Annotated in this window: 56 protein-coding genes and 1 pseudogene (1 of these 57 running past the window's edge); 39 read left to right on the top strand and 18 right to left on the bottom strand. The window is 39.6% G+C overall.

Annotated elements, in window-relative coordinates:
* Nucleotides 1-1,980: the 5' portion of a MucBP domain-containing protein gene (locus IGI49_RS22355; RefSeq protein ID WP_429965404.1), read on the bottom strand. The gene continues 42 nt to the left of window position 1, outside the view; only the first 1,980 of its 2,022 coding nucleotides appear in the window; the start codon lies at nt 1,978-1,980; its stop codon lies beyond the left edge, outside the window.
* Nucleotides 1,981-2,716: 736 nt separating this feature from the next.
* Here IGI49_RS22355 and IGI49_RS22360 point away from each other — a divergent pair.
* Both IGI49_RS22360 and IGI49_RS22365 read left to right on the top strand, forming a co-directional pair.
* On the top strand, nt 2,717-2,926 hold the full coding sequence (locus IGI49_RS22360) for a hypothetical protein (RefSeq protein ID WP_429965403.1): 210 nt from the start codon (nt 2,717-2,719) through the stop codon (nt 2,924-2,926).
* A gap of 152 nt (nt 2,927-3,078) precedes the next feature.
* Nucleotides 3,079-3,270 (top strand): annotated as a pseudogene (locus IGI49_RS22365) (AAA family ATPase); the annotation flags it as partial.
* A gap of 248 nt (nt 3,271-3,518) precedes the next feature.
* Here the strand turns inward: IGI49_RS22365 and IGI49_RS22370 are convergent.
* From IGI49_RS22370 to deoC, 3 genes are all read right to left on the bottom strand, one after another.
* Nucleotides 3,519-4,544 carry a threonine aldolase family protein gene (locus IGI49_RS22370; RefSeq protein WP_429965402.1) on the bottom strand — a complete coding sequence of 342 codons (1,026 nt, stop codon included), beginning with the start codon at nt 4,542-4,544 and terminating at the stop codon, nt 3,519-3,521.
* A complete protein-coding gene (locus tag IGI49_RS22375) occupies nt 4,544-4,987 on the bottom strand; it encodes a MarR family winged helix-turn-helix transcriptional regulator (RefSeq protein ID WP_429965401.1) in 444 nt (147 codons plus the stop codon). The genes IGI49_RS22370 and IGI49_RS22375 overlap by 1 nt, the downstream gene beginning before the upstream one ends.
* Before the next feature lie 298 nt (nt 4,988-5,285).
* Entirely contained in the window at nt 5,286-5,987 is a 702-nt protein-coding gene (gene deoC, locus IGI49_RS22380; protein ID WP_429965400.1) for a deoxyribose-phosphate aldolase, read from the bottom strand.
* Nucleotides 5,988-6,151: 164 nt separating this feature from the next.
* Here deoC and IGI49_RS22385 point away from each other — a divergent pair, with 164 nt between their 5' ends.
* The 6 genes from IGI49_RS22385 (at nt 6,152) to IGI49_RS22410 (ending at nt 10,538) form a co-directional block, all read left to right on the top strand.
* Nucleotides 6,152-6,562 (top strand): PTS sugar transporter subunit IIA, encoded by a 411-nt coding sequence (locus IGI49_RS22385; RefSeq protein WP_429965399.1) that lies wholly within the window; start codon nt 6,152-6,154, stop codon nt 6,560-6,562.
* Between the two features lie 93 nt (nt 6,563-6,655).
* Nucleotides 6,656-7,153, top strand: a complete 498-nt coding sequence (locus IGI49_RS22390; RefSeq protein WP_429965398.1) for a PTS system mannose/fructose/N-acetylgalactosamine-transporter subunit IIB — start codon at nt 6,656-6,658, stop codon at nt 7,151-7,153.
* 24 nt (nt 7,154-7,177) lie between these two features.
* On the top strand, nt 7,178-8,026 hold the full coding sequence (locus IGI49_RS22395; RefSeq protein WP_429965397.1) for a PTS mannose/fructose/sorbose/N-acetylgalactosamine transporter subunit IIC: 849 nt from the start codon (nt 7,178-7,180) through the stop codon (nt 8,024-8,026).
* 12 nt (nt 8,027-8,038) lie between these two features.
* Nucleotides 8,039-8,857 (top strand): PTS system mannose/fructose/sorbose family transporter subunit IID, encoded by an 819-nt coding sequence (locus tag IGI49_RS22400; protein WP_207704710.1) that lies wholly within the window; start codon nt 8,039-8,041, stop codon nt 8,855-8,857.
* A 9-nt stretch (nt 8,858-8,866) separates the two neighbouring features.
* Nucleotides 8,867-9,772: a class I mannose-6-phosphate isomerase gene (locus IGI49_RS22405; protein ID WP_429965396.1), complete on the top strand. Its 906-nt coding sequence runs from the start codon at nt 8,867-8,869 to the stop codon at nt 9,770-9,772.
* A 55-nt stretch (nt 9,773-9,827) separates the two neighbouring features.
* Nucleotides 9,828-10,538, top strand: coding sequence for a GntR family transcriptional regulator (locus IGI49_RS22410; protein ID WP_429965395.1), 711 nt, complete (start codon nt 9,828-9,830; stop codon nt 10,536-10,538).
* Nucleotides 10,539-10,631: 93 nt separating this feature from the next.
* Here IGI49_RS22410 and IGI49_RS22415 read toward each other — a convergent pair whose 3' ends face one another.
* Nucleotides 10,632-11,267, bottom strand: coding sequence for a GntR family transcriptional regulator (locus tag IGI49_RS22415; RefSeq protein WP_429965394.1), 636 nt, complete (start codon nt 11,265-11,267; stop codon nt 10,632-10,634).
* Nucleotides 11,268-11,383: 116 nt separating this feature from the next.
* On the opposite strand from IGI49_RS22415, the gene IGI49_RS22420 reads away from it, so the two are divergent.
* The 6 genes from IGI49_RS22420 to IGI49_RS22445 all read left to right on the top strand — a co-directional run bounded on the left by IGI49_RS22420 (nt 11,384) and on the right by IGI49_RS22445 (nt 17,603).
* A complete protein-coding gene (locus IGI49_RS22420) occupies nt 11,384-12,151 on the top strand; it encodes a dimethylarginine dimethylaminohydrolase family protein (protein WP_429965393.1) in 768 nt (255 codons plus the stop codon).
* A 97-nt stretch (nt 12,152-12,248) separates the two neighbouring features.
* Entirely contained in the window at nt 12,249-13,664 is a 1,416-nt protein-coding gene (locus tag IGI49_RS22425) for a basic amino acid/polyamine antiporter (protein WP_429965392.1), read from the top strand.
* A 27-nt stretch (nt 13,665-13,691) separates the two neighbouring features.
* A complete protein-coding gene (gene argF, locus IGI49_RS22430; RefSeq protein WP_429965391.1) occupies nt 13,692-14,684 on the top strand; it encodes an ornithine carbamoyltransferase in 993 nt (330 codons plus the stop codon).
* 14 nt (nt 14,685-14,698) lie between these two features.
* Entirely contained in the window at nt 14,699-15,616 is a 918-nt protein-coding gene (arcC, locus tag IGI49_RS22435) for a carbamate kinase (RefSeq protein WP_429965390.1), read from the top strand.
* 191 nt (nt 15,617-15,807) lie between these two features.
* Nucleotides 15,808-16,647, top strand: a complete 840-nt coding sequence (locus IGI49_RS22440; RefSeq protein ID WP_429965389.1) for a Cof-type HAD-IIB family hydrolase — start codon at nt 15,808-15,810, stop codon at nt 16,645-16,647.
* Nucleotides 16,648-16,934: 287 nt separating this feature from the next.
* Nucleotides 16,935-17,603, top strand: a complete 669-nt coding sequence (locus IGI49_RS22445; RefSeq protein ID WP_429965388.1) for a hypothetical protein — start codon at nt 16,935-16,937, stop codon at nt 17,601-17,603.
* 331 nt (nt 17,604-17,934) lie between these two features.
* On the opposite strand, the gene IGI49_RS22450 is transcribed toward IGI49_RS22445, so the two are convergent.
* Nucleotides 17,935-18,828 (bottom strand): helix-turn-helix domain-containing protein, encoded by an 894-nt coding sequence (locus tag IGI49_RS22450; protein WP_429965387.1) that lies wholly within the window; start codon nt 18,826-18,828, stop codon nt 17,935-17,937.
* 87 nt (nt 18,829-18,915) lie between these two features.
* Between IGI49_RS22450 and IGI49_RS22455 the strand changes: the two genes are divergently transcribed.
* Nucleotides 18,916-20,091 carry a M28 family metallopeptidase gene (locus IGI49_RS22455; protein ID WP_429965386.1) on the top strand — a complete coding sequence of 392 codons (1,176 nt, stop codon included), beginning with the start codon at nt 18,916-18,918 and terminating at the stop codon, nt 20,089-20,091.
* A gap of 39 nt (nt 20,092-20,130) precedes the next feature.
* Here IGI49_RS22455 and IGI49_RS22460 read toward each other — a convergent pair whose 3' ends face one another.
* The 4 genes from IGI49_RS22460 to IGI49_RS22475 form a co-directional block, all read right to left on the bottom strand.
* Nucleotides 20,131-20,781 (bottom strand): DUF3885 domain-containing protein, encoded by a 651-nt coding sequence (locus tag IGI49_RS22460; protein ID WP_429965385.1) that lies wholly within the window; start codon nt 20,779-20,781, stop codon nt 20,131-20,133.
* Nucleotides 20,782-20,853: 72 nt separating this feature from the next.
* Complete coding sequence (locus IGI49_RS22465; protein WP_429965384.1) at nt 20,854-21,066, bottom strand: hypothetical protein; 213 nt, start codon at nt 21,064-21,066, stop codon at nt 20,854-20,856.
* 39 nt (nt 21,067-21,105) lie between these two features.
* The gene (locus IGI49_RS22470; RefSeq protein WP_429965383.1) at nt 21,106-21,888 is read right to left on the bottom strand and encodes a carbohydrate kinase family protein; all 783 of its coding nucleotides are present in this window, start codon (nt 21,886-21,888) and stop codon (nt 21,106-21,108) included.
* A gap of 234 nt (nt 21,889-22,122) precedes the next feature.
* The gene (locus IGI49_RS22475; protein WP_429965382.1) at nt 22,123-23,109 is read right to left on the bottom strand and encodes a helix-turn-helix transcriptional regulator; all 987 of its coding nucleotides are present in this window, start codon (nt 23,107-23,109) and stop codon (nt 22,123-22,125) included.
* A gap of 374 nt (nt 23,110-23,483) precedes the next feature.
* Between IGI49_RS22475 and IGI49_RS22480 the strand changes: the two genes are divergently transcribed.
* The 5 genes from IGI49_RS22480 to IGI49_RS22500 all read left to right on the top strand — a co-directional run bounded on the left by IGI49_RS22480 (nt 23,484) and on the right by IGI49_RS22500 (nt 28,641).
* On the top strand, nt 23,484-24,320 hold the full coding sequence (locus IGI49_RS22480; RefSeq protein WP_429965381.1) for a PRD domain-containing protein: 837 nt from the start codon (nt 23,484-23,486) through the stop codon (nt 24,318-24,320).
* A gap of 1 nt (nt 24,321) precedes the next feature.
* Nucleotides 24,322-25,752, top strand: coding sequence for a PTS transporter subunit EIIC (locus tag IGI49_RS22485; protein WP_429965380.1), 1,431 nt, complete (start codon nt 24,322-24,324; stop codon nt 25,750-25,752).
* Nucleotides 25,721-26,506 carry a ChbG/HpnK family deacetylase gene (locus IGI49_RS22490; protein WP_429965379.1) on the top strand — a complete coding sequence of 262 codons (786 nt, stop codon included), beginning with the start codon at nt 25,721-25,723 and terminating at the stop codon, nt 26,504-26,506. Before IGI49_RS22485 ends, IGI49_RS22490 begins: the two co-directional genes overlap by 32 nt.
* Nucleotides 26,507-26,626: 120 nt before the next feature.
* A complete protein-coding gene (locus IGI49_RS22495) occupies nt 26,627-27,094 on the top strand; it encodes a MarR family transcriptional regulator (protein ID WP_429965378.1) in 468 nt (155 codons plus the stop codon).
* A 140-nt stretch (nt 27,095-27,234) separates the two neighbouring features.
* A complete protein-coding gene (locus IGI49_RS22500; RefSeq protein WP_429965377.1) occupies nt 27,235-28,641 on the top strand; it encodes an MDR family MFS transporter in 1,407 nt (468 codons plus the stop codon).
* Nucleotides 28,642-28,864: 223 nt separating this feature from the next.
* Here the strand turns inward: IGI49_RS22500 and IGI49_RS22505 are convergent, their stop codons facing one another.
* On the bottom strand, nt 28,865-29,131 hold the full coding sequence (locus tag IGI49_RS22505; protein ID WP_429965376.1) for a hypothetical protein: 267 nt from the start codon (nt 29,129-29,131) through the stop codon (nt 28,865-28,867).
* Nucleotides 29,132-29,519: 388 nt separating this feature from the next.
* Between IGI49_RS22505 and IGI49_RS22510 the strand changes: the two genes are divergently transcribed.
* A complete protein-coding gene (locus IGI49_RS22510; RefSeq protein WP_207703874.1) occupies nt 29,520-31,028 on the top strand; it encodes an IMP dehydrogenase in 1,509 nt (502 codons plus the stop codon).
* A gap of 85 nt (nt 31,029-31,113) precedes the next feature.
* Here IGI49_RS22510 and IGI49_RS22515 read toward each other — a convergent pair whose 3' ends face one another.
* From IGI49_RS22515 to IGI49_RS22525, 3 genes are read right to left on the bottom strand one after another with little or no spacing between them, the layout of a single operon-like run.
* The gene (locus tag IGI49_RS22515) at nt 31,114-33,243 is read right to left on the bottom strand and encodes a DUF4129 domain-containing transglutaminase family protein (protein WP_429965375.1); all 2,130 of its coding nucleotides are present in this window, start codon (nt 33,241-33,243) and stop codon (nt 31,114-31,116) included.
* A gap of 5 nt (nt 33,244-33,248) precedes the next feature.
* Nucleotides 33,249-34,250 (bottom strand): DUF58 domain-containing protein, encoded by a 1,002-nt coding sequence (locus tag IGI49_RS22520; protein ID WP_429965374.1) that lies wholly within the window; start codon nt 34,248-34,250, stop codon nt 33,249-33,251.
* Between the two features lie 2 nt (nt 34,251-34,252).
* Nucleotides 34,253-35,179 carry an AAA family ATPase gene (locus tag IGI49_RS22525; RefSeq protein ID WP_207703871.1) on the bottom strand — a complete coding sequence of 309 codons (927 nt, stop codon included), beginning with the start codon at nt 35,177-35,179 and terminating at the stop codon, nt 34,253-34,255.
* Nucleotides 35,180-35,766: 587 nt separating this feature from the next.
* On the opposite strand from IGI49_RS22525, the gene IGI49_RS22530 reads away from it, so the two are divergent.
* From IGI49_RS22530 to IGI49_RS22550, 5 genes are all read left to right on the top strand, one after another.
* Entirely contained in the window at nt 35,767-36,660 is an 894-nt protein-coding gene (locus IGI49_RS22530; RefSeq protein ID WP_429965373.1) for a helix-turn-helix transcriptional regulator, read from the top strand.
* Between the two features lie 62 nt (nt 36,661-36,722).
* Nucleotides 36,723-37,346 (top strand): GyrI-like domain-containing protein, encoded by a 624-nt coding sequence (locus IGI49_RS22535; RefSeq protein ID WP_429965372.1) that lies wholly within the window; start codon nt 36,723-36,725, stop codon nt 37,344-37,346.
* Between the two features lie 184 nt (nt 37,347-37,530).
* The gene (locus IGI49_RS22540; RefSeq protein WP_429965371.1) at nt 37,531-39,231 is read left to right on the top strand and encodes a metallophosphoesterase family protein; all 1,701 of its coding nucleotides are present in this window, start codon (nt 37,531-37,533) and stop codon (nt 39,229-39,231) included.
* 169 nt (nt 39,232-39,400) lie between these two features.
* A complete protein-coding gene (locus tag IGI49_RS22545; RefSeq protein WP_429965370.1) occupies nt 39,401-40,399 on the top strand; it encodes a LacI family DNA-binding transcriptional regulator in 999 nt (332 codons plus the stop codon).
* A gap of 80 nt (nt 40,400-40,479) precedes the next feature.
* The gene (locus tag IGI49_RS22550; protein ID WP_429965369.1) at nt 40,480-41,115 is read left to right on the top strand and encodes a Vat family streptogramin A O-acetyltransferase; all 636 of its coding nucleotides are present in this window, start codon (nt 40,480-40,482) and stop codon (nt 41,113-41,115) included.
* 28 nt (nt 41,116-41,143) lie between these two features.
* On the opposite strand, the gene IGI49_RS22555 is transcribed toward IGI49_RS22550, so the two are convergent.
* Both IGI49_RS22555 and IGI49_RS22560 read right to left on the bottom strand, forming a co-directional pair.
* On the bottom strand, nt 41,144-41,350 hold the full coding sequence (locus IGI49_RS22555; protein WP_010758095.1) for a helix-turn-helix domain-containing protein: 207 nt from the start codon (nt 41,348-41,350) through the stop codon (nt 41,144-41,146).
* Nucleotides 41,351-41,362: 12 nt separating this feature from the next.
* Nucleotides 41,363-41,890 carry a hypothetical protein gene (locus IGI49_RS22560; protein ID WP_429965368.1) on the bottom strand — a complete coding sequence of 176 codons (528 nt, stop codon included), beginning with the start codon at nt 41,888-41,890 and terminating at the stop codon, nt 41,363-41,365.
* A 387-nt stretch (nt 41,891-42,277) separates the two neighbouring features.
* Between IGI49_RS22560 and IGI49_RS22565 the strand changes: the two genes are divergently transcribed.
* From IGI49_RS22565 to celB, 6 genes are all read left to right on the top strand, one after another.
* Complete coding sequence (locus IGI49_RS22565) at nt 42,278-43,708, top strand: 6-phospho-beta-glucosidase (RefSeq protein ID WP_429965367.1); 1,431 nt, start codon at nt 42,278-42,280, stop codon at nt 43,706-43,708.
* 62 nt (nt 43,709-43,770) lie between these two features.
* A complete protein-coding gene (locus IGI49_RS22570; protein WP_207703863.1) occupies nt 43,771-44,085 on the top strand; it encodes a PTS cellobiose transporter subunit IIB in 315 nt (104 codons plus the stop codon).
* A 16-nt stretch (nt 44,086-44,101) separates the two neighbouring features.
* Entirely contained in the window at nt 44,102-46,111 is a 2,010-nt protein-coding gene (locus tag IGI49_RS22575; protein WP_429965366.1) for a BglG family transcription antiterminator, read from the top strand.
* Nucleotides 46,112-46,146: 35 nt separating this feature from the next.
* On the top strand, nt 46,147-46,470 hold the full coding sequence (locus tag IGI49_RS22580) for a PTS cellobiose transporter subunit IIA (protein WP_429966073.1): 324 nt from the start codon (nt 46,147-46,149) through the stop codon (nt 46,468-46,470).
* Between the two features lie 17 nt (nt 46,471-46,487).
* Nucleotides 46,488-46,991, top strand: a complete 504-nt coding sequence (locus IGI49_RS22585; protein ID WP_429965365.1) for a hypothetical protein — start codon at nt 46,488-46,490, stop codon at nt 46,989-46,991.
* 20 nt (nt 46,992-47,011) lie between these two features.
* The gene (gene celB / locus IGI49_RS22590) at nt 47,012-48,376 is read left to right on the top strand and encodes a PTS cellobiose transporter subunit IIC (protein WP_429965364.1); all 1,365 of its coding nucleotides are present in this window, start codon (nt 47,012-47,014) and stop codon (nt 48,374-48,376) included.
* Between the two features lie 92 nt (nt 48,377-48,468).
* On the opposite strand, the gene IGI49_RS22595 is transcribed toward celB, so the two are convergent.
* On the bottom strand, nt 48,469-49,884 hold the full coding sequence (locus IGI49_RS22595) for a SulP family inorganic anion transporter (RefSeq protein ID WP_429965363.1): 1,416 nt from the start codon (nt 49,882-49,884) through the stop codon (nt 48,469-48,471).
* Between the two features lie 182 nt (nt 49,885-50,066).
* Here IGI49_RS22595 and IGI49_RS22600 point away from each other — a divergent pair, with 182 nt between their 5' ends.
* From IGI49_RS22600 to IGI49_RS22610, 3 genes are all read left to right on the top strand, one after another.
* On the top strand, nt 50,067-51,053 hold the full coding sequence (locus IGI49_RS22600; RefSeq protein ID WP_429965362.1) for a LacI family DNA-binding transcriptional regulator: 987 nt from the start codon (nt 50,067-50,069) through the stop codon (nt 51,051-51,053).
* A 107-nt stretch (nt 51,054-51,160) separates the two neighbouring features.
* Nucleotides 51,161-52,618: a PTS transporter subunit EIIC gene (locus tag IGI49_RS22605; protein WP_429965361.1), complete on the top strand. Its 1,458-nt coding sequence runs from the start codon at nt 51,161-51,163 to the stop codon at nt 52,616-52,618.
* Nucleotides 52,619-54,043, top strand: coding sequence for a glycoside hydrolase family 32 protein (locus tag IGI49_RS22610; protein ID WP_429965360.1), 1,425 nt, complete (start codon nt 52,619-52,621; stop codon nt 54,041-54,043).
* Nucleotides 54,044-54,115: 72 nt separating this feature from the next.
* Here the strand turns inward: IGI49_RS22610 and IGI49_RS22615 are convergent, their stop codons facing one another.
* Nucleotides 54,116-54,547, bottom strand: a complete 432-nt coding sequence (locus tag IGI49_RS22615) for a hypothetical protein (protein ID WP_429965359.1) — start codon at nt 54,545-54,547, stop codon at nt 54,116-54,118.
* Nucleotides 54,548-54,905: 358 nt separating this feature from the next.
* Here IGI49_RS22615 and IGI49_RS22620 point away from each other — a divergent pair, with 358 nt between their 5' ends.
* The 4 genes from IGI49_RS22620 to IGI49_RS22635 all read left to right on the top strand — a co-directional run bounded on the left by IGI49_RS22620 (nt 54,906) and on the right by IGI49_RS22635 (nt 57,648).
* Nucleotides 54,906-56,201 (top strand): Y-family DNA polymerase, encoded by a 1,296-nt coding sequence (locus tag IGI49_RS22620; RefSeq protein WP_429965358.1) that lies wholly within the window; start codon nt 54,906-54,908, stop codon nt 56,199-56,201.
* Nucleotides 56,202-56,364: 163 nt separating this feature from the next.
* Nucleotides 56,365-56,784, top strand: a complete 420-nt coding sequence (locus IGI49_RS22625) for a hypothetical protein (protein WP_429965357.1) — start codon at nt 56,365-56,367, stop codon at nt 56,782-56,784.
* Nucleotides 56,777-57,043 (top strand): DUF5960 family protein, encoded by a 267-nt coding sequence (locus tag IGI49_RS22630; RefSeq protein ID WP_429965356.1) that lies wholly within the window; start codon nt 56,777-56,779, stop codon nt 57,041-57,043. Before IGI49_RS22625 ends, IGI49_RS22630 begins: the two co-directional genes overlap by 8 nt.
* Nucleotides 57,044-57,057: 14 nt before the next feature.
* Entirely contained in the window at nt 57,058-57,648 is a 591-nt protein-coding gene (locus IGI49_RS22635; protein WP_429965355.1) for a DJ-1/PfpI family protein, read from the top strand.
* Nucleotides 57,649-57,671 lie beyond the last annotated feature (23 nt).

Consider the following 57,671-nt stretch of genomic DNA (forward strand, 5'->3'; position numbering starts at 1 on the left):
AAATAGAAAAGTGACAACAATACATAAAATACCCAAAACGCTCCAATATGTTTGATTCATTTCTCCTGTATTGGGATATTTTTTATTGGCACTAGTATCTGTAGTAAATTTACCTAAACTATTCGTTTTTGGTAGCTCTTTGTTGTTTTGCATTATAGTAGCTTTCTCACTAAGTTCAGCAAATCTATCAAAGCTATAAATATAAGTGACTATCTGTTCCTGATCAGTAAAGACACCAGTGGGGTTTCCCTTGACTTCTTTAAAGGAGTATCCATCAATATCTAACTTTTTAGTCGTATAACTCTCGCCAATGTTACCGGAAAACACTTCATTTTCATGAATGGATTTTCCATCGGTATCTTGATATTTAGCGGTGACCTCTTTACCTAAGATAGAAGGAATATCAGAATTTTTGTTATAGATATAAGTGACTATCTGTTCTTGATCAGTAAAGACACCAGTGGGGTTTCCGTTGATTTCTTTAAAGGAATATCCATCAATATCTAACTTTTTAGTCGTATAGCTCTCGCCAATGTTACCGGAAAACACTTCATTTTTATGAATGGTTTTTCCATTGGTATCTTGATATCTAGCGGTGACCTCTTTACCCAAGACAGAAGGAATATCAGAATTTTTGTTATAGATATAAGTGACTATCTGTTCTTGATCAGTAAAGACACCAGCGGGGTTTCCATTGATTTCTTTAAAGGAATATCCATCAATATCTAACTTTTTAGTCGTATAACTCTCGCCAATGTTACCGGAAAACACTTCATTTTCATGAATGGATTTTCCATCGGTATCTTGATATTTAGCGGTGACCTCTTTACCTAAGATAGAAGGGATATCAGGATTTTTGTTATAAATATAGGTGACTTCTATGGGTTCGTTATTTTCAATAGATCCAACTGCATTTTCAGGTAGTTCAGTATCTTCTAGAGTATAACCAGGAATATTAAGTTTGTACTCTGGTGTTGTTACATCATACTCTTCACTAACATTTCTGTCAGTATTTTCTACTGGTTCATGGATTTTATTTCCGTCAGTATCTTGGTAATTTACTATGATTTTGGCAGGAACAGGTTCCCATACATGTGTATCTGCCCATTCTTCTCCTACGGTGTTATTATTAACTTTTGAACTCATAAACTCAGTAGCTGTCCATCGTTTACCTGTAGGACGATGTTCTGTCCCATCCCCGACAGCTCGCCAAAAACCGGTATAAGCAGGATTGTCTTGTGGCGGATCAGTCAATAATTGCGCTGTGCTTGTTTTATAATTAGGACCTAAAACCAATTTTTTTAAGCTCCAACAAGCACCAAAGAACCCCGATTGATCTGAGTCATAATTAGTTAAATCCCATGTAGACAAATTTAATTCTTGCAGATTGAAATCACCAGAAAAAACACTATCCAATCGTCCGTAACTAGTAGAGTTATTTGAAATGTCAACATTCTCAATATTTTCTATGTGTTGCACATTGGTCCAAAACGCGAATAAATAGCTCGCAATTCCCTGAATAGTTAAAGGGCCTTCTATTATAATCTTCGTAACTTTTTCAGGGTCAAGACCTCTTTCATATAAATGGTTCACTAAACTTTGAGGTTTAACAATCGTACCTCCAGGAACGTAAAGTGTTGTTCCATCACCTGATAGCTTCAAAATTAACTCCGAATCTACAAGACCGCCCTGTTCGTCATCATAGTATTGCCATGGGAATGATTGGTCTTCATTTTCTCCAGTTGTCGTATTTATTTTTGCATTTTTGTCAATGTCTTCTTGCTGCTCGGAATTATTGACCGGTTCTGTGTAGTTAATTTCTGGTATGCTGGATATTTGCTCCGTAGAGAGTAAATATCCAGCATACACTTTTTCTGAATTATTCTCTTTCTCATTCGCCAGAACTACCCAAACATTTTGAGTCATCATGCTAAAAATACCGCATATACCTAAAAATAAAAATAATATCTTTCTTTTCACTTTATCAATAGCACCCCTTTTATCATCAATGGAAATATTTATATAAAATTATATAGGCGCCACATAGGAACGAAAATAAATGGACTTTGTAAATTAATGCAATATATCTGGCACCTAAATAACATATGGTATTCATTCTCTTTATTCTAATTCCAGCACGACACTAGGTACTTGATTGCCATAGTCCTTATCGCGGGTTAGACAGTCTAACACAATCTTCAGCGAATCCTCTTGACTGCCTCCACTTGTAAAATAATCTGGTACGGCCGCCAGTATTCATTCTCTAAGACAATTTTTATTCTTCCTCGTAGCGAGATGACCAGTGGGACTTCCATCCTTATATAAAACACATCATCTTTTGAGAGCAGACAGATCAATCTGAGTTTGCTTTGCGGTACTTGTTAGACCAATTTTGTGGTTCAATCTCAAACAATTCTCTGGACTGAGTTTCACTCTTCTCCCGTGAAAAAGTCCCTTATCTAGGATTTAATTATTTCCTTATCATAGATAGGGGAGTATATCACAATCAAAGAATCTTTTTTTATTTTTTATTAATTGATAGTAAGGATACTAAATAACTAGGGCTTTTATCACTATATGAGTATACATTAATGTTTGTTTTGTATCAATAAGTTTATTTATTTCGGATAAAAAAACAGAAACGTTAATTTCGGATAAATTTATATCTTTATTTCCATCCCTCAAAAATGAACCGTTAAATTAGGAGGAATTATCCATGTCAAAAAAGATGGGAATAGTTATAGAAGAAAAAAATGAGCATTGGAAGGAAGATATAAAAAAATGGAAATCAGCTGGGGAAATTCAGTATGGCTATGTTTGTGTCCACAGTTATGCGGAAATAAAACAACAATTGCATAGAAAGAAAGTCCATTATGGATCACTCATTGCTGAGAGTGCATCACTAATAAGAAGTTTTGCTTGTTAGGTCTGGAAAAAGATAGTTGGTTCTCAAACAGTCTACTTAAGCAACTTATCTTTATAAATCTCAATGAGTATATTTTTAGGATTGGTTTAGCTTGGATAATTTATTAAATTGAACATGAGGGAATAGAAGACGAAGGATTGGCGAGTGATGAATATGAGGGAATTGCTTTAATTATTGTAGATGAAATTGATCGGTTAAACCTTCAACACTTCAAACAGTTATGGAATATCTACGATTAAAATGATAGTACTGTGATCTTAAACAGTACACCCAGTATAGAAAAACGATTAAGCAGACTTCTTCAACTCTATTCGAGAATCCATTTTGCACACGAATTTGATAGTTATGGATGGTTTGAACCTCTTCTGTCTTATCTGTTTATTTAGTTAGTTGAAAAATGGGTTAGCATCATCGAATTTTTCGTAGAGAATTTTAAGTTAAAAATTTGTATAGCAAAAAACTGTCACATTATTCTGTTAAGAAAATTGTGACAGCTTTTGTTCGAAAATCTGTTGCAATTAGTTTTGGTAAAGGGTTCTACGATTCTCCCCGAAATAAATTCTTTATTAATTTCCAGAGGTTTCTTTATGGGTTAAATCAGTGCTAGCAGCTGCTCGACAGATTCTTTTGTGGTCGCCCACGAGGTAGCAAAACGCACGACCGTATGAGTATCATCATACTTTTCCCAAAAAGAAAAGCGAACTTGTTGCTGTAAAGCCTTCAACTTTTCGTTTTCTAGAATAATAAACTGCTGATTCGTTGGCGAATCAATTAAGGTTTGGTAACCTTTTTGCGTAAAGCCTTCCTTCAATAATTGCGCCATTTCAATCGCATGTCGACTAATATCAAAATACAAATTATCACTGAACAAGGCTAAAAATTGAATTCCCAATAAACGGCCTTTGGCTAAAAGCGCCCCGTGCTGCTTAATAATAGAAACAAAATGCTTCGGCAAATTATTCTTGGTGAAAACCAATGCTTCGCCACATAAAGCACCGACCTTAGTTCCGCCAATATAGAAGACATCACATAGACGCGCAATATCAGCCATCGTTACATCTGTTTCCTCACTCATCAATCCATAACCCAAACGAGCCCCATCCAAATAAAGTGGAATCTCAAACTCTCGACAAGCTGCTGAAAGTGATGCAAGTTCTTCCATCGAATAGAGGGTGCCATACTCAGTTGGATGAGAAATGTAAACCATTCCGGGTGCCACCATGTGTTCGTGGTTGCCATCGGCGTAAAAAGTTTCCACGTAGTCTCTGACCTGATCGGCATTAATCTTTCCTAAGTTATGGGGCAGCGTTAATACTTTATGGCCGCAAAATTCAATTGCTCCAGCTTCATGAGTGCTGATGTGTCCGGTATCGGCTGCCAAAACACCTTCATAATTTTTCAAAAGTGCAGTAATCACAATCTGATTGGTTTGCGTTCCACCGACTAAGAACTTGATCTCTGCTTCTGGACAATCTAATTGTTCTTTGATTTTCTCTTTCGCAAGTTGAGTAAAGGTATCAGTTCCGTAACCAGATTCCTGCTGCATATTGGTTTCTAGTAATAGCTTCAGCACCATTTCGTGAGCACCTTCAGAATAATCGTTTTCAAATGATAGCATTACATTTCCTCCATTTCGTTGGGAACTACTTGATTCAAAATTGTTTCAATCGTGCCCATAGCTGTTTTCAGCTGAGTAATTTCCTCGGCATCCAAGGAGTGAAGCAGCTCTAAGATCTGCTTATCCGACTGCTCTTCAATGAAACTGTTCAGAGTTTCTCCTTTATCAGTAAGAAACAGCCGAAAAATTCGTTTGTCCGCCGGATCGTTTTGTCGCGTAATATAGCCGACTTTTTCCAACTTATTGACTATGCGGCTTAAATAGCTGCGGTCCATTCGCATGAATTTTGCTAAATGATTGGCGGTAGTACCTTTGTTACGGGCAATCTCACCAAGAATCCGCATTTCAATCATGGAATAGTCCAGATTAAAGACTTTCTTGTCAAATACGCCTAGAATCCGAGTATAGTAGCGATTGAACTGCCGGATATTTTCAATAGTCACGGTTATCGCTCCTTTTGTGTTAGATCAAGCATAGAATTTTTAGTGGACTTTGTCAACTATTGTTTTTTGTTCGATCTAGAATGGATAGGTGTACAAGAAAAATAAGATCAAGTATCGCGGGAGGAAGAAGCTAGTAGGTTGCCGATTTATGGATATTAATTGTCATTTGATAGTGCAAGCGGTCACCTAATCGCTGTGATTGAAATAAAATTTAGCATTGGCGAGTCGAATAATCATTTAGACAACATACAACAAAACCCGACTGACAGAACAATAGCTTCCGTCAATCGGGTTTCTTCTATATAGTAATTTCGCCATTCACGGCTTCTTCCTTAAAGGTATCAATGATCGTAAGTCCCGAACTGGTTCCAATCCGTTCTGCACCGCAGGCCAGCATTTTTTTGAAGGTTTCGGCATCACGAATCCCACCTGCTGCTTTTACCTTCACCTTGGGACCAACCTGTTCCTTCATCAGCTTAACATCTTCAAAGGTTGCACCGCTTGGAGCAAAACCAGTCGACGTTTTAATAAAATCAGGTTCGACTTCTTTCGCAATTTTGCATAGCGCGATTTTTTCTTCATCTGACAAGTAGGCATTTTCAAAGATCACCTTTGAAACAACTTGATTTTCTCGGCAAACTGCCACGATTTGTGCCATCTCATCCTTCAAATAATCCCAATTTTTTGTCTTCACTTCTGTTAGGTTAATGACATAATCGATCTCAGTTGCCCCGAGTTCAATCGCATTTTTTGTTTCGAAAACCTTCGCAGTAATAGAAGTTTGTCCAAGTGGAAAGCTGATGGCTGCACCAATTTCAATATCACTGCCAGCTAAATAGTCACGACAAAGTGCGGATTGTACCTGATTAATTGCTACCATTTTAAAGTGGTAAGCTTTTGCTTCTTGGCAAAGGGTCTTCATATCCTCCCGGGATGCGTAAGGTTTTAAGTTGGTGTGATCAATCATTTGTGCTAATTGGTCAATTGAATAAGTTGTCATGCTTTTTCCTCCTTTATGTTATTACATAAATGATCATAAAGTAGAATTTGACAGTTGTCAAGACAAAAAATAATTACATTTAGATGTTGACATCGCTTTCTTATCAAGGTATTATTTGGATATGCTTTAAAATGTTATTACATAAAAGGAGATGAATCAGCAGAATGCACATTATGTTAGTTACACATGGTATGTTTTGTCAAGGTATATTGAACAGCTATCAAATGATAGCCGGAATCAATGAAAAGATCCAGGCTATCAGCCTAACAGATGAGGGAATAGGAACGTTTACTCAAATTTTTCAACAGAAAATGGATGAACTGTCAGAAAAAGAAGTGTTAGTTATTACTGACATAAAGGGAGGAACACCTTATAACGAAGCTCTGAATTACTATCTTAATCATCCTGAAAGAGTCCGGGTGGTGGCAGGATTAAATCTACCGATGCTGATTGAAGCTGGATTAGCGTTGGAAACCAGCACGCTAGATGTGCTGTACGAATTAGCTTTATCAACTGGAAAAGCTGGTGTTGCGGGTATTGATGCAGATGACTCAGAAGACGACATCGAGTTTTAGCTGGGGTGAACAACTTTTTCGTTATAAGTGATAGTTAAGAGGTAATAAATAAGTGAGTAAGAGAGAAAAATAAAAATTTGGAGGTAATATATCATGACAATTACATTAGCAAGAATTGATGATCGAGTAATTCACGGTCAAACGACTACTCGTTGGACCAAAGCACGTTCGGTGCAAGGTATTTTGGTAGTTGGCGATGACATTGCACAGGATGACTTGCGTAAGCGGGTATTAAAAGCAGCAGCAGGCAATTTAAAATTAGGTGTTTACACGACAGAGCAAGCAGTTGAAAGTATTCCTAAAGGTAAAAATTCAACGAAAGATTTCTTTCTCATCAGCAACTCTCCGCAAACCTTTGCCAAATTAGTTGAGATGGGCGTAGATTTTGGCAAGAAGCTGAATGTCGGACCTATGAACACTCGTGAAGGAGCGAAGGTATTGGGACGGACGGTAGCGATTGATCAAAAGGACTATGATGCCTTTGAATACATGGATCAGCAGGGAATTGAGATTGGCTTCCAGCTGCTGCCGGATGATGAAACGAAACCTTGGAGGGTTATGAAGGAAAAATACAATTCGTTAAAGGATTAACTACAGGAATGAGGAGGAAAGAAGATGGAAGGAAGTTTGTTTTTACCAGCACTGTTAACGGGAATTTTTTGTTACTTAGGAGCGATTGAAAGTCCTTGGTTATTCGGTATGAGCGGCGGGTTTTACGTGGTTGGTCGTCCGTTAGTTGCAGGCTTGTTGACGGGAATTGCCTTTGGTGATGTGCAAGCAGGTGTCTTGTGCGGTTTAGCAGTTCAGGCAGTATTCATAGCAAACCTGTCAACTGGTGGAGCTACTAATAGTGAGATCACCTATGCGGCATACGGCGGTATCGGTTTAGCCTTGGCAACTACTAAGGATCCGGCCGTGGCAGTAACATTATCGATTTTAATTGGCCAAACCTTCGGACTTATTTTTTATAATACTCGGATGGCCTTATATTCTTTCTGGAATACGCGTGCCCAAAAAGCAGCGGAAAACATTGATGATCGCGGAATTACATTGAATCATGTAGTTTATCCTCAAATTACGACGTTCCTTTTACGAGCGGTACCAATTTTTGCGGCAATTTTCTTCGGCCGAGGCTTAGTAGACTGGCTGCTGTCAAATGTACCGCAAGTAGTTACAGATACCATCTCGGTTTTAGGTGGGGTGCTGCCGGCTTTAGGAATTGCAATGTTGATGGGGATTGTTATCAAGGATAAAATACATTTAGTCTTTTTCTTCGCAGGTTTTGTTTTAATGGCTTTTGCAAAATTAAACATGATTGCGTTAGTTTTCTTGGCAGCAATGGTTGCTTATATTGTTTATTTAAGCACCGGGAAAGGTTCAGGCAATGGTGGAAGCAATTCTGCACCAGTGGTTGATGCCGGACCAGCAGCGGATGTCGCATATGAAGACGATGACTTATTCTAGGAGGATAAAGTGATGGAAAAGGTTGAACAACGATTAAGTAAAAAAGAATTACGGCAAATTTGGAAACGCTGGGGTTTCACCCATTTATCTTCCATGAGTTATGAAAAACTGCAGGCACATGCCTGGGCATTTTCTTACTTACCTTTTGCTGAAAAGTATTATAAAAATGATCCTGATGCCAAACGAAGACTGCTGCTGCGTCATTCGATGTTCTATAATACTGAACCACAAACGGGACAATTAATTAACGGAATCGTGGCTTCATTAGAAGAGGAAATTGCGTTAGGCGGCGATGTGCCGGAAGAAATGCCGATCAATATCAAGACAACCTTGATGGGTCCCTTGGCCGGAATTGGCGATTCGATTATTCAAGGAATTATTGTTCCAATCCTATTATCAATCGGGATGGGCTTAGCAGCTGGAGGAAATGCACTTGGACCAGTATTTTACTTGGTTAGCTATGGTATTATCGGTCCATTAATTTCCTATCTGTGCTTCATGAATGGTTATCGTTTAGGCGTAAATGCCATTGATGTCATCATCGGTGAGAATGCCAAACGGATTACTGATGCCTTTAACATTTTGGGGATTATGGTAGTTGGTGGACTTGCTGCATCTAACATTGCTTTAACGACAGCAATCAAAATTCCGATGGGGGATGAAGTACAAAAACTGCAGGATGTTTTGGACGGTATTTTCCCTAGTATTTTACCGTTGGGAATGGTGTTGTTGGCTTGGTATTTATTAACCTCAAAACAATTGACAGCAACTAAAGTGATTCTTGTTCTGACTGTTATCTCAGCAGTTGGCGTCGTAATTGGTGTATTTTAGGAGGCTGTTATGTATATTTTAGAACCGATTTCTAAGGAAAGAATTTGGGGAACGCCACGGTTGCACCAGTATCAAGGGGACGAAGGAATCGCAAAAATTGGTTCTGTGTATTCTGCTAGTGGGATTACAGAAATCGACTGTTTAGTTCGCAATACAGACGCCACATTAAATACGCTAATTCAGCAAGATCCACAAAAATTTGGTTTGCTGCCAGGAGAGGTTTATCCACTGATTATTTCTTTTACTGCTTGTGATGAAAATTTGAGTATTCAAGTCCATCCAACTGACGATTATTCGCAAAGTCATGAGGGGATGCCATATGGAAAAAGTGAAGCCTGGTATTTTATTGAGCCACCGGAAGCAGGCTGGATTTATGCTGAGCAGCTTGCATCAGATAAGCAGATGATTGCAGAAGCAGTCAAGAAAAAGAATTACAAAAAAGTTCTGAAGGAATACCCGGTAGCAGGTAATGATCTGATTTATATTCCGTCTGGTACGATTCACGCATTGACCAAGGGCTCACTGGTTTACGAAATTCAACAATCTACTGATATTACGTATCGTTTTTACGATTATGATCGAATAGACAGCAATGGCAAAGAACGTGAGCTGCATGTTGACGCAGCGCTGGAAACGTTGATTTTTGATCAGCAGGTAGAGAAGAAAACCTTTGAGCTTGATCAAACAGTCAGCCAAAGAGAATTCACCCTTCAACACTTGGAAGTCTCTGGAGAGGTGAAAAATCCGGCATCAATTGCCAGTATGCTGACCGTTCTTTCTGGTGAGTTGATTTTAGCTGAAAATGTTTGCCGAGCCGGTCAAAGTTTATTGCTGATGCCGGGAGAGGAAGCGATTTTACCTGGTAAAGCTGAATGTGTACTAGCCACCCCCAACCCTTATTGGCGTTATAGTTGATGTGGGGATTGTATGCTATAATAATAAGGATAATTTATTGAGGGGCAGATGATCAATGAGGATCCCATTACACAAAAAAATAAGTGATGATTTGTTGCAAAAAATCAAATCCGGTGTTTATCCTGAAAATGAGCTGATTCCCACTGAACATGAGCTTGTTGAGTTGTATGGAGTTAGTCGGCCGACGATTCGTCAAGCGCTTCAGTCACTGGCTAATGAAGGTTATTTAGAAAAGCGTAAAAAACGTGGTACCGTAGTAACTAAACCGAAGTTTCAACAGGAATTTACGCACGTAATCGAGAGCTTCGATTCTGAAATGAACCGCAAAGGACTGGCGCCCAAAACAAAAATTTTAAACTTTAAAGTAACGACGGCTAGTGATGAAGTGGCCGAAAATCTTCGGATAAAAAAAGGTGACCAAGTTTACAAATTGATTCGCCTGCGATATGCAGAAGATACACCAGTAGTTTTAGTTACCAGCTATGTTCCTTATCGCTTGTTTCCTAATTTTCAACAGATTGATTTCACTCAAGAAAAGCTGTATAAAGCATTGGAGGACGCAGGTTATCCAGTGATAGCGGTTTCTCGTAAATTAGAGGTTCTTAAAGCTGATGAAACTACTAGTGATTTGCTGGATGTTGAAATAGATGAACCGTTGTTTTATTTTCATACCCAAGGCTTTAGCAACGAACGACAACCCGTCGAGTATTCTATTTCAAAATACCGTGGTGATTTGAACTATTTCGTATTTGAATTATCACAATAAAAAAGAAGCTGTTCCGCTTTGTGCTGGAACCAGTCTATTAGATCAAAATTCTAACAGACAGGTTCTAACCATATGGCGGTTCAACTTCTTTTTTTACCAGATATCATATTGTGCATTTTCTAGCCGCCAATGAGTGTGCTCTAAAAAATGACGCAGCTTCTCGCCTTGCCCTTTTTTAAACATCATAAGAATTTCCTCGTGTTCCTGATTCGTAACCAGCAACAGCTCTTTGATCTGCTCTTTTTCAATCCGAGAATATGCTTTTCCAATAAACATTTTCTTTTTACTATCGATTTCTTTCCTTAGCAATCCGTTGTCACATTTCACTGTATATAATTCATGAAATTGATGCTGTAGTTCATTGTATTTTGTATACAATTCATTGTTGATTGCAGAGTACATACTGTCAATTAAGAATTTCATCAAAGCGTAATCATCTTCTGACAGCTTATCAACGGTTAATTCAGCAATTTTCCCATCTAAAACACCAATCAGCTGATAAAGATTTTCAACATCCTTTTCCGTGTAGGTTCGTATCTTAAACCCTTTACGAGGTTCTCTTTCTAAAATATCATCTGAAGCAAGCTGCAGCAGAGCCTCGCGGATCGGTGTTCTGCTGATTCCCAAGTTGTCTACAAGGTACTGTTCAGTTAACCGATCTTTTCTTTTTAGCTTTCCTAAGGTTAGCTGCTCTGATATAAATTGGTATACTTTATCCTTTGGTTCCATAATCATCCTCCCAGCTTCTATTGTACTACAAAATAATTCTTTTTGGAAAAGGCTTGCAAACAAAAATTGTATATTGTATACTCTAGCTGTAAAATAAAAAGAAAGAAGGATGGATTATGTTTAAAAATGTTATCGTTCGTGTGCCGTCTAAAACAATCTCGGAAGGATTAACAAGTGCAGATGAGGGGAAACCAATTTATAGTAAAGCTTTAATGCAGCATGAGAACTATGTAAGCGCTTTGACTAAGACTGGCGTGAATGTGACAGTTTTAGAACCGAAGGATGAATTTCCTGATGCTTGTTTTGTGGAAGATGTAGCTTTATGCACCAGTAAATGTGCGATTATTACTCGCCCAGGAGCAATGAGTCGCCGAAAAGAAGCAGCCCTGCCGGATATGCTGAAAGCCCTTGAAAATTTTTATGAGCACATTGAATATATTAAGGAGCCAGGAACAATTGAAGCTGGAGACATCATGATGGTTGGTGATCATTTTTATATTGGCTTATCTGAGCGCACTAACCAAGCGGGAGCAGATCAAATGATTCAGATTTTAGAAAGCTATGGTTTATCTGGTCAAGCGGTTGAAATGAAAGAAATGCTTCATTTGAAAACCGGATTGGCTTACCTGGAAAATAATAATTTGCTGGTAGCTGGGGAATTCAAAACCGCACCGGAATTTGAAAAATTCAATAAAATTGAGATTGATATGGATGAAGCATATGGTGCGAACTGTATTTGGATGAATGACTATGTAATTGTGCCAGAAGGTTATCCGAAGGTTCAAGAGAAGATTGAAGCGTTAGGATACAAAGTCCTAGTAGTCGACACATCTGAGTTTCGCAAAATTGATGGTGGGTTAAGTTGTTTGTCTTTACGGTTTTAAGACGACTGCAGAGTGACGTTTATCCAAGGAGGAATGCTGGAAAAGGAGAGACAATTCTTAGCATTTCTCCGTTTTTTTACTAGGAGAGGTGAAAAAATTGGAAAATTCAGAGGAAAAGATTGGTCTTTTTCCCCTAATTGGTATTATTGTCAGTGCGATCGTTGGTGCCGGTATCTTCAATTTGATGAAGGAAATGGCCAATACTGCTTCAGTGGGAGTGACAATTATCGGTTGGATTATTGCCGGAGTTGGGATGGGATCATTGGCATTTTGTATGGAGAATTTGAATAACAAACGACCGGATTTGGATTCTGGTATTTTTAGTTATGCTCAGGAAGGGTTCGGTGATTATATTGGCTTCAACTCAGTTTGGGGTTATTGGGTTTCCGTCAACATTGGAAATGTAGCTTTCGGGACATTATTATTTAGTGCACTAGGCTACTTTTTTCCAGTATTCGGGAACGGTCAAAATGTCTTTTCAATTTTAGGAGCTTCCATCGTTTTATGGATTATCCACTTTATGATTTTGAGAGGACTGGATAAAGCTACCTTGTTGAATGCAGTAGTTATGATTGCAAAAATGATTCCGATTTTAATTTTTATTGTTTGTATCTTGTTTGCTTTCAATAAAGATGTCTTTTTTGAGGACTTTTGGGGTAATTTGGCTAGCAACGGCAGCAGCTCTAGTATATTCGAACAGTTGAGGGGAACCGTCTTAGTGACTGTATGGGTTTTTATTGGGATTGAAGGTGCGGTTGTCTTTTCAAGTCGAGCTAAAAAACGTAGTGATGTTGGAAAGGCTACCTTGCTAGGTTTTGCGGCGGTTACATTGATTTATGCAACGGTCACCGTTTTCTCTTATGGCATTTTAAGTCAGCAGCAGCTTCAAGCGCTACCCAATCCAGCGATGGCTTTTGTGTTGGAACACATTATCGGACGACCAGGAGCAATTATTGTCAATTTAGGTGTGATTGTCGCAATTTTTGGGGCATGGATTGCTAACACACTTTTGGCAGAAGAGGTGGCTTATCAGGCGGGAGTTCAAGGATTGTTTCCAAAAATTTTTACTAAAGAAAATGAAAACAAAATGCCGATTAACTCAACGATTATTACTAATGTCACTATTCAAGTTATGCTGTTAAGTTTCTTGGTTACGAATGAGGCGTATTCGCTGCTTTCAAAATTGTCCTCTTCCACGATTTTGCTGCCTTATACTTGTGTCGCATTATTTCAAATGAAATTAATTTGGCAATCCAAGGAGAAATCTACAATCAAAAATATCATGGTAGGAGTAATCGCGACGGTTTACATGCTTTGGCTGATTTTAGCCTCAGGTTCAACATTTATCATCTTAACGATTTTAGCTTTGTGTCCAGGATCAATTATGTATATATACGTAAAGCGGAAAAAAGAAGAACGAGTCTTTACCAATTATGAATGGGTCTTTTTCATTATGGTACTCTTACTATCTATCTACGGATTGTCTCAATTGCCTACACTGTTAGCTGCTTAAAATAATAGAAGAAAGAGGTTGAAAGTTATGCCAGTAAATTTGCAAGGGAAGAGTTTTTTGAAGCTGTTGGATTTTAGTACAGCTGAAATTCAGTACTTTATTCGATTATCAAAACAATTTAAAAACCTGAAATTAAGCCGCACACCTCATCGTTACTTAGAAGGAAAAAATATCGTGCTTTTATTTGAAAAAACGTCCACTCGCACACGTTGCTCCTTTGAAGTAGCTGGAATGGATTTAGGGATGGGGGTCACTTATTTAGATCCTGGTTCATCTCAAATGGGAAAAAAGGAAAGCATTGAAGATACTGCTCGCGTTTTAGGACGCTTTTATGATGGCATTGAATACCGGGGATTTTCTCAAGCATTAGTTGAAAAAATGGCAGAAAAAGCAGGTGTTCCTGTTTGGAATGGATTAACGGATGCATTTCATCCGACCCAAATGATTGCGGATATGTTAACAGTCGAGGAAAACTTTGGCTATTTAAAAGGTTTAAATTTTACTTTTATGGGAGATGCCCGAAATAATGTTGCTAACTCGTTGATGGTAGTCTGTGCGAAATTAGGAATGCATTTTACCGCTTGCGGACCTAAAAAATTAATGCCTGAAGAGGATCTAATTAAAAAATGTCAAAAAATTTGTCAGGAGACCCAAGGGACCTTAAGCTTTGTGGAAGATCCAAATGAAGGTGTAAAGAATGCTCACGTAGTGTATACGGATATCTGGGTTTCGATGGGAGAACCGTCTTCAGTATGGGGAGAGCGGATTAAATTGTTGGCACCCTACCAAGTGAACAAACCTCTGATGCAGCAAGCAGCAAAAGATGCTATTTTTATGCACTGTTTACCTTCGTTTCATGACCTTGAAACCGAAGTAGGTCAACAGATCCATGAGGAATTTGGATTGACCGAAATGGAGGTTTCGGATGAAGTATTTGAATCTAGTCAATCAAAGGTTTTTGATGAAGCGGAAAATCGAATGCACACAATCAAAGCCATCATGTATGCCACTTTGAAATAATGTTGGAGGGGACTATGGAAACAGTAGTAGTAGCTTTAGGGGGAAATGCTTTAGGAAATACTCCTCAGGAACAGTTAAAGTTAGTGGGAAAAACCGCTGAAATTATCGTTGCGATTGCTAAGCAGGACGTCAAAATTGCGGTTGGGCATGGAAATGGACCACAGGTGGGTATGATCAATTCAGCTTTTGAACGTGAAAAGCAAGGAACCGCTATGCCTTTTCCTGAATGTGATGCCATGAGTCAAGGATATATCGGTTATCATTTACAGCAGGCGATTAAAAATCAATTGGATGCTGAAAAGGTAAAGCGAAATTGTATGGCAATTATCACTCAAGTCGTTGTCAGTACTCATGATCCTGCGTTCCAACAACCAATGAAGCCAATCGGTGAGTTTTTAAGTAGAGAAGCGGCTGAAACGATATCCAAGGAAACCGGCTTTCGATTTGTTGAAGATTCTGGAAGAGGCTATCGTCGAGTAGTCCCGTCACCTTTACCGATTGACATAGTTGAAATCGACACGGTGAAGCAATTGGTTGATGAATCTGCAATTGTAATAACAGTCGGTGGAGGTGGAATCCCCGTCGTAAAAACAGATAAAGGCTATCAAGGAATTGCTGCTGTGATTGACAAGGATCGCTCCTGTGCCAAGCTGGCAATAGAATTATCAGCGGAAACTCTATTGATTTTAACAGCAGTAGATCAAGTATATCTCCATTTTAATGAGCCGCACCAGGAAGCAATAGGTCAGGTATCAGTGGAGGAAGTACGTTCTTATGTAAAGGCAGGACATTTCGCAGCAGGAAGTATGCTGCCGAAAATTGAAGCTGCGATTAGCTATGTGGAAGCAACTGGAGGCAGAGCGATTATTACTTCTTTGGAAAGAGCAGAAGCCGCATTAAAGGGAGGAACAGCGACAATTATTGCACCTTAGATAAAAGAGAATCAGTCAGAATACATTGACCTTTCACCAGAAAACGATTACCATAAAAGATGGATAGTGACTAGTGCGACTAGGCTAAACCTGTTAAGAGAAGGCTTTCTTTGAGGCTTATTCCTTAACGGGTTTTTTCATGAATCGGGGGATTCGCGAAGTCTTTCTAATTAAATATTCGAGGTGGAGAAATGGAAAAACTAATCTTTTTAGATGTCGATGGAACGCTGTGCAATGATGCCGGCATCATTCCTGAAAGTGCTAAAGAAGCAATTAATCAAGCAGCGTCAAAAGGTCATCAATTCTTTTTGTGTACCGGGCGTTCTAAAGCGGAAATTACGCAAGAAGCATTAGATCTGCCGTTGAGTGGCATTATCGGTGCCGGCGGTGGATATTGCGAAGTAGACGATGAAGTAATTTTGCATAAGGTTTTTGATTCGACCGAATTGCTAAAGCTGATTGATTTTTTAGAAAGCAACCAGATTGATTATTATCTAGAATCAAACAACGGCTTATTTGCCAGCGAAAATTTAAAAACGACCTTAACTAACCTGACTTTAAACGGTGTTTCGGCTGATAGTGAAGAAGGTCAGGCTCGTTTAGGAAAAATTCAATGGTTCATGGATTTATTGATTGAAGACAAAGAACAAATTGACTATGCGGATGTTAACAAGGTCTCTTTCGTGAATCATTCGATTCCCTACGAAAAAATTCATCACAAATATTATGGTGACTTCCAGATGATGCGTAGTACCGTTCCAGCCTTTGGTCCAGATAGCGGAGAAATTGGGATTAAGAATATTCACAAAAAAAGTGCGATCGAGGCAGTCTTGAAGCACTTGAATAAAGATAAGGCTGATACTTACGCTTTTGGTGATGGACATAATGATGTAGAAATGTTTGCCGCAGTTGCGACGGGGATTGCTATGGGCAATGCATGTGCTGAACTATTGGCAGTTGCTGATGAAGTGACAACCTCACCGGATGAAGACGGAATTGCCTTGGCTTTGAAAAAGCATAAGCTTTCTTAAGCTTGGTGACGATAGATGAAAATCGAGTACAAGGTACATTTTTTGTATCTGGTACTCTTTTTTTTATTCAGTTTTAAAATGGTAGATGTTATAATCATATAATGATTGTAATTTCACAAGCATAGTCCTATTCAGGATGAATAAACCGATAGGAAAAGTGGAATGCGAGTGTAATACGATAAGTAGAATAATCTAGTTTTTGATAATAATAGGGTGTTTATCAGAATGGAGTATAACCTGTTGATCTTAAGTCAATGGAGTTAAATAATAAAAAAGGGGTTTTTAGGATGGAAAAAGGCAAGAATTTATTACGTTGGGGGATTATGCTGATAGCATCATTGTTCCTATTTAGTGCATGTGGAGCTGGTGCATATGATGCTAGTGGCTATGTGAAAAGTATGTTGGATACACAAACACAAGGAAAATATGATCAATATATTGAGCTGACAGAATCTACTAAAAAAGACGCAGAGGATCTATATAATAAGACGATTGAAGCGCAAATGGACGCGATAGATGTAGATGCGCTTTCTGATGAATTATCTGGAAAATACGAAGAACTGTTCAAAAAAATATTCAAAAAAACAAAATATACAGTTGGTGAAGCAAAAAAGGGCGATGACGATAGCTTCACTGTACCAGTAGAAATCGAAACACTTCAGTTGTTCGAAGGAGTCGAGGAAAATATGGCTGCTTTTCAGGAAGAACTGACAGCTGAATTGATGGCCCAAATGGTTGAAGATGGCACTGTTCCGGATGATCAAGAGCTTAACGAAAGAGCATTTCAGCATTTGTATGACTATTTAAATGAAAAAGTAGAAAATCCAACCTATGGTAAAAAATCAACGGTTGAGGTGAAGGTTGCGAAAAACAGCGACGGTTTTTATGAAGCCGACCAGTCAGATCTGGAAGAAATCGATAACAAATTAATTGATACGGCTGATTCTGGTATTTAATAAATTAGTAGAAACCACGAAGTCCTCAAGCTTCGTGGTTTTTGAGTACAAGATAGTATACTTTTATATTTATGATAGTTAACGGTTGGAAAAGAAAGCGAATAGAATGCAAGCAGCGAACTACTGAGACTTTCAAATTAGCGAGTCTGTTCCATAAGAAGAGCTGGTAAAGCCCTAGTCTTTGCGTTTTGATTATTCTGGCTGTTGGTCGCGCAGGACTAATCCAACAGACCGTAGTATTAAGGCTGATATTATTTATTTCTTAGCCTAGCTCATCCATTATCAAATAAGGAAGCACTTTTCCCATCGTAATCAGCAAAGTACTTCCTTTTTAAATTATCCGAACGGGACGAGCTTCAATATAACCACGATAGCCTTGGGGCTCCAATTGAACCCGTGGGGCGGCCTCATTAGACCAAACACAATTACACTGACTAGGATCATAAGTGTCGATTTGCTGCATCAAATCCACAATTGCCGCTTCAAAATACTTTTCATCATAGGGTTCTCCTTGGAAAACTAACATGGTACAGGCAGGTAAATCAATTAAGTCGAAGCCAGCTGGAACTTCGCCCGCATAATCAGCCGGTACCTCAACTCCTTGAGCATAAAGCGAAGTTCCTTTGGGGCGAAAGGAATCCGGCAACCACATGCCCACAGGTTCATAAAGTGCTTCCTTAACACTTACTAAAATACCCCACACGTCACAGCCTGTTTCTTTGGCATAATCAAGATAAGAATCAGCCTTTTTTCCCCTTAATAAAATCAGTTTCCTGGCTGGATATTCCATTAAGCGCACATGTAATTTTTGTGCTATCGGCGGATTTTCATAACATGATTCTTCCATTAAATAATAGCTTTCCACCGGATAAGGATGAAACAACTGTATTGGAGGAGTCTTTTTTTGATAGGCTTTCGGAGGGATGCCAAATTGTTTTTGAAAGGCCCGAGTAAAGCCTTCATGGGAATCGAAGACAAAATCCAAGGCAACATCTACCACTTTTCGCTGTTCATCTCGCAAAACTAAAGCTGCCTGAGATAAACGCAGCTTGCGAATGTATTCAAACGGGGAACTTTGAGTGTATTCTTTAAATAATTTGGCACAATGCCAGGGAGAATACCCAGCTTGCTGAGCTAACTGATGCAAAGTAAGTTCTTCATCCAAATGCGTTTCAATATATTCCTGCATGCGAGTTACTGCAGTAGCCTGTGCTAAATTTGCCATTTTATTCCTCACTTTCACAAGGAAGGTCAAGTTTTTTTCAGGTGACCTCTTATACTTATAGTATCAAGTAAAGAGGAGTGTGACAAAATGAAATTAATCAAAAAAACAGTCGAACGTCATATGAACAAGCTTTGTGGAAAAATTGGGGCACGTGCCACTGGATCAATCGCTAATCAGAGCGCCGTGAATTATGCAACTATGGTATTTGAAAATTTAGGGTATGAAGTCCTTTTACAAGAGTTTGTCTGTATGGATTGGCAAAATGATGGTGCTGAACTAGTAGTTGACGGTCAACAAGTTGAAGTTTCGGCAGCCGAATATTCACTGCCTTGTGATGTAACTGGAGAATTTGTCTGTGTTGAATCACTCGACAAATTGAAATCCGCAGAGCTTGCCAATAAAATTTGTGTCTTGTACGGTGACTTATGTAAAGAAACCCTGATGCCGAAAAGTATGACGTTTTGGAATCCTGAAGAACATCAAACGATCATTCGTGAACTGGAAGTTAAGCAGCCGCTAGCGGTAATTACTGTCAGCTTCCTGTCAGAAGTACCAGTACCAATTATTCAAGACGGGGATTTCGATATTCCTTGTGCAGCGGTTAAAGGCAATCTTTTACCAGTTTTATTAAATAGCCAGGGAGAGAATCAATTGCGCTTATGTACTGAACGGCACCCAGCAGTCGCCACAAACGTAATTGCCACTAAGGGAACCGGCAAAAAGCTATCGTTTTCTGCTCATATTGATACCAAACCAACAACACCTGGTGCGCTGGATAACGGCTGCGGAGTGGCTGCTTTATTAACTCTCGCGGAACAATTGGCTTCGGTCGAAACGGAGTATCAGATTGAACTGGTTTTGTTTAACGGTGAAGATTATTATTCGATGCCGGGAGAGAGGACATTTTTAGCTGAATCCTTAACTGATCCGACGTCTTATCATTGTGCCTTCAATGTGGATGGTATTGGAATGCAAGGAAGCAGTACGTCTTATTCTTTTTATGAGTTTCCAGAAGAATTGAAACAAAAAATTGAGGGAATTACAGCAGTTTCTCCACAACTGGAGCCGACAGACCCTTGGCCGATGGGAGATCATATGCTGTTTGCTGGAGCTGGTATCCCAGCAGTAGCTCTGACTTCCAGCAATATTTATAGCTTGATGGAGGCGGTAATGCATACTCCTAATGACAATTTATCAATCGTAGATTTTGATCGGATTGCTGAAACAGTTGTCTTTTTAAAAAAGATAGTTCAAGCATGTTAAAAAACTACGAGCGTTTCTGAAAACAGATACGCTCGTAGTTTATTTTGTAAAGTGTACACCATAAGGCGAAGTTAACACGGTATAATCTAATTGCATCATATCTCTGGTATAACTCTCGATGTATGGTTGAAACTGGTTTGTCAGTGCCAAGTAATCTCTTTCTTCCTTGCAAAAAACATCACAGCCGCGATCATCGTAAATATGCAGGACAATTTCTTTTCTCAAATTGATTAAAATTGTCGGGTTTACCAAATGAGGATAACCTGGATTTAGGTTAGAAAAGTCTTGATAAACCAAAGAAGCACCGATTTTTTGCAAAATTAACGGACTTTCACTTGAATACTCCAGTAATCTCAAGGTCCCTTGTTCAAATAAAAGTGAGCAGAAACGATCTAAACGAATCTGCGAAGGATCGAGTAGTTTCTTCAATTGCTTTCTTTGATAAATATATTGAGCAATTACTATGGTCTGTTCATCAGAAAAAATACTGTCAATTAATTCTCGGACTATTCCAACAGTTTTTTTCAAAGTTTTTGCGGTTATGCTTTCGTAATAATAGGACAAGTTCATCCTAAAGTGATAGCTTCTGTGATGGTCAAAGGTCAAATAACGATCTCCAGTTGCATAATCGGAGATATAGGCAGCCTGCAGCTGATCGAACACCTGTTGATTGAAGAAGTGAGTCATCATTTGCCTACTTTCTTATTTAATAGGTCTGTTAAAATAGGGCCATCGCTGTCAAAGCCAGTAGTCCTAAATAAATCAATAAACCGATTCTATTCCGCGGATTGGGTGTCCAGCCATAACCGATCCCTTTCGGTAAAAACAGTTTTTTTCACCAGCTGGAACAATAATGAAGCCAAATATGATGGTAATGGCAATTAAGATAAAACTGAACAAAGCAACCATGCTTATTTTAGCTGGAATAATATGCAGCCGATTTCCTGCTAGTAATAGAAAATAGAATACAATCATCAAGCCCAGCGCCAAATGATTCAACTGTTTCGTTTTTTTTCATAACAATTTTTCCACCTCTTTTAATAACGGAATAGATGTTTGACCACCAAGCTTCTCCACTGAAAGAGCGGCTGCAACGGAAGATAGCTGAATAATTTCAGTCAATGACAGCTTTTGATGAAGAGCATAGGCAAAAGCACCGTGAAAAATATCTCCAGCTCCAGTAGTATCGATTGGCTTCGTTGGAAAGGCTGGAGTATGTATAATAACGTTATTCTCTAGATAAATACTGCCATGCTCTCCTAAAGTAATAACCAGCTGATTAGAGTTTAGCTCCGCCAGCTTTTCAAAGGTTGCTTTAAGTGTCTCTTTTTCGTCTAAGTCGATGGTCACTCCCGTATATTGGAAAGCGAAATCCTGAGAACAAACGAGATAATCAACGGCTTGAAATAGCTCCCAACACTCAGTCTTGTAAGTACCAGCATCCATCATCGATATCGCTTGGGGATATTTTTGCAGCCCTGCTAAAGAAACATCCTTTTCGTGTCCATCCAGTAATAGCACTTTGGGGTCTTTTTCCGGCCAGTGGGGTTCGAAATAAGCTTCCTTTAGTGGTGCATTTAAAATGGTTCGTTTTCCGCTTTTCTTATTGACTATTATACTACTGATACTAGTTTTTTGATTCATTTCTTGACGAATTCCCGCGGTTTTAACCCCTACATGCTCTAAAGTTCGCAAAATCTCCTGACCAAACAAATCTTTTCCCACTCGGGCGATCAACGAAGTCTCCGTTCCCCATAATGCACAAAGATATGCGGCGTTGGCGGCCGGGGCTCCCATGCATTCATGGCGATCATACGTGCGTTACTTTTGATTTTCTACGATAGATTCTTCTATAGGGAAAGTAATATCATAAACGGCCTGTCCAATACACAAAATACCCAAGGTATTTCCTCCTTATAGTCCGATGCATTCAGGTTTCTATTGTTAGTACTAGTTTAGCATATTGACAGCAGCAAAAAATACACATTTCACAATCAGTGAAATGTGTATTTAGGCTATTGATTGAATAAATTAAGCCTCACCATATTTTTTAACTGGGCGAATATATTTCCAGTAATGCGCGGGATCATGATACATATAAATGATTCTGCCCGGAGAAGTATCATAGCTGTACCCAGTGCCGTCAAAATCAAAAGAAATCATAGCTGTTTCCATTTTTTCTTCAATACTTCGGTTTTCTTGTTCGTAGTCAAATGAGCCATGTTCAAAAACTAGATATTCTGCTTCAGGAATATCTGTCAAGGTCATTTGTTCAGGTACTTCACCCGTATAACTCATCGGCAAACGCACGCCATAACATTCAATTCGCGGAAATCCCCAGTCACAAAGTCGTCCAGCAGGGTCGTTAATGTACGCCATTAGCTGCCCACTGCCACTGTTCGATTGGCTGCCGCCATCATCGTCCAGCTTTCCCTTAATACTATCGAGCAACCCAGAAATCGTATCGCAATCCTGTCCGGGAATTTCACTTTGCTTCTTCCAAAAATCCCAATAACCGTTGCTCTCATCATTGCTAATGTGTAAAAACTTGTGTGCAGGAATCGTAACAAAATAAATCTTGAGCTCCTCTGTTGTTTTTTGCATACCTATCTCTCCTAATCCTAAAAAGTAGCGGTCAAAAGCCAGGATTTTTGTCCGAAGAATGACTGGTTGAGGATTTTTTCGGTATTCACTGGGGGCAATACCAAAAACTTTCTTAAAGGCCCGAGTAAACGCTTCGTGAGAAGAAAAGCCATACTCAAAGGCAATAGTTAGCAGGCTCTTTTCACTGTCTCGTACTTCTTTTAAAGCAAAGGCCAATTTACGTTTCCATAAATAATCGCGAAACGACATACCGGCAATTTCCTTAAATTTTCGTGTCGTATAAAATTCTGAATACCCCAGTTTGCGAGAAAGAAAACGCAGAGTTAATGCTTCACTATAAGAATGTTCAATGCAAATATCAATCTCATCAACGATCAGCTGGATTAGCTGCTGCCATTCGTACAATTCTTCCACCTCTTTTCGACCACCCTGCTGTTACTATAAAGAAAATAGTAAGCTGCCGCTTGATTTAAGTTGTGGTTGGCAAGTTTTTTGCACAAGACTTGCTTAACAATATAGAAAAATCTTCGAAACAAGATAGCCTCTCAGGGTATTAGATTAAAAATAGGTGAATTTGAAGTAACAGAATCTATATCAGCATAAGAATCTCATCTAAGACATCTTAAAGCAAGATTGCAATTTATGGTTGACAACGCTTTCTGAATCGTATACTATTTAAGCATCAATTAAAAACAAATGGATTGTAACTCTTTGAGGCATTACCATTTCCTTTTTACCAAGGGGGTGGAGTGTGTTCTCGAAGAGTTTTTTTGTGTGGGGTGAAATAAATGAAAGTAGTAAAAAAAATCAATAACAATGTAGCAGAGTGCATCGATGATAATGGCAATCATCTGATCGCGTTTGGTAGAGGGATCGGGTTTCCTAAAACACCCTATGAGCTGAAAAATCTTAACAAGATAACGATGACGTTTTATAAATTAAGTGAACATTTCGAAGGACTGCTGACAGAACTGCCAGAAGAAATCTTAAATCTGAGTGCAGAAATTGTCAGTATGGCCCAAACGGAGTTGAATGGACAGTTAAATCCAACCTTGGTATTTAGTTTAGCTGACCATATCAACTTTTCAATCCAACGTCTAACTACGTATAGGGATGTGCGAATGAATTATTCTTATGAAGTAGCACAAATGTACCCTAAGGAAACCGAGCTTGCTCAAAAGGCGATTAAGATGATTCAGCAACAAACGCATATCACTGTACCAAAGGGTGAGATTACTAGTATTACGATGCATTTTGTTAACAGTCAGTCGGAGTATAAAATTTCACAAGAAGAAGCTGTTATTGAAGAAATTATCCAACAGATCACTAGGCTAATTGAACAGGAACTAGAGATCACAGTCGATCGAAATGAATTTAATTACAATCGTTTTTATATGCACATGTTCTATTATTTGAAACGGTTACGAAGCGGAGAAGAATTGTTTGGTCAGGGCACAGAGCTTTTAGATGCTTTGCAGAAGCAGCATCCTGAGATTTATTTATTGGCACAAAAGGTTAGTGAGTTGATTTATCAGTTTTATGCTATAGAACCAACCAATGACGAACTGCTTTATTTAATGATTCACATTAATCGACTTTACGAAAAAAATGTGAGGAGCATGTAAAATGAGTAAAGATTATACTGTTTTAGCGAAAGCCATTTTAAGTAATATTGGGGGAGCAGAAAATATATCCAGTGTCACCCATTGTATGACACGATTACGGTTTAATTTAAAAGATATGAGCAAACTTAATGATGAGGAAATTAAAAAAATTTCGGGTGTGATTGGTGCGGTTCAATCAGGGGGACAATATCAGATTATTATTGGACAAACAGTTGGCAAGGTGTATCAACGTTTAATTGATACGGCTGGGTTAGAGCATTTATCTTCCGCGGAAGCAGCCCCAGCCTCCAAAGAAAAAGAACCTTTCTCGTTCAAATCCCTCGGCAATAAAATTTTGGATAATCTGGCGGGGAGCTTGACGCCGTTGATTCCGATTTTGATCGCAGCTTCAATGTTTAAAATGGTGATGTCAGTGTTTGGTCCATCTATGCTGAACTGGATTCATGAGGGAACGTCGCTAGCTACGTTAATAACTTTTGTAGGAGATGCTGGTTTTTACTTTTTTCCGGTTTTTCTTGGCTATACGGCCAGCAAGAAGTTTGGTGTCACACCCGTTTTAGGAATGTTCTTGGGAGGAATAATGATCCATCCAACTTTCGTTCAGATGGCTTCTGAGGGAACCAGCTTTGATGTTTTCGGTCTGCCAGCATCACCGCAAAACTATGCCAGCACGGTGATTCCGATGATTTTGTCTGTATGGGTGATGTCCTATGTCGAACCTTTTTTCAAGAAAGTTGTACCTGCAACATTAAGCACCATTTTAGTACCAACGTTTACAATTGTTGTAATGCTGCCGATTAGTTTGGTCGTTTTAGGCCCGATTGGTTTTGTCGCTGGGGAATATATTGGAAACTTCTTGTTGTCACTTGATTCAATTGGCGGTTTTTTATCAGTAGCCTTAATTGCAGCATCTTGGCAATTTTTAGTTATGACGGGGATGCACTTGATTATGATTACAACCATGATTACAGTAATGGCCCAAAATGGGCAGGAAGCCTTGGTTAATCCGGCAGCGATTATTTCTAGTATGTGTGTTGCGGGAATGTGTTTTGGAGCATTTTTGCGAATTCGTGATAAAGATCAAAAAGCTCTAGCGTTCAGTTATTTAGCAGCGTCATTTATAGGAGGTGTAACGGAGCCGGGTGTTTATGGGTTGGGTGTTCGTTACCGTAAACCATTTATTGGGTTGATGGCTGGCGGAGTTGTTGGTGGAATCTATGCTGGAATTACTGGTGTGACTACGTATGCCATGATTCCGGTAGCTAACTTTGCTGCTTTAGCCGCCTTCTTTGGTGGAAGCAATGCTAATACAATCAATGCTTTCGTTTCTTGCGGTTTAGGTTTTGCAGTAACTGCGGCAGTTACTTACATTCTTGGTGTGAAGGAGACAGAGACAAAAAATGAATCAATTCTTGAAAAAAGTCCTGCTTAGAGCAGATGATTTGGGTTATTCTGAAGCAGTTAATTATGGTATGGAAAAAGCCGTTAAGGAAGGGCTGATCCAGAGTGTAGGCGTGATGGTGAATATGCCAGCTACCGAACATGGAGTAAATCTTCTAAAAAATGAATCAATTGCCTTTGGTCAGCATACGAACATTTGCGCAGGGAAACCAATAACTCCCGCACAATTGATTCCATCGTTGGTTGATGACATGGGAAATTTCAAGTCTTCGAAGGTTTATCGTAATGCCGAAACTGACTTTGTGGTATTTGATGAAGTAATGTTGGAGATTGAAGCACAATATCGTCGTTTTTTGAAGCTATTCGGCAGAAAGCCGGATTATTTTGAAGGGCATGCGGTTGCCAGTGAGAACTTTTTTAAAGCCATGGAGACTTTCGCAAATAAGCAGGGGTTAAAGTATTCTGGTTTGCCTGAAGGGGAAGGCCCCAACACTTTAAGCTCTGACGCTTTTATTTGGGTGAATGGTACGAAGGTTTATTTATGGATGGAAGCAATGCAGCCAGACTATAATCCTTATCTAAGTTTAGATAGTATGCTGGATAATCTTCATGATGATGGTGTTGATATGATGATTTTTCATCCCGGTTACTTAGATGACTATATTATTAAGCATTCTTCATTGTTAACACCACGAACATTGGAGATTACGTTATTAACTGATCCTGCAGTTAAAGAAATGCTGGACCAGCTGCAAATTCAACAAATGAGTTACCAAGATTTGTAATATTTTTATGTAGGGCTAGACTATCTTTCACAGGAGTTTAGCCTTTTTTGTTTTGTTGAAAAGGAAACAAAATAGTTCTATACTGATTGAAACAATCAAAAGAAGCAGGAGGAAAGCATTGTGAATAAAGAAGAACAGCTGATGGTGGGTTTTCGAGAGCTTTTCAATAAAATAAATTGGTTGAATAAACCTAAAATGGAAGAAAGCTTAAAAGGTTACACTTCCTCCGAGGTACATTGTGTAGAGTTTATTGGCAACCATCCTTTGCCTAATGTCACTCAGCTGGCTGAAGGCATGTACATGACTCGCGGTGCTATCAGTAAGCTGACGAAAAAAATGGTGAAAAAAGGATTAATTGAAAGCTATCAAAAACCTGATAACAAAAAAGAAATTTATTTTGATTTAACGGAGCAGGGGAAGAGAGTTTTTCAGATACATGAGGCGCTGCACAATGAGTTTCAAAACAGGGATAAAGTTGTTTTTGATCAATTAACAGAGGAACAGTTTACTGGAATGCTGCACTTTATCGATTCTTATAATGAGCACCTAACCAAAGAAATGAATAGACAGGATACTCATTCGAAGTAATCTCACTGAAAAAGTGGGGTTATTTTTTTGAAATAATTTTGTTGACAAGGAAACAAAATAGCGGTAAAGTAGTTTTTGTTTCCAAGGAAATAATAATTCGAGAGTGGTTTAGAGCTCTTGTGTAAATAAAGGAGAATTTTATGTCACAAAATCAAAGAAATGCTTTACCAAAAGAAACATTGGCTGCTGCTTGGGCGATTGCTTTAGGAGCGATTGCACCTATGCTGGATTCAACGATGGTCAATATCGCGATCGATCAATTAACTAAGGATTTTCACACTACGTTAAGCACTGTGCAATGGAGTATTACTGGCTATGTCTTAGCTTTAGCGATAGCTGTTCCGATTTCTGGTTGGTTAATGAATCACTTTAATGGAAAGAAAGTCTTCATTTATGCTGTTTTGGCCTTTGGACTGACTTCTATATTGGCAGGTTTCAGCACAACAATTACTAGTTTCATCGTTTTCCGGCTGTTCCAAGGCTTTAGTGCAGGAATTATTACACCGCTGATGTTTACTCTGTTGATAAAAACTGCTGGACAGGAACAGGTTGGACGGGTAATGGCCATTGTCAGTACACCGATGATTTTTGGACCCATACTGGGACCAGTTATTGGTGGTTTCATCATTCAAGCTGCTTCATGGCACTGGATATTCTTTATTAATGTCTTTGTAGTGGCTTTGGCGGTGCCCTTAATGATAAAGACAATACCTAATTTTCAACCGTTTAATCGTAATAGTAAGCTGGATGTAGCAGGTATCGTTGTTCTGTCATTGTTAAGTGTGTCTTTTATTTATGGAATTAGTCAAGCGGCTGAGCATGGTTCTTTTAAGAACTTGGAGACACTCAGCTGGCTGTTAGTAGGGGCAATTTCAGGAGTAATTTACTATTTCTATAATCAGAAAAGCAAGAATCAAACGGTTCTGCCCCTCAATTTATTTTCTCATCAACGATTTTTGGCGGCTAGTATAGGACTTTTTCTGGCGAATGTAGCAATTATGGGACCGATGTTGATTTTACCTCTTTACTTCCAGAACTTTCGACACTTTACGGCGATGGAGGCAGCGTTGGCACTGATTCCGCAAGGGCTTGGTATGTTGGTAACGCGTCCGCTGATTGGCAAGATGATCGATAAGATTGGGGCAAGAGATGTGGTACTAGTTAGTTTAGTTCTTTCTTTAATTGGCTCGATTCCGCTGGTGTTCATTACAGAACATACCGGTATGGTGTGGTTATCGCTCGTTTTGTTCATTCGGGGAACAAGTGTTGGAGGCATTAATCTACCGTTAACCACCGACGCGTACATTGGTTTAGCGGATGAGCAGTTACCAGCTGCTGGGGTGGGCATCAACATTGTTGAGAATCTTGGTTCTAGTTTTGGTTCAGCGTTGATTGCCACCGTGGTTGCTTCAGTAATAAGTGGGAAAATACCGAGTACTGCGAATAGCTTGATAGGCTATCAGGGTGGCTTCCTGGTCTCAGTGATTGTTCTAGTATTGATTTTCATTCCTAGCCTATTTCTATCTAATAAAAGAGAAGCAGTTTGATCAAGTGAGACTCGCTGAATCTAAGTTAAACGAGAAAAAGTTCTATGATTATAAGATCAAGAGACAGATTCCCTTATTTTTTAGTGAAAGGAATAAACCGATTTAGATACTTGTACTGATTAAGATGGGCATGCAGTGAAGTTTGTTACAAAAATCATGGGACTCGAATAAAGAAAAGGACCCCGATCATAGTATTTAGAGTCGAGATCCAATCAAGAAAGTATTATAAAGTATGTTTTTTCAGTTTGAATGTAATTGGTATACATAAAAAGGAAGTTGCCAGCAGACTGCTGACTAAGACGGTAACAGCCAAGTTAAGGATACCCATGCGGCTGGCATTTTCGAAATTTCCTAACGTATTCACTAACACGATAGTCAAACTGATTAAACTGTTTGCTAGAATGATCTTTTTGTATGCCTCCTTTTTATAAAAGTATGCATTGATTGAATATACTGACCAAGTTAATAAGAAAAGTACGATTGTTTCCATTGTTTAAAACTCCCTTTGATTTATTTGTTGAACTAATCATAACGAATAAGGAGTAAAGAAAATACTTACAAAAGAAAACGCAAACTTACAGAGTTGAAAGATAGAAGCTTAGAAAAAATTTTATAAGGAAGCTTTCAGTCTATCTTGGAAATTATTTTTACTGATTTGGGGTAGATACGAGCATGAATGGAAGGAAAAATACGTAAGAACTTCAATCTTGAAGGCTCTGATAAGTTTATCTTTGATGCTGAAATCATTTCAAATATTTTTCTTCAAATTAAGGATTTGGTTTGACGCAATATTTTTTAGATTTATCTTTATTTATTCATAGATTTTTCTGTCAAAATGGTATAATAGCTAAAATTAGATAAAAGGAGTTAATGACAACATGGCCTATTATTACAGCACACCTTCTAGAACCTTCAGCGAGTATCTTTTAGTTCCGGGGTATTCCTCCAAAGACTGTACACCTGATAAAGTACTTCTGGAAACACCGTTAGTGAAATTCAAAAAAGGTGAGCAACCAGAGCTGACGATGAATATTCCTTTGGTAAGTGCAGTTATGCAATCTGTTTCAGGTAGTGACTTGGCAGCGGCATTGGCAAAAGAAGGCGGCGTTTCTTTCATTTACTGTTCTCAAACGATTGAAGAGCAATCAGCAATGGTACGAAAAGTGAAGCAAACAAAAGCTGGATTTGTACCGAGTGATACGAACCTTCATGCAAATGGTACATTACAAGATGTGCTGGACTTGAAAAACAGTACCGGCCACGGCACCATGGCGGTGACTGAGGATGGGACGTTGAATGGTAAAATTGTTGGTTTGGTAACTAGTCGTGACTATCGAATTTCCCGGATGTCAGTGGATACACCTATCAAGGATTTTATGACACCTTTTGATCATTTGATTTATGGGAAAGATGGGATTACGTTATCCGAGGCCAACGATCTTCTTTGGGATCACAAACTGAATGCTTTACCGATTATTGATCAGGATCAGCGTTTGAAGTATTTTGTGTTTCGTAAGGATTATGATTCTCACAAGGATAATCCGTTGGAATTACTAGATAGCAAAAAACGATACTTTGTTGGTGCTGGTATTAATACGCGGGACTATAAAGAAAGAATTCCAGCGTTAATTGAAGCTGGTGCAGATATTTTATGTATCGATTCCAGTGAGGGCTTCAGCGAATGGCAAAAAATGACGATCGAATGGGTTCGTCAAGAATACGGAGACAAGGTAAAAATTGGTGCTGGAAATGTTGTGGATCGTGAAGGTTTTCGCTTCTTAGCTGAGGCCGGCGCTGATTTTATCAAAGTCGGTATTGGCGGCGGCAGTATCTGTATCACCCGTGAGCAAAAAGGGATTGGTCGTGGACAGGCAACTTCCGTTCAAGATGTTGCGGCAGCTCGGGAAGAGTATTTTGAAGAAACAGGCATTTATGTACCGATTTGCAGTGACGGGGGAATTGTTCATGATTACCATATGACTTTGGCTTTGGCTATGGGTTCTGATTTTATTATGCTAGGCCGCTACTTCTCACGTTTCGAAGAATCACCAACTGAAAAAGTCAGCATTAACGGTTCTTACATGAAGGAATATTGGGGAGAAGGTAGTGCTCGGGCGCGCAACTGGCAACGGTATGATACTGGTGGAAAAGAAGGACTATCCTTTGTAGAGGGAGTGGACTCTTACGTACCTTATGCTGGTTCACTGAAGGATAATTTGGCTGTTTCCTTGAGTAAGGTTCGTCATACTATGTGCAACTGTGGTGCATTGTCGATACGTGAGCTGCAAAAGAATGCCAAAATCACCTTGGTTTCTTCAACAAGTATCGTTGAGGGTGGTGCCCATGATGTTATGGTGAAAGATAATAATATGAGCAGTGAAAATTAATAATGAACAGGTCCGGCTTATCTTAGCTGGGCTTGTTTTTTTCATAAAACGAGGACCTTCCCTAAAAAAGCGGAAGGTCCTTTACTTATTGCTTGAGTCGTTCAAACAAATGCATCGTTTCTTTGATTAAAATGGTATCCAATTGCTTAGCAGGCGAGTTTCCATAAATCTCTGCTTCGTATATGTTGGTTAAAGTGGTGAATTTACCATCAAATGCAGGATATTTAGCTTCGAAACGTTGAGCATAATCTGCTAAAGGTTCTGATTGCTCACGAGGCAATAGTTTTTCTGCCCGTTTCAATAAAATCGAGTAGCTTTGCAGCAAAGGACGTTTAGCTAATTTCAAAGTTAAGTAAATCTGGCTACGCAGAGAATACTTGTAGACAAAGTAGCCAATTGCTACTAATAAAATTGCTCCGACCAGCTTCAGCAGCAGCCAAATATTTTCTCGCCAATTATTGTTGGCAAAAGTGCTGATTTCTGATGTTTCCTCCGACGGGGCAGTTGCATCAGAAGAGCTGCTAGAGCTAGAGCTGCTACTACTACTGGTTGAAGAACTTGGTGTCGATGATTCAGGCGTTTGGCTGTCTTCGGTTGCTGGGCGATCCGGATTGCTGAAACTTGGCGTTGGTTCAAAGGGAATCCAGCCGTAGCCAGCAAAATAAACCTCTGGCCATGAATGGGCATGAGAGTTGCGAACCGTGAAAACTGTCTTGTCGCCGCTGGTTGCTCGACGATCCCCAGGTGCAAAGCCCTTGGTCCAACGCGCAGGAATACCCAGCGTTCGCAGCATAACTACCATCGAAGAAGAAAAATTATCGCAGTAGCCTACTTGAGACTCGAATAAAAATTGATCTACATAATCTTGGTTTTCTTCGGGCACCGTTGCATCCACCTTCGAGTAACGGAAGGTGCCTGAATTTTTTAAATATTCTTCAATAGCTGTCACTCTTTCCAATAAGGTCGTTTGGTTTTGCGTAACCTCATTGGACAAGTCTCGTACACGGTTTGGCAGGTTTACCGGCAGCTGCAAATAATCTGCTACAGTATCCGTAGGCTGAGCCAGCGCTACGTTTTGTAGAGCATCTTCCTGATACACAACCGGCTCCCACTGGTTGTCCACTTCCTTTTCTCCATTGTTAGAATCAATGAAGTTTATACGGCCGCTTTCGGGCATCTGGACGAAACCGCTGGAGCCCTGAGTTACCCTCAAATTACTGCGGCCATACGGCAAGGGCAGATACATTCCATGATTAAAGAAATGAACGCTGGCGTCTTCTGCTGCTTGGAGACTCTGTTGTGAAGAATTACTGTTAATTTCAATTGTACGGCGGCTCATTTGTCGCGGTTGAATGCCATCACGGATTTCCCACCCTTTGCCTGTATAGGCGTCTTTACTTTCTACCCGCCAATAGCTGCTGGTTTCTTGGGTGGCCTCAAATAAAATCGTGTTATCATCCAATAAAGGCCCGCCAAGACTTTGGTCATTCTCACTAAAGCCGGTTCGTGAGATATCTGAGGTGGTTAACTCACGAATTTTTCGATATAGGCCTTTTTGATTTAAGTAATCACGCACTGGAGCTGTCCAAACAGTTAATGAAGTGCGGGCTGAAGACTGAGGCAAAGCATAGGCAGCCCAACCAGCCAAGAGTGTTAAGCCAGTCATTAAGATGACCATTTTTTTCGGTAACTGATTTTTTGTAAACAAAACGGACAGTATTGCACAACCGAAAACCACAGCGATTTGTCCATTTAGCTGAATCGAATTGAAGATAGATAGGGTTAACAGATAGCCAATCATCAATAAATAGCTTAGCATAAAACGTTCAAACTGAATCATTAATCCAGCTAATAGAATTAACAATGCCAGAAGCAAGGGTAATGCAACAATTGCCGAAACCGCATTGGGTGAACCAATGCTAATTTGCTGAAATTGAAAAATGACTTGCTGCCAAAAGTTACTAAACCAGCTAAAAGATAGCGGCTGGTTTAACGGAACAAAATAATACATGCCTAGAAAATAAAGAAACGAGCAAAAGATGACTTTAAAGGTATTCTCTTCAAAAAAGCCGATAGTTAAGCAGACGGCACCAATAATACTGAAGGAAAGCCAAGTTATCGGCAGGTAATAGACTGTTAAGAATTGTGAAAAGACAACACTCAAGCTAATGAAAGATAACAAGGTAAAAGGTGCTTTTTTTATAATATAGTTCATAAGACTTACCCGCTGCCTTTCTTAGTGAGCCCAGGATAGTCATAAACGGCTACTTGATTGTATTTACGTAGGTGCGCTACCTGTTCCGTAGTTTGCGGCGTTTGCTTAGGTGTAAAAAAGAAAATCATTTTATCTGTTAGTTTAGGTATGACTGGTGTATCCTCCAAGGGGTGGATCTGGGCAAAGGCCAAGGCAGTCGGTTTAGCAGGATCGGTTACATGAGCCCCAAACAAATACTGTTCAACAGGTTCTTCCAACAAATCCTGTAAGGAATAATACAGACTCAACATCGCCTCAAATTCTTCCGAAGGTGCGCCCCAAAAAATCCAGACCATTTGAGCAGTTTGCTCATTTTCATGTTCCCGGTAGATTAAGGTTGTTTGCTTACTGGAGAGCTTCCAGTCAATATTTTTGGGTGCATCGCCGCTGCGATAAGGGCGATAATTTTTAATTGTAAAGGTGGGTTCGCCAAAGGTCTGATTTTGCAAAGTCTGCTGAAGCTGCAAGGTGTGAGCTAACGGCTGCTTTTGCGGCAGAACCAGGATTTTTTTCTTTAATGTAGCCTTATGTCTTTTAGTAAACAGATTGAAAAAATCACTGCTTTGGTAATACAGCTGCAGCTCTTCATACGTGCCACGTTTTTCCGGCAACCAAAGGAAAGTCAGCTGCTGGTAATGATAAAAAAGATACGTAGAAACGGATGCATCAATAGCCGGATTAATGACAGTCACAGTTAATTGAGCAATCGGTAAAATGGCTTGTTTCCGTTCTAAATCAATGGGCAATACCACTTTTTCACCAACATGAGTAATCATGGTTGCTGGCGATTGTACCATAATTCCTCTCAAAGGAACTAAAAGCTGTGCCAAGCACAGCAGAAGAATGAAAGTCATAAATAGAAACAGCGTCCAACCAATTTCATTGTTGAAAACAGCACTATAAAAAAACGCCAGCGCATACAGGATAAAAAGCAGGATAAGTTTAAGCGATTGCTTCCACACAGGCATACTCAGCTCCTTATCGGTACAGGAACTTGGTCAATTAGCTGATGCATCACTTCCTCCACCGACAGACCGCTATGGAGAATCAAGCGATGAGCAAACACAGCTGGCAGCAATTGCTGCAAATCACCTGGCGTCACGAACGTACGGTTTTCGGTTAAGGCATAGGCTTTAGCACTCTTCAAAAAGGCAATGGAGCCTCGCGGGCTAACCCCTAGTTCAATAGCGGGATGATTCCGGGAAGCTTCTACCAAAGCTAAGGCATAACGTGCCACAGAATCGTCAACAAAGACCTGGTCAACCTGCTTTTTCAATTCAGCTAATTCCTGCAAAGTAATAACTGGCTGAATGAATGCTAAAGATTGTTCTCGTTGCCCCGTCAATAAACGTAATTCGTCTTCAAAATCCGGATAGCCAATATGCAACCGGAACAAAAAGCGATCCAGCTGAGCCTCAGGTAAGGGGTAAGTTCCTGCATAACTGACTGGATTTTGTGTCGCCAAAACAAAGAAATGGGAATTCAGCGAATAGGTGTGATTATCAATGGTGACATGACCTTCTGACATGGCCTCCAACAAAGCTGCCTGGGTACGGGGCGTAGTACGGTTAATTTCGTCCGCTAATAAAATCGTCGTAAAAATCGGCCCCGGTCGAAATTCGAACTGATTGGTTTGGGAGTCAAAAATGGAAACCCCTAGAATATCACTGGGTAATAAATCGGGTGTAAATTGTACCCGGGAAAAGTCACTATGGATTGCTTTAGCTAAGGATTTTACGATCATGGTTTTCCCAACTCCGGGAATATCTTCAAACAATACATGGCCACCAGCCAGCAGAGCAGTCACAGTTAATTGAATGACCTTGCGTTTCCCTAAGACTACTTTTTCTATTTCATCAATTAAGGTTTTAATTTTGGTTAAGTTCTGATCAGGCATTCTTTCGCCTCCTTGTTGAGTTGTTTCCTATAATTGTACGCGAAAATTAGGAATTGGCAATCCATTCGCAGCTATTTTCGTCGTAACGTGAAATATTTTACAAAACAATTACAATTAAATAAGAAAATCTTTGGCTGAAAGTATAGATTAAGTTTTATGCGTGATACACGCGTAGGAATAATTTTTTGTGAAATGCAACAAGTGTTAAGAAGAACCGGAGGTAAATTAGATCATTTTTTAAACTAGCTGAATTTGGTTTTATAGATGAAAAGCGTTGTGTGTGCTGGAGGAGCGATCATTGTGGCCGTTCCACCGTTGAGGGTTCAATTTAATAAGTCGGTCAGTGATCATTAATAATCTGGCTTATTAGCAAAACACTAAATACATTAGGTGCGCTATTTAGATTGAGTGCCAGTAGGAGCTGGGTTTTAGGAGCCGTTAATGACACAAAAAATCTCTTTGAATTTGAGTAGTTTTTTAGCTGAATCAAGCAACTAAGAAAGTTTTTGCTTACTTAAAATCGCTAGCAATCTGTAATCGGCCACGTTACACTAGTTGTATGAAGAAAACATAAAAGAGGGAATTCTATGACCAGCAGCCGTTTACTGAGAATCTTGTTAATTTTATTAGAAAAAGGACGAGTCACCGCACCAGAATTGGCAGAGCAATTTGAGACGTCGGTACGCACGATTTACCGGGACATTGATGCATTAAGTGCTGCAGGGATTCCTGTTTATACCGTCCAAGGTCAAGGCGGCGGTATTTTTATTAATCAGGAGTATACATTGAATCGAGTGCTGCTTTCTAATGAGGAGCAGGAGAAAATTTTGATGGCTTTGCAGGAAGTATCAGCAGCAGAAAGGCATCAATCCGATGAGCTTTTGCTAAAATTAGGTGGATTATTTAAAACACCACCCGCGGATTGGCTGGAAATTGATTTCAGTCAATGGGGAATGGAAAGTAAGCAACTGTTTGATCCGTTAAAGCAGGCCATCCTTAATAAGCAGCTGGTTGGCTTTTTTTATGCCAACCGTAAAGGCGAACAGGAGGAGCGAATTGTCGAACCTCACAAGTTGATTTTTAAGAATAAAGATTGGTATTTGCAGGCCTTTTGCCAGCTGCGTCAGGATTTTCGTTTATTTAAACTTCTGCGGATGAAACAATTGCAACCTTTAGAGGCAACCTTTCAGAGAAAATCCGTTCCTGAGTTATTAACCGCTCAATCATCTGCGGCAGATGAGAAAATTTCCGTGAAACTGCTGTTTGATCAGGAAGCAGCTTACAAGGTATATGATCATTACGAAGAATGTATTCAACAGCAGGATGGAAGATTGCAGGTTAAGATTGATTTGCCTCATAATGATGAGCTGTATAATTTTTTACTGTCATTAGGAGATCGAGTTGAGGTAGCAGCACCGATGGAAGTACGACAAGAATTAACGAAGCGCATAAAAAAAATTCTGGATTTTTATGAAACTTGACACTGGTTGTCAGGTTTCTCCTGCTAAGATAAAGGCATCAAAGGAAGCGGGGAGATTCTATAATGAAACATGAATGGAAAAAACACGAAAAAGAGATTTACGGTGTCACGACTAAACCACAGGTAATTCGACTGTCTAAGCAAAAATTCATCACGATTACTGGTATGGGCGACCCTAATGAAGCCGCCTTTTCAGAACGAGTAGGTGTGTTGTACTCACTGGCTTTTCCCATCAAAATGGCGTTTAAGCGTTCTGTCGTGGACAACACTGAAATTAGTTATAACGATTACACCGTATATCCATTGGAAGGACAATGGACCACTACCAATCCAGATGATTTGCAAGATAAGGCCAGCTTTGAGTATATCTTGATGATTCGACAGTCGGACTATATCACAGAAGCACTATTTCAGGAAACCTTAGCCGAAGTTAAAAAGAAAAAGCCGCATGCTTTGCTAGAGCAGGTTAACTTTGAAACTCGGCAGGAGGGGCTATGTGTTCAAGCGTTGCACAAAGGTTCATTTGATGAGGAACCAGCTACTTTTACCAAGATGGAACAGTTTACTCAAGAGCAGAAACTGCAACGAAGCCATCACGAGCATAAAGAAATCTATCTAAACGATGCACGTAAAACAGCACCAGAAAAACGAAAAACGATTCTGCGTTTTCAAGTAGTAGAAAATTAATCGTGTGAAGAGGGTGAAGCAGACTTACTTTTGTAGACTGCTTCATCTTCTTTTTACCCATCTGATCATCGAAAAAAGGTAAAACCTGATTTTTTCTTCAATTTTTTAGTAAGCATGGAGTCGCTTGTCAAAAAGCTTTATAATGCTAATAAAGCTGAAAACAGAAGTAAGAATGAGGATCGCTATGAATTCACAAAATCATCCATTATCCATAAATCAATCGTTTGCGTTATCGGTAAATGCGTTGCCGCCAGAGCTCGCTGCCCGTTTTGATCTCTATCCCGAGAATAAGCGACGTCCGATTAATAAGACCTTATTTAAAAATGACTATTTCCAACTCACCTGCAACATGAGAGATCAAACGCTAAATGTCTGCTCGCAGGGGGACATTGTTTATTCCGCAATCCCTTACGATACTGCGAGGAATTATATTCAACGAGCAGCAATTCAGTACCTGTTGCATCCTAAAGCGGTTCGGCAATACATTGAATCCCACAAAGCTACTTTAGAAAAATACTTGATGTTAAGTATCTTTCAGGTGACTGGCAAGAAGGTTGAAGAGAACTCTCCAGAAGTACGTCAAGCCCATCAAGCAATTTTTGATAATCCGCTGTTTGAAATCCAGATTTTAGGACGGTTGCTGCAGCATGATGAAACGGGTCCACTTTCAGCCAATTTGGCCGGGAAATTTTTGTTTAGTGAAAATGTCAGAACCGGAATTTCTGAGTATATTGGAGAATATCTCAACTTTGTGGTACAGCTGACACATTCTTTGCCAATTATGACCGATGGCAGAAATGCTCAGTTGCTAGATAACAGAGCGAACCAGCAGATTGATCAAAATATCCATAAGGTTTTGACTTATGAGTCGGATATTAAACCAGGGCTGGAGCTGCTTCCTCAGGAAATAAACCAAAGCATCGAAAGTGCCATTATCTTAGTAAATCAAACGATGCCAGTCCGAAGCAAACCACTGTTACGTTCAGAATTTGGCAAAGAATTAGCTGAGGTTCGGAAAAATTACGTGGCACACAGCGTGAATCCAGGTGAGTTAGAAAGTTATTTTGAAAATGTTCATTCAACGGATAATACTCATTTGATCAATGTGGTTTCTGATATGCATACCTTGGAAGGCAAGTTGCCCTTTACTAACAAAAATTTCAACATTTTGGCAGGAGATGCATCGGATTCTCAGGCTGCTGATGGAGAAATCAAAGGAATTTACGTTATTGGCAATCACGATTTAGTTGATGTGCTGCCAATAAATCGTGATTTTGAGGATCCCCAGTGGGAAAAATGGCGTCCGTTTTTACATTATGAATGGTTTGAAACACTGCTACAAAATCCAGATGATTCATGGCCTATGCTGCCGATCGGTCATCATGATTTTTATGAGATAGTAAAAGAAGAGCTGCAGCAGCGCTTTCCGCAAATGCAAGTGTTGAACAACAGCAGCTGTATTCATGAAGGAGTTCGCTATATTGGCTTGACTATTCCCGTTGCATTAGTGAAGCGTAAAAAGGAACAACAGCAATTCATACTAGCATCGCTGAAAGCTTTACTGCAGGAAGATCACGAGTTGCCAACTGTGATTGTTTCTCATGCACCGCTATTTAATGAGCTGAGTATGCTGACTCCTAAAAGTGAAGCCTATAATAAGGAGTACCATTGTTCAGAAGCTGAAATTGAACAGTTATTCGAGACATACAAGATTATCGGAGCAATTCATGGACATCACCACATTCCAGCCTCTTCTCGTCGTTACCAATTTGTAACGTTTGCTGGAAGAAAACGTTTTGTCATATGTTCAATTTACTCGAAGATTAACACAGGTCTGGAGCTAACAGATTTATTGAGTTCTAAAATTATTAATGGTGAGCAATAAAAAGTTAGATCCAATCCAACTAGAATTACTTAGTAGGATTGGATCTATTTGTATTTTTAGAGCAGATTAAACCCAGAGCGGGATTCTCTTCGTTTCTTCCAATCTATTGACAAACGAGCGAAAACCCCGTATCATTATGCTGAAATCGATACCATAGGCGGTGACTGATATGGCAACAATAAAGGATGTAGCAAAACGAGCGGGGCTTTCTGTTTCAACCGTTTCCCGCTATTTAAACAAACATCCCTATATCTCAGAAGACAAACGAAAAAGAATTCAAACAGCGATGGATGAGCTTCATTATCGACCCAGCACGGTTGCTACTCAACTGCGGTCAAAAAAGGGTAAAATGATTGGAATATTGGTCTCTCGTATTGTTAATCCTTTTTTCTCTCAACTGGTTGATGCCATTGAAAAATGTGCTAAGGCACAAGGTTATAATGTTCTGGTAATGCAAACGTACGATGATCAAAATGCCGAGATCAACATGCTAGAGATGTTGAAGCAGCATGTTATTTCAGGGTTAATCATGTGTTCTATTGAAGGTGATCCTAAAGAAATTGAAGCGTATCAAGAGTTTGGCCCGATTGTTTTATGTAATGAGGCCATTCCTGACTCGAAGCTGCCGCAGATATATACTGATCAAGCCTCTGCCAGCTTCGAAGCAGTGGATTATCTGATTCAAAAAGGCTATCAGCGGATTGCTTATTGTACTGGGGGGACATTAACAACTGGTGGGCATGGGAATTCCCGAACAGAAGGTTTCGAGAAGGCGATTAATCAGCACGGTTTGCCAATGAAAATTGATTGGATTTTTAAACAGGTTCATACGATTCAAGATGGTCAACAGGTGGCCAAAAAAATGCTGGCACTGCCGGAAGATGGTCGCCCTGATGCAGTATTTACCAGCAGTGATGAAGTAGCGATCGGTATTTTAAAAGAATACCTAGAAGCTGGAAGAAAGGTTCCAGAAGACTTGGCTATTTTAGGTTTTGATAATCAGCCATTCACAGATGTATTAGCCGTTCCCTTAACGACAATAGCTCAACCAGTGGAAGCTCTGGGCAAAGAATCGACCAACCTTATGATTGCTAAATTAGAAGAACGGTCGTATGAGGTGGATCAGTCGCAGCTACATTTGACCTTGATCAAACGCAACTCTGCTTAAAGTCATATCTAAAATTACCTCATCCGAATCACGCGGATGGGGTATTTAGCGTATAATAAAGCAAAAAGGAGGAATTTCTAATGCTATATGGACCTGACCCTAATAAGCTCTATCCCAACGAAGCAATTAAGAGTGTTTGTTTTATAAAAAATGCGATTACTCGTCCCACGATTGTTGTTGGCGAGTATACGTATTATGATGATGCAAGTGGTGCCGAAAGATTTGAAGAACGGGTGACTCACCATTATGAATTTTTAGGTGATAAATTGATTATCGGCAAATTTTGTGCCATCGCCAGCGGCATAGAATTTGTGATGAACGGTGCGAATCATCGAATGAATAGTATCACCACCTATCCCTTCAATATCATGGGACATGGTTGGGAAAAAAGTACACCAGCTAGTGAAGATCTTCCATTTAAAGGGGATACGGTCGTAGGAAATGATGTATGGATTGGGCAGAATGTAACGGTTATGCCGGGTGTGCAGATTGGCGATGGCGCAATTATTGCAGCAAATTCCGTTGTAGCTAAGGATGTTCCACCTTATCACATTGTTGGCGGCAACCCGAGCCGCATACTGAGAAAACGGTTTGATGATGAATTAATTGATTATCTTCTGGAAATAAAGTGGTGGGATTGGTCAGCGGAAAAGATTTTCCGGAACTTAGAGCAGCTGTGTAGTAGTGATTTAACTAAAATAAAAATGATTGAGTAAAAGGATTGGCAAACACGCCAATCCTTTTTTAAGGCCTTCGATATTCAAACAAATCCCCGGGTTGGCAGTCTAGTACTTCGCAGATGGCCTCTAAGGTAGAGAAACGAACGGCACTGACCTTGCCGGTTTTTAATTTCGACATATTTGCGTTGGTGATGCCGACTTCTTCAGCCAAATCCTTCAAGCTAATTTTTCGTTCGGCCATCATGCGATCTAAGTGAACAATGATCGGCATGCTGCCACCTCCTTACACTGTGTCATCAGCCAGCTCCTGCAGAGAAATTGCATAACGGAAAATGGCGCTGATGCTGTAGAGAACCAATCCCATAACTAGGGTTAAATTGAGGCTGAGTGACCAAGAGAATTTACCTGATACTAATGAAGCAAATAAGGAATAAATTTGTGGTTGTAGAAAGCCCAGCCACAAAATGGCTTTGGCAATTCGATCAATCCTTTTATACATAGTTTCGGAAAATGGGGTCAAACCTTCTGATAAATCATAGAAAATTTTGCTTCCTGACCAAAAAGCAAAGGTCCAAACTAAAAGTTGTGGCAACATGCTCAACGCATTAGTGGTCGCCTGTTGATGTGCAGTCAGGGGACCGCCAGAATAAAAAACTAAAATGACCAATTTGTCTGCACCCGAAATAATTGAATTTTTATAAACCAACAATTGCACTGCTAGATAAATCCCCATGCATAAACTTCCAATCGCTAAGAGTTTAAATATTCCATCAATTATCCAAAATGTATCACGCGATTTTTTTAAATCCATTTCCTTCGCCCCCTTACCTATAGTATAGCATATAATTATCGTTAAACAATAATTTTTTGTCATTAAACGATAATTTTATGTTGCTATCTTTAAGGTTGAACTTTCAATGAAGATGCTATTTCTTATTCCTGTATTTTTTTATTAAGCAATAAGCAGTTGGTCTACAGAAGATAAATCAACAGTTTTTATTTTTATACTAAGAAATTTCTTGTGTTTTATAACATAAGTGCTAATTAGCTGAGTTAGTTAATATGTGATTTGCAGCGATTTCGAATAGCTTTTCTAATACTAAGAACAACCTTCCGTAGTGCTAAGGAAAGAATCTGTATTCCCAAAGAAAGCGCTATCTATTATTCTTAGGACATAGAAAGAAAGGATGGTGAAGCAATGACAGGATTACCCGATAATTTTTTATGGGGCGGGGCAGTTGCCGCGCATCAGCTGGAAGGCGGCTGGCAGGAAGGTGGTAAAGGAATCAGTGTTGCCGATGTAATGACGTTAGGTGGACCAGGGGTTCCTCGTGAAATTACAGATGGTGTTGTAGCAGGGAAGAATTACCCAAATCATGAGGCGATTGATTTTTATCATCATTACAAGGAAGATATTGCTTTATTTGCTGAAATGGGCTTCAAATGTTTTCGCACTTCCATTGCCTGGACAAGGATTTTTCCTGAAGGAGATGAAGCAGAACCAAATGAAGCGGGCTTGCAGTTTTACGACGACTTGTTTGACGAATGTTTAAAGCATGGTATTGAACCGGTAGTCACTCTTTCACATTTTGAATTGCCTTTTGTTTTAGTTAAGAAATACGGGGGTTTTACCAATCGTAAATCCATCGATTTCTTTGTGAAATTTGCCGAGGTTTGCTTCAAGCGTTACAAAAATAAAGTAAACTATTGGATGACCTTCAATGAAATCAACAATCAAGCCAACTTTAATGAGGATTTTGCACCGTTTACTAATTCCGGTATCGTTTATAAGGAGGGGGATGATCGTGAACAAATCATGTATCAGGCTGCCCATTATGAATTAGTTGCTAGTGCTAAGGCTGTTCAAATTGGTAAGGCAATCAATCCGGATTTTGAAATAGGTTGTATGATTGCTATGGTGCCGATTTATCCGAAAACTTGCAAGCCAGGAGATATTCTAATGGCACAAAAAGCGATGGAAAAACGTTATTATTTCACCGATGTTCATGTTTTTGGCGAGTATCCGGGGTATATGAAGACCTATTTTAATCGTAAGGGCTTTGACTTAGATATTACGGAGGAAGATAGTGTAGAGCTGAAAAAAGGAACAGTTGATTACATTGCTTTTAGTTATTATATGTCTTTTGCAATTGAACATCAGAAAGACAATACCACCTATGATTACGATGAATCACGGGATCTTGTAAGAAATGAATTTGTTCCGGTTTCTGATTGGGGCTGGCAAATTGATCCAGAAGGTATTCGTTACTCCATGAATTGGTTTGCGGATCACTATCGTTTGCCATTATTTATTGTTGAAAATGGATTTGGTGCGATCGATGTCAAGGAAGAGGATGGAACCGTTAATGATCAATACCGAATTGACTACTTAAAAGCTCATATTGAGCAAATGATTAAGGCAGTGGAGGAGGACGGTGTAAAATTAATGGGTTACACACCATGGGGCTGTATCGATTTAGTTTCAGCCAGCACGGGAGAAATGAAGAAGCGTTATGGTTTCATTTATGTCGACAAGGATAATGAAGGCAATGGGACTTTAGCACGCAGCAAAAAATTATCCTTTGACTGGTATAAAAAGGTGATTGCCACCAATGGATCAGAACTATAAGAAGCCTATTATACGAAACGAAAGTTCAAAGAAAAAAAGAACAACTTACGGGGGGATTTAGTGTGAAAAAAGCATTGATTATCTGTGCTGGAGGCATGTCGTCTTCAGTTATAGCGAAGAAAACAACGGAATATTTAAAAGGAAAAGGAATAGAAATTGAGCTGGATGCGACTTCAGCTTCACAAGGAGCGACTACCATCGCCAAAGATGAATACGATCTTTATCTAGTAAGTCCACAAACGAAAATGTATTTTGCCAATTTAGAAAAAGCAGCGAATAAAACCAATAAACCAATTGTTAATATTCCGCCACAGGCATATGTACCGATTCCAATGGGGATTGAAAAAATGGGAAAACTTGTGGAAGAAAATATCTAAATAAAGGTTGATCAACATGTTGAGTAAGAAAGAGACACAAATTCTTAAATTGCTATACGAGAACCAGCCTGGCTATTTAACTAGTCAGGAGATGGCGGCCAATTTGGGGGTATCTGATCGCACAGCTAGGAAATACTTGCATTTGTTGGAAGACACGTTGAAGGAAAAAGCGCTTGGTACGATTGAGGCTAAACAAGGCTATGGCTATCGTTTAATAGTGGGAAATCAGGACAGCTTTCAAGTATTTTATTTACAGGAAATGAAGTCACAGAATTGTTCAAAGGATAGAGGGGCCATTCAAGAAGTACAGGACCGTCAGTATTATATTCTGAATCAATTGTTTTTTGAGCAAAAGGCTGTGTATGTCGACAACTTGGCAGAAGAATTATATGTCTCTCGCTCAACGGTCTCCAATGATTTAGTAGAGATTAAAAAATTGTTGAAGCCTTATGAGATCGAGTTAAGCAGCAAAAGCAATCGGGGGATTTTTGTCGTTGGCAACGAGAAAAATATTCGGCATTTCATTATGAATTACTTCTTTTTGCAGCGGCTGCAAGACAACATCTATACATTTTCCACTTACACCAACCTGCTGAACGGTATTAGCATCGAAGAGATTGTAATTATTGTTTTAGACGAGTGTCGGGAAGCACGCTTAAAGTTGTCTGATTTTATTATATTCAACATTGTGTTGCACATTGGATTGGCAATTAAGCGACTACAGTCCGGCTTTGAAATTGAATATACTCAAATGATTCAGCTGCCGGAGGATTCCTTGGAATACCAAACTTCTTTACGGATTGTCCAACGAATCACCGAAAGCATGTCGGTAGAATTTCCTCATGAAGAGGCGAACTATATTGCGTTGCATTTACGGAATAAAATTACGGCTAAACGGGTATTTCAAAAGACGAATTATACAGAGGCGGAGATTAAGGCACAGCTCCTAGAGGCCTTGGGAGCTTTTGATACGGAAACTGGGTATCAACTGCAGCAGGACACAATCTTGATTGATGGATTGATGATGCATTTTACACCGTTCTTATTACGGCTGCAAAACAATATGAGCATTGAGAATCCGTTGCTGGAGGAAATTCGTCAGCATTACGGCGAACTATTGGACCTGACAATCAAATATTTGTCCAAGATGCGTATTTTTCAACCATATGAAATTACTGAAAGCGAATGGGCGTATTTAACCATTCATCTAACCGCTGCGGTGGAACGGTATCACAACGATCAAAAAGCCAGGGTGTTAGTCATTTGTGCGACTGGTTTAGGTAGTTCACAGATGATTAAAAATCGTCTGGAACGGGAATTTGGTTCAAAAATTTTGATTGATAAGGTAATTAGCTATTACGAAATTGCCGATCAGGACTTGGATCAGATTGATCTAATTATTTCATCAATTAATTTGCCAAACGTGATTCATCATACGCCAATTGTCTATGTCAGTGTTTTTGTTGGTGAAGAGGACATTAAAAAGATTAACTATGAACTATCTGGATTTATGCCGGCGCATTGTACCGCTGTCATTGACAATGAAGCAGATGCTGAGAAAAAGGCCCAGCAAATTGCCTTGATTCATCAATGCTTTCGATCAGAGCTGTTTATCCAACTGGAGCATACTTCCACCAAAGAGGATATTTTGGATCAGCTGATTGATCGGCTGGAGAAAATGGAGCAAAAAGCGATTAAAGAAGCCTTTCATCAACAGCTTCGCTTACGGGAAAGCTATAGCTCTGTTGCTTTCTCGCCTTATTTGGCAGTACCACATCCGATTGAGGCTGTGACAGAAGAGGCCTATGTAGCTGTAGCAGTTGTACCAAAGGGCGTATTTTGGGAAGCGGATTATCCGGAAATTCAGCTAGTCTTCCTGATGTCACCAGATAAACTGGGACGGGTAGAATTGGAAAAGGTCAGCCAGACGTTGGTACCGATTATTGAAGATGATGAGTTTCGTAAAAAACTCGTAGCAAGCGAAGATTACAACACGTTTATTGCGAATTTGATTGAAAGCCTATAGAAATCTATAGAAGAGAAACGGCAGGAGTGAAAGAGATGGATTCAGAAAAACTACAAGAGGTTGCTTTTGAAATTATTTTGAGCAGCGGCGACGCCAGAACTTTGGTGCATGAATCGTTTCAGCATATGCGGGACGGGAAATTTGAAGCGGCACAGCAAAAATTAGAGGATGCCAATGAGTCGCTAATCAAGGCTCACCGAGCTCAAACCGGGCTGCTGCAGGAATACGCAGGCGGCGAGAAAATTGAAATGGAAATTATAATGGTGCACGCACAGGACCATTTGATGACTACAATGACATTGCAGGAAGTTGCCGCTGAAATGCTGGTTTTATACCAGCGCCAAGCAGCGAGTAATTAGGAAAGGGGCTGAAAAGCTTGAGTAAAAAAGGAACAGCTGAATTGAAAAAGGAAACAGCCATAAAAAATTTTCGCTACAATCGTTTTTTGATCCTGCGCTATTTATTAGCGGCTTTCTTCTTCAGCAATTTGTATTGGCTGCTGATGCTGTTTATGAGCCGCAGCTGGTATGGAGTGCTGCCGGTAAGTTTGTTACTTTTGACTCTTCCGGCAATCGCAGAACACGCGAAGCTTTATGGGGAGACGACTGATCAAATCCAGGGGAAATTACGCCATCATAAGTTTTATCAATCTATTCAATTAGGCATGAATCTGGTATTACTGGTCATAAGCTTTACCAGTGGAGGATTTCAACGGCTATACCCTTTTTTGACAAATTCTTCTCAAGCAAGAGCAGCCCTAGTCACTGTTTTATTAGTCGGAATCTTTATGTCGGCCTTTTGTATTCAGCGAATTCGCATGATCTATTTGCAAAAGGATAAGCATTACGGCTATATCAAAGAGTTTGCAAAAACGAATTAAGAAAGTGAGTGAATAGAAATATGGATGGATCAAACAGTAAGCTATTTACATTCTTAGAAAAAACGTTGATGGGACCTTTAGGGAAATTGGCGCAGTTTAAAATTGTGCGGGCAATTATGGGTGCTGGGATGGGAGCCATTCCATTTACTATTGTTGGTTCGATGTTCTTGGTATTTAATATTCTGCCGATGACATTTCCTTTTTTAGAAAATATATTCAATTCAACCTTCTTTAGAGTCAGTGAATTATACATGCTAGCCAATAGTACAACAATGGGAATATTGGCACTTTATTTCTGTGTTGGTTTGGGGTATGAATACACAAAAATTATCGCAGAAGAAGAAGATTTGAACATGGCGCCAATAACGGGTGCATTGCTTTCACTATTCTCGTTCTTCATGTCAATTCCACAATTGGTATTTGAAAACGGTTCAATGGTTCGTGTGAACGATGCAGAACAAGCCATCGTTAACGGCTGGGCAATTGGCGGTGACGGAGTCGCTCGTTTAGGAACTGTCGGGATCTTTACGGGAATTATTATGGCGGTGATTGCTGTACAATTGTACCGTTTATGTGTTGCAAAAAATTGGGTTATTCGCATGCCGGAACAAGTTCCAGAAGGAGTTTCCAGAGCCTTCACTGCATTGATACCTGCGTTCTTAGTGGCCTTTGTTGTATTAATTTTAGTGGGGATTTTAGTAGCCTTTAATACCGATATCTTCCAATTAGTTGCTATTCCATTTGGCTTTGTTACGGGGCTAACCAACAGCTGGCTAGGCGTTATGGTCATTTACTTCTTGGTCCACGCTTTGTGGCTGGTAGGTATCCATGGGGCCAATATCATCTTCTCACTGATTACCCCAATTACATTGGGAAATATGGCGATGAACGCAGATGGTGCGCATATTCCATTAGCTGGTGAGTTTAATAATGCCTTTGTAACTGTTGGTGGTTCAGGTGCAACGCTAGGCTTTTGTTTCTTCTTAGTTTACATGGCAAAATCAGAACAACTGAAGGTTCTAGGAAAAGCTGCATTGGTTCCAGCAATTTTTAATATCAATGAACCCTTGATCTTCGGTGTGCCGTTGATCTATAATCCATACTTGGCTTTACCGTTTTTCTTAGCCCCAATGGCTTCTGCAACGATTGCTTACTTTGCGATCCAGTTAGAAATTATTCGACCGGTAATTGCCAATATGCCTTGGCCTTCACCAGTAGGGGTGGGTGCTTTTATCAGTACAGGTGGTGACTGGAAAGCTGCCGTAGTAGCTGTCATCTGTGCGGTGGTTGCCTTTGTCATTTACTTGCCGTTTATTCGTTCGTATGACAAACGATTGGTTGCTGAAGAAATGGCAAACTTGAAAAAAGCAGAAGCAAACGCATAAAAAATACAACTAAAAAGACGTAGTGCATTGCCTATTGCAAAATTAAACTTTTGGAGGCTACATGCAAACACGTCTTTTTAGTTTTTCTTGCTTCAAGAATACAGTTTTGCGCTTTGGATCAAGTCATTACTCGGCGTATTTGGTGAAATCACCGTCACCTGTTTAGTCGAGCGCAGTTTTTCTTTGTATTTAATCATTTCTTCAGCCCCTGTGCTGTCCCAAATGCGTAGCTGTGACAGATCTAAAGTCAGCTGATCTTCCGCTAAATCCAAAGCATTCAGCTTGCTTTTCATCTTGGTAGTTGTGGCAAAAAATAATTCACCAGAAATCTGAATGGTCGAGCCTTCCTTTTCTACTTTTAGGATTGAAATGCTCCGCACGAATAGCACCGCACTAATTAACACACCCACCAAGACACCGATGGCTAAGTTTCCAGTAGCGACAATCGAAATAGTTGTAACCAAGAAAATCAGTACATCCTTTTTTGGTGCTTCCTTCACATAATTGATGCTTGACCAATCAAAGGTATTGAAAGCGACTACCGACATAATTGCAACCAAAGCCGCGATCGGAACCAGCAGCAGGAAAGGCCGTAAAGCAAAAATCAAAACCATCATAAAAACGCCAGCAACCACTGTTGACAATCGGCCGCGACCTTTGGAATCCAAATTAATAATGGTTTGTCCAATCATTGCGCAGCCAGCAACACCAGCAAATAGACCACTGAATAGATTTGCGCTGCCCTGTGCTAACAACTCCTGACGTTTAGGACTGTCGCTCTTAGTCCGTTCGTCAACAATTTCTGCTGTTAATAAACTTTCCAGCATCCCTACAAAAGCTAAAGCTAAAGAAGTTGGGAAAATAATCTTTAAGGTTTCCATCGACCAAGGAACCATCGGTAAGTGGAAAGTCGAAAAACGTGGCGTGATATCCCCTAAGTCGCCAATGGTAGAAACCGGCAGCTTGCCAACTGCCGCCACGGTCGTTAATACACCAATTACAATCAATCCAGCCGGAATGAAAGTAATAATCTTTGGTGCGAAAACCATTAGCAAAATTCCTCCAATAACTAATCCATACATAAAAATGGAGGCATGGTCAAAATGTTCAAACTGAGCGATAAAAATTAAAATGGCGAGAGCATCCACAAAGCCCAGCATAACTGGTTTAGGAATCCAGCTCATCAGCTTTTGAGCTTGACATAGTCCTAACAGAAGCTGAATCAGCCCGGTTAAAACGGTGGCTGCAAACATATACTCTAACCCATAGTTTTTGACTAAATGAACCATCACCAGCGCCATAGAGCCTGCTGCTGCAGAAACCATTCCTGGCCGTCCACCTAAAAACGATACAATAATAGCAATAAAAAAGGACGAAACCAGACCAATCATTGGATCAATACCCTCAATAATTGTAAAACCGATCACTTCAGGAATTAGTGCAAATGACACTACAAGTCCTGCCAACACTTCCCTGATGGGATTTTCCTTCCAACTCAATAAATACATATTAACCCTCATTTTCTATTTTCTTGCCTTAATTGGCACCAAGAAACAATTATAGCCGTCACTAAGGGTAGGGTCAAATGTAATTCTAATCTTTTTCTCATTCTACTAGTGAAAATTTCTCGCTCTTTGTCCAGTTAACCGAATTTTTCATGATATAATGACACCGTGTAAGGAGGTCAACTATGGCAAATATGAATGATGTGGCCAGCCTGGCCAAAGTCTCAAGAGGGACTGTCTCAAACTATATAAACGGTGTGAAAATCAAGCAAGAATTAGCGAAAAGGATTGAACAGGCTATTGAAGAGCTGGACTATGTTCCTAATCAGGCAGCTCGTTCTTTAAAAAAGCAAACCAGCGATACGATCGCCTTTATTTTACCGACTATTTGGACGCCTTTTTTTGCGGAATTAACCAATTATATTCAGTTGGAACTACAAAAAAGAAATTTAAAGATGCTGCTTTGTAATTCACAAAATAACTACAATTTAGAGTTGGACTATGTAAAAATGGCCAAGGAAGAGAAGGTGCGAGGAATTATTACCATTTCCTACAGTGATATTGATCCGTATATTACTGCGAATGTACCGATTGTTTCCATTGAACGCTATTTTAATCAGCAAGTTCCTTTTGTGACGAGTGATAATTTCCAAGGAGCCCGTTTAGCAGCGGAAGAGTTATACAAAAGAGGTGCCACCCGACTTTTGATGATTTTACGGGAGCTGCCGAATAATCTCGGAATTTACGAACGGATGAATGGGTTTATTGATTACTGCAAACATAAGAAAATCGATTATCAGGTTTACCTAGATAAGGGGAATTCCAAAAACTTCTCTCAAAGAATTGATCAATATTTGCAGGAAGTTTATCAAGAAGAATGTCGCTTTGATGGAATTTTTACTGTTACCGATCGTTATGGAGAATATGTCATGGAATCTTTTCAACGTTTGGCTTGGGATATTCCCAAGGATGTTCAGCTTATTGGTTTTGATGGTGCAAAGAGCTATCAAAATCAACCGTTAGTTATTTCTTCCATCGCTCAGGATATCAAAAAAATTGCTGAAATAAGTGTAGAAGAACTCGTGATTTACGATAAGGACAAGGATTTCCAAGCTAAGCATATCCTGCCAGTCAAATTTTTGAATTTGAAAACTACAAGAGAGTTGAAGTAATTTTTTCAACTTTTTTGTAGTTTTTTTGTGGAAACGCTTGAAATTTGGAACGTTCCAAGTATATAATGTAGAAAATGGAACGTTCCAAAAAACAAGGAGGAGATTGAATGAATTATCAAAAAGCAGTTGCTGAAATTATTGAAGCCGTAGGCGGGCAAGAAAATATTATTCATGCCACTCATTGTGTTACTCGTTTACGATTGACCTTAAAGGATACTAATTATGACCAGCAAAAACTAGAAAACATTGAAGGAGCTAAGGGTGTTTTCTTCAATAAAGGACAGCTGCAAATTGTCTTTGGCACTGGGGTAGTGGAACGTGTTTATGAGGCGTTTATCCAGCAGACTAACATAGATGATCAGTCCTTCAAATCAGCGGAAAAACCTCAAACACTTGAAACATGGAAGGATAAATTGTTTGAATTCTTTAAAGCCTTCTCCGATATTTTTGTGGCACTTATTCCAGCAATTGTTGGCTGTGCGATGCTGTTGGGGGTCCGATCACTTTTTATTACTACTGGTCTATTTGGATTAGAAGGCAGCCTAGCCGATAATTATACTTGGGCGGCAGATACTGCTAGTTTTCTAAATATTATTGCTACTGGCTTAAATTTTCTACCGGTGTTTGTGGCCTATTCGGCGACTAAGCGTTTTGGAGGAAATCCGGTCTTTGGGATTATCTTAGGACTGATTTTGGTTCATCCTGATTTAGGGAATCGCTTTGAATACATGCAGGGAACTATTGAGAATGTGTCATATTGGCATATTATTGGATTTAGTGTTCCGCAGGTAGCTTTCCAAGGAGGAATTTTCCCAGCAATTTTAAGTTCATTTTTTATGGCGAAGTTTGAAAAATTTATTACTAAATATACACCAAAAATGCTGACATTTATTGTTGTTCCTGCAGTTACTATTTTAGTATCCTCACTGGCATTATTTTTAGTTTTTGGTCCATTAGGAGATTTGGTTGCTTCGGGAATTGGTACAGCTGCGGATTTCTTATACGTGAAGGCAGGCGTTTTTGGAGCTGGAATTTTTGCGGCATTGCTGCAACCGTTAGTGATTACTGGAACCCATCATATGATTGGCTCAATTGAGGCACAGTTATTGGCTCAAACGGGCTTTAACTATATTCAACCACTATGGGCGGTTTCCATTATTGCTCAAGGTGGTGCAGCGATGGGGATGTTTTTCTTAGCGAAAAAAGGATCGAAACGTCGTGAAATAGCTTTTTCCAGCTTTATTCCTACGTTAGTTGGCGTTAGTGAACCAGCTATTTTTGCAGTAAATTTGAAGGATTCAGCGGTGCCGTTTTTGTCAGCAGTTGCTGGTGCAGGAATAGGTGGAGCTTACATGAAGATTTTTGACGTGAAGGCGCTTGGTTTTGGTTTGACAGGTATTCCAGGCGTAACAATTGTAAATCCGCCAGTAGTTATTCACTATGTCATTGGCTGTTTGTTATCCTTTGCTTTACCGATCGTTTTCTTATTTATTTACCATAAAGTAAAAGGCGTGGCAGGAGCGGAAATCGGCATACCCAATCCAGTAAAGGACGTGAAGGCCTAAATGCAAAACTTATTAGTAGATCATAAAACAAATGTTTATATAGAAGAAAAAAGAATCCTATTAGAAGAACTGGCTGCGAAAGCAGCCAGTAGTCGTTACTTGCCTAGTTATCATATTTATCCTCAATCCGGCTTAATGAATGATCCTAATGGGTTGGCTTATTTTAACGGAAAATACCAGGTGTTCTTCCAATGGTATCCGTTTGCTCCCGTGCACGGCTTGAAACATTGGGGTCATACCACTTCAGAGAATTTAGTTGACTGGTCTAAACAAGAAGTAGCCTTGTCACCTACCAAAGAATATGAAAAGAATGGCTGCTACTCTGGAAATGCTATCGAATTTCAAGGAGAACTTTACTTGTTCTATACAGCAAATTATAAAACTGGACCCGGTAAAATCCCTAAACAAGCAGTAGCTATTATGGATAAAGAAGGTCACGTTCGAAAACGCACTGAACCAGTAATTGATGGTACGCTCCCTGGATTATCTGGAGAGTTACGTGATCCTTTTGTTTTTGAAAGAGAAGGCTGCTTCTATATGCTGCTGGGGGGCAGTAAATTTGCTGACGAAGTAAGACCAGGCTTTGGTGATCAAGGCGTTTTACTATTGTATCGAAGCAATAATTTATTGAATTGGAGCTATCAAGGGCTAATCGATCTGCCTTTTCCAACTGGCTACATGCTGGAATGTCCTAGTTTAATCCAAATAGACGGGAAGGATATTCTGTTTTTGTCACCAATGGGAATAACTCCTGAACAGGAACGCTTCAACAATCGCTTTGCGTCTATTTATGCTGTGGGGGAGTTAGATATTCTCAACCGCTGCTTTCATTCTGACTATTGGGATCAGATGGATGCCGGTTTTGATTTTTATGCACCTCAAGCCTTCTTAGGAAAAAATCAGCAGCCGCTGCTTTATGGGTGGTTTGGCTGCGGTGAACCTGATTATCCAGTGCAAGATGGTTGGCAGCATGGGCTTACTTTTCCTCAACAAATGCAATTAGAGCAAGGGAAATTCAAACGCTATCCTGCTTCAGAAATCGTCGAAGTATTTTCACAGAAACAGTCAGTTGAAAGCGAAAAAATAAACACGGAAAGCCGCAACTACTGGCTGGAATTAACTAAGGGATTCAAATTTACCATAGGCTCAACCAATGATTATTGGGAATTTCAGTATGACACAGAAACTAAACTGGCAACTGTTTCTCGGGATAATTTGGATAAAAAAATTGATGTAGGCTATGGCGAAAAAAGAAGTGTACGTATTCAAAACCTACAAAAGGTCGATGTGTTTGTCGACAACTCCTTCGTTGAACTGTATTTAAACCACGGGGAGCAAGTCTTTACTTTTCGAGTATTCCAAGATGAGTGCGATACAATTGCAGCTCAGCAAGGAATCTTAGCAGGATACTTACACAAAGCATAGGAAAATCTGGGCATTTCGGGATGCCCTTTTTTCTTACTTAAAAACTTTTTCTAGTGTATAACCAAGTCTGCTTCAACTAAAAACAAGCCTTAAGTTGTCTATTTCCGTTTCTTCTTTCGCTTTTTTTCTTTTTAGGGCTGTTGAAGCTAGATTTTTTGGTTTTATCGAGTTCGGTAAAGGGATTTCGGACATACATTTTTTCTGATGATCCATTGTCTGCTTTCGGTTCTGTCTCTTTTTGTCGTTTTGAGTAGTGCTAGTGGAGGAGGCAAAAACTTTTGTTTCCTTTTCTTCATCCTTAGGTGGAGCAGCAGAACTGGCAAAATGAGTTGTTACAGTCGGTGTTTTTTCGCTAACTTCCTCTGAATCATTGGAGCTGTCTGGGCCTGAATCAGGTGCAGTCTGTTCTTTCCACACTTCTATCTTTTCTTCTTCTTTTTTACCAATGTAATCAATTTCCGTGGTAGTAAAACCGCTTTTCACCAGCTTAGCGAAGCGGCGCACGCCATATTTTTCAAAAATTGTTAAAGTACTTAAAATGGTTAATAAATCACAATTTTCCTGAGTGGAGTATTTACAATCTACATTGCTTAGGGTCCAACCATGCTTTTAACCACTTTCATCTTTACTAACAAACAAACGATTAATAACCAATTCCCATTCGTCATCAAAAAAATACGGTATAGAATTTTCTGGAACTGCTGGAAGTTTGAACCCATAAAGGGTTGAGCGGCTATAAATAATGTTAGGTATGAGACAGCAGAAAAAAATAAAAAGAGACAGAGACTATCTATTGACAATTCCCTTTCAAACATGCTTTAATTTAAGGGAACATATGTTTGTTTGAATTGAGGGAAGAAAAATGGATCTTTATAAAGGAGAACCAGTACGTGAAGTTTTTTGTATGGATTCCAAAAGTTTTTATGCCAGTGTAGAGTGTGTAGAGCTCGGATTGAATCCGATAACCACCTTACTAGTTGTAATGAGCGGTGATCGTAACGATGCGGGTTTGATTTTGGCTGCCAGTCCGATGGCTAAAAAAATCTTGGGAATCAGTAATGTCAGTCGAGGATTCGAAGTACCGGATCATCCCGATTTGATCATCGTACCGCCAAGAATGACGCTATACATGAAGTACCACATGGAAATTCTGACTATTTTCCGTCAATATATGGCGGATGAAGACATCCACACCTATAGTATTGATGAACAATTTGGCGACTTGACCCATAGCTGGCGTTTATTTGGAGATAGCCCGGAGGAGGTTGCTAAAGCTATTCAGCAGGAGATTTTACGAAAATTGAAAATTTACACGAGTGTTGGTTTGGCGGTAAATCCCTTATTGGCTAAGGTGTCAATGGACATGGAGGCCAAAAAGAATGGCTCCTTGTTTGCTCATTGGACTTACCAGGATGTGCCAGAAAAAATTTGGCCTTTAAAGCTAAGCGATTTCTGGGGGATTGGTCATCGAATGGAAATTCGCTATAACCGTATGGGGTTGCGAACGATGGGGGATTTGGCCCATGCAAATCCGTTTAGATTAAAGAATTATTTTGGTGTGATCAGCCTCCAGCATTATATGCACGCTTGGGGGATTGATCGGTCGATTTTGTCTGAAAAGGATAATTATCCTAAGAAAGAAAAATCAATTGGAAATTCACAAATTTTACCGAAAAATTATGCTCGCAAAGAAGAGATTGAAGCTGTTCTAGCTGAAATTTGCGAACAAGTTGCGCAACGTTTGCGAAAAGCTGATGTGATGGGAGCCACGTTGCATCTAGGGATGGGTTATGCGTATAACGGTGATCAAAAGCGTGGCGGTTTTCATCATCAAACGAAAATGCCGGCAACCAACCAAGGGAAAAAACTGACGCAACAGGCGCTTCAGATGTTTGCCAAATACTGGGATCGCTCGGAGGTGCGTAAGATTACAGTAAATGTTTCTTCTCTACAGCCGGCCAGTGGTTTACAGTTGAATTTATTCGAAGAGCCGCAACAGTCTATCAAAGAAGATCAAATAGATGATATCGTTGGACAAATTCGCAGCAAATATCAATTTCGCTCGATTGTTCGGGCCCATTCATTATTAGAGGGTGCCACCGCCATTGATCGAGCGGGCTTAGTTGGCGGACATGCAGGCGGGATGGACGGAATGTAGCTGATAGATATATAGGAAAAAACACAAGAAACAGCAGTTCCCCACTGCTAAAGAATAACATTTTCTATTTTAAGCCATGAATAAAATCATTTCAGGCATGAAATTAAATGAGGCAGTTGACGCTTTCTTATCACTGCACTCGTAATGAAAAGGGGTTTTTGCTGTGTATGATGATGAAACAGCAATGGAATTATTTTTAGAAGCAAAACAAAATTATCAGGATCGGGGAATGATCAAATGGATTGGCTTTTATCTATCAGATCATACCGCTATTCTAAATAAAGATAACCAACAGCGCTACAAAGAAAATTTACAAAAGTCCCAGCAAACATTGGAAGAAATAGGTCTGTTACTACAGCAATCCTATACACAGAATAAACGGGTTGTTTTGCAGTTGGAGGCTCTGGACAGTGAACGCAAGTATTACGATGACTTGGTAGGTCGGGTAATTGGTCAAAAGGAACAGCTTATCTATCTGGCGACGGATGAGGAGGATATGATTCATCTGGAAATTGAACAAATTCGTCATGTTAGGCTATTGGGTGCCAATAAAATTTTGACCAAGGATGAGTCTGATGCTTGATACAAATGGAGCAGTTTTTGAATTTAAAAGCGAAGAAGATGACCAGTTTACTAAAGATTACCATCGACTGGTGGATTCAGCAGTGCCGCTTTTTGCGGTTAAGGAAGATCTGCTCTATTTAATGGAATCGCAAGGGATCACTTATTTTATGATGCCAGCAGTTATTACGAAGGATCGCAAAGACCATCATTTCTATTTTGAAGTAGAAACTTTTGAAACCTCACGAGTTAAAAAGTATAAATACTTGCGCTGTGATTAGAGAAGGGGACAACAATGAAGCGAGCCGTATTTTTGCTATTAGAAGAATATGCTGATTGGCAAGGTGCTTATCTCGCCAGTCAATTGAATCAACAGAAAAATTGGGAAATAAAAACAGCATCTATTGAGCAGCAGGTTACCTCCTTGGGCGGCTTTACAGTCGAAGTCGATTATTTAATCGAAAAAATACCGAAAAAAATCGATGTATTGGTATTGATTGGTAGTAATTCATGGGGATTTAAACATTCCCTGTTGAAAAAAATTATTGCCCAAGCTTTAGAGAACGGGACGCCGGTTGGAGCCATTTGCGGAGCAGTGGACTATTTAGCTCAGAATGGTTTATTGCGTACTTATTATCACACGGCCAATGACCAAAGAATAGGTCAGAATGCTGTGCAATATACGAATTCTCACCAGTTCATTCATAAACAAGTGGTTCAAGATCGTAATTTGGTTACAGCTAATGGTACGGCTGCTTTGGAATTTACTGAAGCCTTGTTGAAGGCAACGGCTTTTTCTGATGAGCAGACGATTGAGCGAACGATGGATTTGCAACGTATGGGCTATTATGCTTATTATCAAGCTTATGGCAATCCTGATGGCTAATTAAACAGGAATTATTCAGCAGG

Source organism: Enterococcus sp. AZ071 (genome assembly GCF_050499065.1).
Lineage (GTDB): Bacteria > Bacillota > Bacilli > Lactobacillales > Enterococcaceae > Enterococcus_A > Enterococcus_A ferrettii.

What these genes read in the sequence shown, in the direction of transcription:
- IGI49_RS22455 (WP_429965386.1), top strand. Translation starts at nt 18,916, where the DNA reads ATGAAATTAATCAAAAAAACAGTCGAACGTCATATGAACAAGCTTTGT.
- IGI49_RS22480 (WP_429965381.1), top strand. Translation starts at nt 23,484, where the DNA reads ATGAAAGTAGTAAAAAAAATCAATAACAATGTAGCAGAGTGCATCGAT.
- IGI49_RS22520 (WP_429965374.1), bottom strand. Translation starts at nt 34,250, where the DNA reads ATGCCTGTGTGGAAGCAATCGCTTAAACTTATCCTGCTTTTTATCCTG.
- IGI49_RS22390 (WP_429965398.1), top strand. Translation starts at nt 6,656, where the DNA reads ATGACAATTACATTAGCAAGAATTGATGATCGAGTAATTCACGGTCAA.
- IGI49_RS22395 (WP_429965397.1), top strand. Translation starts at nt 7,178, where the DNA reads ATGGAAGGAAGTTTGTTTTTACCAGCACTGTTAACGGGAATTTTTTGT.
- IGI49_RS22565 (WP_429965367.1), top strand. Translation starts at nt 42,278, where the DNA reads ATGACAGGATTACCCGATAATTTTTTATGGGGCGGGGCAGTTGCCGCG.
- IGI49_RS22500 (WP_429965377.1), top strand. Translation starts at nt 27,235, where the DNA reads ATGTCACAAAATCAAAGAAATGCTTTACCAAAAGAAACATTGGCTGCT.
- IGI49_RS22385 (WP_429965399.1), top strand. Translation starts at nt 6,152, where the DNA reads ATGCACATTATGTTAGTTACACATGGTATGTTTTGTCAAGGTATATTG.
- IGI49_RS22415 (WP_429965394.1), bottom strand. Translation starts at nt 11,267, where the DNA reads ATGGAACCAAAGGATAAAGTATACCAATTTATATCAGAGCAGCTAACC.
- IGI49_RS22505 (WP_429965376.1), bottom strand. Translation starts at nt 29,131, where the DNA reads ATGGAAACAATCGTACTTTTCTTATTAACTTGGTCAGTATATTCAATC.
- IGI49_RS22630 (WP_429965356.1), top strand. Translation starts at nt 56,777, where the DNA reads ATGCTTGATACAAATGGAGCAGTTTTTGAATTTAAAAGCGAAGAAGAT.
- IGI49_RS22485 (WP_429965380.1), top strand. Translation starts at nt 24,322, where the DNA reads ATGAGTAAAGATTATACTGTTTTAGCGAAAGCCATTTTAAGTAATATT.
- IGI49_RS22460 (WP_429965385.1), bottom strand. Translation starts at nt 20,781, where the DNA reads ATGATGACTCACTTCTTCAATCAACAGGTGTTCGATCAGCTGCAGGCT.
- IGI49_RS22560 (WP_429965368.1), bottom strand. Translation starts at nt 41,890, where the DNA reads ATGGATTTAAAAAAATCGCGTGATACATTTTGGATAATTGATGGAATA.
- IGI49_RS22360 (WP_429965403.1), top strand. Translation starts at nt 2,717, where the DNA reads ATGTCAAAAAAGATGGGAATAGTTATAGAAGAAAAAAATGAGCATTGG.
- arcC (WP_429965390.1), top strand. Translation starts at nt 14,699, where the DNA reads ATGGAAACAGTAGTAGTAGCTTTAGGGGGAAATGCTTTAGGAAATACT.
- argF (WP_429965391.1), top strand. Translation starts at nt 13,692, where the DNA reads ATGCCAGTAAATTTGCAAGGGAAGAGTTTTTTGAAGCTGTTGGATTTT.
- IGI49_RS22540 (WP_429965371.1), top strand. Translation starts at nt 37,531, where the DNA reads ATGAATTCACAAAATCATCCATTATCCATAAATCAATCGTTTGCGTTA.
- IGI49_RS22620 (WP_429965358.1), top strand. Translation starts at nt 54,906, where the DNA reads ATGGATCTTTATAAAGGAGAACCAGTACGTGAAGTTTTTTGTATGGAT.
- IGI49_RS22465 (WP_429965384.1), bottom strand. Translation starts at nt 21,066, where the DNA reads ATGATTGTATTCTATTTTCTATTACTAGCAGGAAATCGGCTGCATATT.
- IGI49_RS22490 (WP_429965379.1), top strand. Translation starts at nt 25,721, where the DNA reads ATGAATCAATTCTTGAAAAAAGTCCTGCTTAGAGCAGATGATTTGGGT.
- IGI49_RS22420 (WP_429965393.1), top strand. Translation starts at nt 11,384, where the DNA reads ATGTTTAAAAATGTTATCGTTCGTGTGCCGTCTAAAACAATCTCGGAA.
- IGI49_RS22445 (WP_429965388.1), top strand. Translation starts at nt 16,935, where the DNA reads ATGGAAAAAGGCAAGAATTTATTACGTTGGGGGATTATGCTGATAGCA.
- celB (WP_429965364.1), top strand. Translation starts at nt 47,012, where the DNA reads ATGGATGGATCAAACAGTAAGCTATTTACATTCTTAGAAAAAACGTTG.
- IGI49_RS22405 (WP_429965396.1), top strand. Translation starts at nt 8,867, where the DNA reads ATGTATATTTTAGAACCGATTTCTAAGGAAAGAATTTGGGGAACGCCA.
- IGI49_RS22545 (WP_429965370.1), top strand. Translation starts at nt 39,401, where the DNA reads ATGGCAACAATAAAGGATGTAGCAAAACGAGCGGGGCTTTCTGTTTCA.
- IGI49_RS22575 (WP_429965366.1), top strand. Translation starts at nt 44,102, where the DNA reads ATGTTGAGTAAGAAAGAGACACAAATTCTTAAATTGCTATACGAGAAC.
- IGI49_RS22410 (WP_429965395.1), top strand. Translation starts at nt 9,828, where the DNA reads ATGAGGATCCCATTACACAAAAAAATAAGTGATGATTTGTTGCAAAAA.
- IGI49_RS22470 (WP_429965383.1), bottom strand. Translation starts at nt 21,888, where the DNA reads ATGGGAGCCCCGGCCGCCAACGCCGCATATCTTTGTGCATTATGGGGA.
- IGI49_RS22535 (WP_429965372.1), top strand. Translation starts at nt 36,723, where the DNA reads ATGAAACATGAATGGAAAAAACACGAAAAAGAGATTTACGGTGTCACG.
- IGI49_RS22580 (WP_429966073.1), top strand. Translation starts at nt 46,147, where the DNA reads ATGGATTCAGAAAAACTACAAGAGGTTGCTTTTGAAATTATTTTGAGC.
- IGI49_RS22635 (WP_429965355.1), top strand. Translation starts at nt 57,058, where the DNA reads ATGAAGCGAGCCGTATTTTTGCTATTAGAAGAATATGCTGATTGGCAA.
- IGI49_RS22600 (WP_429965362.1), top strand. Translation starts at nt 50,067, where the DNA reads ATGGCAAATATGAATGATGTGGCCAGCCTGGCCAAAGTCTCAAGAGGG.
- IGI49_RS22550 (WP_429965369.1), top strand. Translation starts at nt 40,480, where the DNA reads ATGCTATATGGACCTGACCCTAATAAGCTCTATCCCAACGAAGCAATT.
- IGI49_RS22605 (WP_429965361.1), top strand. Translation starts at nt 51,161, where the DNA reads ATGAATTATCAAAAAGCAGTTGCTGAAATTATTGAAGCCGTAGGCGGG.
- IGI49_RS22610 (WP_429965360.1), top strand. Translation starts at nt 52,619, where the DNA reads ATGCAAAACTTATTAGTAGATCATAAAACAAATGTTTATATAGAAGAA.
- IGI49_RS22595 (WP_429965363.1), bottom strand. Translation starts at nt 49,884, where the DNA reads ATGTATTTATTGAGTTGGAAGGAAAATCCCATCAGGGAAGTGTTGGCA.
- IGI49_RS22525 (WP_207703871.1), bottom strand. Translation starts at nt 35,179, where the DNA reads ATGCCTGATCAGAACTTAACCAAAATTAAAACCTTAATTGATGAAATA.
- IGI49_RS22450 (WP_429965387.1), bottom strand. Translation starts at nt 18,828, where the DNA reads ATGGCAAATTTAGCACAGGCTACTGCAGTAACTCGCATGCAGGAATAT.
- IGI49_RS22370 (WP_429965402.1), bottom strand. Translation starts at nt 4,544, where the DNA reads ATGCTATCATTTGAAAACGATTATTCTGAAGGTGCTCACGAAATGGTG.
- IGI49_RS22530 (WP_429965373.1), top strand. Translation starts at nt 35,767, where the DNA reads ATGACCAGCAGCCGTTTACTGAGAATCTTGTTAATTTTATTAGAAAAA.
- IGI49_RS22510 (WP_207703874.1), top strand. Translation starts at nt 29,520, where the DNA reads ATGGCCTATTATTACAGCACACCTTCTAGAACCTTCAGCGAGTATCTT.
- IGI49_RS22400 (WP_207704710.1), top strand. Translation starts at nt 8,039, where the DNA reads ATGGAAAAGGTTGAACAACGATTAAGTAAAAAAGAATTACGGCAAATT.
- IGI49_RS22440 (WP_429965389.1), top strand. Translation starts at nt 15,808, where the DNA reads ATGGAAAAACTAATCTTTTTAGATGTCGATGGAACGCTGTGCAATGAT.
- IGI49_RS22515 (WP_429965375.1), bottom strand. Translation starts at nt 33,243, where the DNA reads ATGAACTATATTATAAAAAAAGCACCTTTTACCTTGTTATCTTTCATT.
- deoC (WP_429965400.1), bottom strand. Translation starts at nt 5,987, where the DNA reads ATGACAACTTATTCAATTGACCAATTAGCACAAATGATTGATCACACC.
- IGI49_RS22555 (WP_010758095.1), bottom strand. Translation starts at nt 41,350, where the DNA reads ATGCCGATCATTGTTCACTTAGATCGCATGATGGCCGAACGAAAAATT.